Here is a 57370-nt window from a genome sequence, read left to right as displayed (position 1 = left end):
CTCGCCGAGGCCATCAAGGCCCGACGCACGACTATCGGTTTCAAAGGGATAACGGTTGTTATTACGTTCCGCGAGCCTAGTCAGCGCCAATATCGCAGGGCAACCGGACACACGGGCGGGCCGGAAGATCTCAGTCGATGCCCAGCAGTCTCTCAGCTCTCGGTGAGCGCCTGGTACGCCGCGGCGTCCAGCAGCCCCTCGAGAACCGACGGATCCGCCGGTGCGATCTCGACCAGCCAACCGGCCGCGTACGGCTCGGCGTTGATCAGCTCCGGCTCGTCGCCCAGCGTGTCGTTCTTGGCCACGATGGTGCCGGCGATCGGTGCGTAAATCTCCGAGACGCTCTTGGTCGACTCGACCTCGCCCAGCGAATCACCGGCCTGCACGACCGTGCCCTCGTCGGGCAGCTGCACGTAGACGATGTCACCGAGCGCATCCTGCGCGAAGTGGGTGATCCCCACCCGCACGGGGCCACTGCCGTCGCCGGCGACCCACTCGTGCTCCGCGGTGTACCGCAGATCCTCAGGAATCAACACTTCCTCCGTAGTCACGAAACCGGACGCGCGTACTGCAAGGCTGTCGCCTTACGCACCGCGGTCACCTCGACCATGGAGCGCGAGTCCATGGTCACGCTACCGCCGTCGCTCTTCACCGACGCCACCACCCCGCCCGGGATCTGCAGCGCCGGCCGCATGGTGTCCGGCGAACCGACCACCAGAATCCGGAACGGACCCGTCAGACGTTCACCGTCAGCGATGATTCCACCACCGGCCGCATCGACGAAGTAGGTGGACGCCACGATCCGCACCGCGGTCCCCTCGGCGCCGCCGATCTGCATCACCTCGCCGCCGGAGCCGCGCAGCTCCTGCACCGTGTTCAGCACGTCGGACGCCTTCACCTTGGCCAGCACGATCTCCAGGCCCGGCCCGCGACCGGCGATCGTCCCGGCCAGCAGGCCCAGCTCCTGGCTGCGCTTGTTCGCCTCCTCGAGCGCCGCCTCGCGGCCCGCGACACCCGAGGTGAGCTGCTGACGGCTGCGCTCCAGGGCCTCGATGTCACTGTTCAGGCGGCTGTCCCGGGCCTCCAGGTCGCTCAGGATCTGCACCAGGTCCTCCTGGCGCATGGTGGACAGGCCACTGTCGGCGTCGTTGCTGCGCAGCTGCACCACCAGGGTGAAACCGAACAGCGCCAGCAGCACCCAGATCAACGTCCCGGCCGGCGCCGGCCGCTTGAGCCCCGCCCTCTTGTCGGCGACCTCCGGTGCGGCGGGCACCGCCCCGCGATCAAGATCACTTTCGCGGGTAGCAGGCTCGGGCGTGTCGGACATCGGCGAATCGGGTGACGTGGGCGATATCTCCTCGGCGACCGGCTCACTCTCCCGAGTGCTCCGGGCCAGCAGCTCGACCGTCGGCTCCGGCGCGAGATCGACGTCCGCCACCGGATCCGCGGGTTTTTCCTCCGGTACGAGGTGAGCCGTCGCCTCCTCGACCGCCCCGCCCGGCGGCACCGGATACGCCGTCTCCTCCTCCACGGCCGGCCCGCTGGGCGCAGCACCCTCCGCGGCGGGCGGCTGGCGCCCCGCCGTGGGCAGGCCGAAGCCCGGCGTCGTCTGGTCGCGCCCGTTGTCGTCGCGGTCGGTCATCGAGTCCCCACGTTGCTCAGCCCGGCGTCCGCACCCGGGTCACTACGCCCGGAAGAGGTGCCGGCGGATCGCCGCGACGTTACCGAAGATCCGGACGCCGAGCACGACCACGACGCCGGTGGACAGCTGCGGACCCACCCCGAGCTGGTCGCCCAGGTACACGATCAGGCCGGAGACCAGCACGTTCGAGATGAACGAGATGACGAACTGCTTGTCGTCGAAGATCCCGTCCAACTTGGCGCGCAACCCGCCGAACACCGCGTCCAGCGCCGCCACCACCGCGATCGGCAGGTACGGCACCAGCTCCTGCGGCACCGAGGGATGGAACACGATGCCCAGCAGGACACCCACGAGCAGGGCCAGTACGGCGATCATCAGCCGCCTTCCGACGGTGAACCGGACGGTGCCGGCGCGGACGAGGAACCCGACGGAGCGGGTGGAGGGGTACTCGGCGACGCCGACCGCAGCTTCAGCTCCGGCGCCGCGTTCAGGGTGACGTTACGGACCTTGGCGGTGTCGAACGACAGGCCGTACTGGGTCGACAACGTCTGGAAGAACTTCCCGGCGTACCCGTTGCGGAAGTCGGACGACAGATCGGCCGGACCGATCGCCACCACCTGGTACGGCGTGGTCACCGGCCGGGTGTCGACCAGGATCGCCTCACCGGCCTGCCGGATCGTCGACGTCGCGGTCAGCCGGTACCCGTTGACCGCGATCGCCTCGGCCCCGGCCGACCACAGCGCGTTCGCCGCCAGCTGCAGGTCGGTGTCCTTCACCTGGCCCTCGGTGTGCCGCTCACCGGTCACCGCGTCCACCGACGTCGGCCCGTCGGCCAGCACGATCTTCGCGCCCGAGCCGCGCACCGCGGCCAGCCCGGTGGCCGCCTCCAGCGCGCGGATCCCGGCCACCGCCGCGCCACCCAGCTCACGCTTGCGCAGCTCGGCGACCTGATCGGCGAGCAGGTCGGCCCGGGCCTGCAGGGTCTCGGCCTGCTCCCGGCGGCTCTGCACCTGGTCGATCAGCGCGTCCCGGGTCTTGGTCCGGCCCGGCGCGTCGTCGATCGTCTGCTGATAGCCGACCACCAGCAGGAAACCGACCGCGACCAGCGTCACCAGGGCCACGGCGTTCGTCACGCGCCTGCGGGTGCCGGTGCGCCGGAAACCCTCGGCGCGGCGGGCGGCCGCGTCGGCGTACCCCGGGTCGAGCGGGTTCTGGAACAGGGCGGTGAGGAAGTCCGGGCCGTACGTCCGTTTGCCGCTCGAGGGGCCGTCCGGGTCCGGCGTGCCGGCCACCGGCCGGGTCACGGCGCGACCGCCGGCGCCGCGCCCGGTCCGTCCCGGTCGGCGCGCAGCAGCTGCGCGGTCTGGAAGAGGTAGAGCGCGCCGGCGCACCAGTACAGCCCGAGCGCCCACCAGGCCATCGCCCAGCCGAACGGCCCGGCCCAGCCCGCCACGGACGGCACCGCGAACGCCAGCAGGATCATCGGGAACGCGCCGAGCAGCATGAACGTGCCGGTCTTGCCGACGTAGTGGACCGGCGGCGGGCCGTAGCCGTGCCGGCGCAGGATCAGCAGTGCCACCCCGACGACCGCCTCGCGCGACAGCAGCGCGATGGTGAACCACCACGGCACCACGTCGCGCATGGTGAAACCGACCAGGGTGGCCAGGATGTAGAGCCGGTCGGCGAACGGGTCGAGCAGCTCACCGAGCCGGGACACCGAGTTCATCCGGCGGGCCACGTAGCCGTCGACCCAGTCGGTGGTGCCGCCGATCATCAGCACGATCACGGCGGCGACGTCGTGGTGCGGGCCGAGCAGCAGATAGAGGAAGAGCGGGACCCCGAGCAGCCGGAAGAAGCTGATCACATTCGGAATCGTGAAGATCCGGTTGGAGGTCTCGATGGACGGCGCAGGCTGCTGCGACATCGCCGGGCCTTCCTCTCCCCCGCCAGTATTGACACGCGGACCCGGACGTGGTGGTCCGGCCCGCTCGCCGAGCCACTATAACCACCTGCCTACCGGTTGCCGACGTGCAGTCACGGCCGCCACACCCCCTAAGCCATCCTAGGAGGCTAGGCATCTGACCATGCCCGGCGACGGACGGCCGTCAGACCGTCCCGAACAAGGTCCACAGCGACGGGGCCACCGGCACCGGCAGCTCCCACCCGGTCGTCTCCAGCCAGGTGGTGGTGTTCACCACCCGGCCGTCCACGATGTCCAGCGTCAGCAGGGCGAACGGCGCGAACCCGTCCCCGGCCGGCCGCATCTGCCAGAACGCCGGCTGCCCGGACGCCACCACCGGCACCAGCCGGTGCCCCACGCAGGCCGCCTCCGGCGCCGCCATCGCCAGCCCGATCTGGTCCCGGCCGCGCAGGCACCAGGCGAACGGCGGCATCGACGTGGTCGCGTCCTCGTGCAGCAGCGCCACCAGCCCGGCCACGTCGTGGCTCTCGAAGGCGGTGCAGTACCGCTTCAGTAGATCCTGCTGCCCGGCGTCGGCGGGGCGGAACACGGCGCCCGGCCGCGGCGCGACCTCGCGCAGGGTGGCCCGGGCCCGCTGCAACGCGCTGGTCACCGACGCCGCCGACGTCGCCAGCAGCTCCGCCACGTCGGCAGCCGGCCAGCACAGCACGTCCCGCAGGATCAGCACCGAGCGCTGCCGGGCCGGCAGGTGCTGCAGCGCCGCCACGAACGCCAGCCGTACGCTCTCCCGCCGCACCACCAGCGTCGCCGGATCCGGCGAGAGCACCAGCCGGTCCGGCACCGGCCGCACCTCGGCCCCGGCCGCCAGCAGCGTCCCGAACGGCTCCCCGGCCCGGCTCGCCGGGCTCAGGTCGACCGGGAGCGCCCGCCGGGCCGCACCGCGCAGCAGGTCGACGCAGACGTTGGTGGCGATCCGGTAGACCCAGGTCCGCAGGGAGGCGCGCTCGGCGTCGAACCGGCCGGCCGCCCGCCAGACCTTCTCGAACGTCTCCTGCACGGCGTCCTCGGCCTCGTGCCCCGAGCCGAGCATCCGATAGCAGTACCCGGTCAGCTCGGTCCGCAGCTCCGCCAGCGCCTCCTCCACGCACCGACCCTAACGCGACACCGCCGCCCCTCCCGGCCGCTGCGCGCCCCCAGGCTCCGGCTGGCCCTCAGGGGTGCCTCAGGGGTACGGAGACACCCCTGCAAACCAGCCGGCGCCAGAACCCGCGCCGCGGTCCGGGGTGGCGGCGGTGTCGCGCCGGCCTCACGGGCGGGACGTGGCTCGTGGCCTGCGGACGCGCGCTCCGTAGTCGTACCGGAGAAAAACAGCGGACCGATTAATCCGGCGCCGCGCGGTCGTATGTCCTTGCGGAGCGCGCCGCGGGCGTGCCCGGAGGGAGACGAGATGCAGACCCAGGTACGCACCGAGATCGCCGCGCAGCGCACCGAGGTGGCCGGATTGCTGGCCGGGCTGACGCCGGAGCAGTGGGACGCGGGCACGCTCTGCGCCGGCTGGCGGGTCCGGGAGGTGGTGGCGCACATGACGCTGCCGTTCCGCACGTCGACGCTGCGGTTCCTGCTGGACTTCGCGCGCTCCGGCGGCAACTACGACCGGATGCTGGATCGCGCCGCGCGCCGCGACGCCGCCGCGATGAGTTCCGCGCAACTGCTCACCGCGATCCGGGACAACGCGGAGCACCCGTGGTCGCCGCCGGGTGGCGGGGCGGCCGGCGCACTGTCGCACGACGTGATCCACGGCTTGGACCTCAGCCTCGCCCTCGACCCCGGGCGGACCGTGCCGATCACGCGGATGGCGCTGGTTCTGGGGGGAATGACGCCGCGGAGTGTCGGTTACTTCGGCACCGACCTGTCCGGGGTGCGGCTGGTCGCCACCGACCAGGACTGGACGTTCGGCGAGGGCGCGCCACTGCACGGGCGTGGCCAGGACCTACTCATGGTCGTTTGTGGGCGGCGGCTGCCGGCCGGACTGCTCACCGGCGATCCGGCGGCCCGTTTCAGCACCGGACTGTGATGGAACGAACGCGGTCCGCACCGAAAAAGCGCGAGCGGTATACCGCTAAAGGCGCACAAACCGCTCACACAGTGTGGTGAGGCGCGAATTACACTGATTGGCGGTGTGTCAGTTCACCGGTCAGGCTGTATAGCGTGCGGCCGACAACACTCCAGATCACCGACGTCGACGAGGCACGGGCGATCCTGAAACAACACTTCTACGCGCTCGATGTGGAGGTGCTCCGGCCGGCGCCGGGCTGGGCGGCCCGGTTCGCGGTCGGTGGCACCGACACGGTCACTCTCGGCGACCTGGAGTTCGGGGTGGACGTCCGGATCCGGGCCGGCGAGCTGGGCGCGTACCACGTCAACCTGCCGCTGACCGGCGCCATGCACTGGCATCAGGGCCGCGACGAGCCTCAGCAGGCGCTGGCCGGGAAGACCGCGGCGGTGTACCAGCCGGTCGGCGACACCGTGGTCGACCAGTGGGACGGCGACTGCCGGCTCCTGGCCGTCAAGATCGGGCGGGCCGAGCTGGAGACCCAGCTGGAGGCGATGCTGGACCGTCCGGTGCGCGGCCCGATCGACCTCGGCCCGATGCTGGACGTCAGCAGCGGGCCGGGCGCGAGCTGGGCCCGGCTGGTCCGGCTGGTCACCGGTGACGCGGTCCACCCGGACGGGCTGACCGCGCACCCGGTGATCGGCGCCCGGATGCGGGAGGCGCTGGTCACCGGCCTGCTGCTGGCCACCGACCATCGGCACCGGGGTTCGCTGGACCGGCACACGCCGGCGCTGGCCGCGCCGGGCGCGATCCGGCGGGTGGTCGAGGCGATGCGGGCGCAGCCGGGCCGCCCGTTCACGGTGGCTGATCTCGCCGGTATCGCCGGGGTGGGTGCCAGGGCACTGCAGCAGAGCTTCGCCAGGTACGTCGGGATGCCCCCGATGACCTACCTCCGGCAGCTCCGGCTCGCGCTGGTCCACGACGGGCTGCGCGCCGCCGACCCGGGTGAGACGACGGTGGCTCAGGTGGCGTACCGCTACGGGTTCACCCACCTGGGCCGGTTCGCCGCCGCGTACCGGGAGCGCTATGCCATCTCCCCCTCGGAGACGCTGCGCAAGTAGAGCGGCGCGGCCCTTACGGCGCGGTCTCGCGGACTGTGCGCAGGTAGAGCGGCGCGGCCTTTACGGCGCGGTCTCGCGGACGGTACGCAGCGCGGCGGTGAAGGCCGGCAGCGCCGCGCCGAGACCGGCGAAGAACGCCTGATCACACGCCTCCACCGCGACCACGGCCCGGTTGGCCAGCGCCCGGCCGTCCTCCGTGACGGCCACCGCCCGGGCCCGCCCGTCGTCGGGGTGCGGAGGCCGGTGCACCAGACCCCGGCCCTCCAGTGCCCGCAGCACCTGGGAGGTCATCATCGGGTCGGTGGCGGCCATCCCGGCCAGCGTCTTCTGGGTGACCGGCCCGGCATGACCGAGATAGGTCAGCGTGGCCAGCAGGACGAACTGGACGTGGGTGATGTCGAACGGCTTGAGCGCGGTCCGCTGCGCGGCCTGCCACCGGTTGGTGACCTGCCACATCAGCAGACCCGTGCTGTCGTCGGCGCCGTCGTGCCGGGTGGCCAGGCTCATGCCGGGACACCCGGGGCCTGCATGGCCGAGCGGATCACGTCGAAGTCCTGCCCGGTCAGCGGGACCAGGCCCCGGCGCAGCTGATAACCCCAGTTCGGCTCGCCGGTGAGGTCGAGCCGCAGACTCTTGATCGGCGTCTCGATCGCGCCGGGCAGGTAGTCGACCCGGCGCCGCCACGGGTGGAAGTCACCCTCGTCGGCCTGCCAGATCTCGTCGTCGGCGACCCGGCCGATCGCGGTGCACGCCTGCAGCGGCTCGCCGTCGCGCAGGCTGGTCCGCGGCGAGTAGTAGACCAGCCAGTCACCGGCGGCGAGCCGGGCCAGGTTGGGGCGTTTGCCGTGGCCGAGCTGGGCGATCCCCCGCTCGGTGGCCCGCCGGACGTGGTCGCGGCACACCACACCGAGCCAGTGGTTCACGCCGTCACCCCCGCCGTGCGGGCGGCCTGCTCCAGCCGGGCGAGGTCGCCGGCCAGCCCGGCGGCGATGTCCTTGCCGAGCACCAGGTTCCAGAAGAAGGCGAGCGGGCCCTCGAGGGTGACCCGGACCGTGACCGTGTTACGCCCGTCGGCCGCGGTGCCGACCAGGTGGTGGAAGGTCAGCCGGGCGCCGGCGAGCAGGGAGACGTCGACGAACTCCCGGCCGGGGATCAGGGACGCGACGACGAACCGGGTCTTCGGACCACCCTTGGGCTTGAGCACGCCGGTCGCACCGGTCTGGAACGGGCCGTCGAGGCGGACCCAGTCGGTGTCGAGGTTCCACTCCGGCCAGGTGGCCATGTCGGCCCAGCGCTCGAAGAACGCGGCGGCGGGGACGTCGGTGGTGACCTCTGCGGTGGCGATCGTCTTCATGCAATTAGTATGCGCGCTTAGTATATGCCCGTCAAGCCGCCCCCGGAAAAGCAGGAAGCCGGGGAGTGATCTCCCCGGCTTCCCTCCAGCTCAGCGCCGGCCGCGCCTGGCCCGCACGTAGTCGTCGATCACGTAGCGGCCCAGCTCGTCGGCGTCCGGGCTGAACACCCGGCCGCCGTTGCGCCGGGCCACCCCGGCCACGAACCGCTGCAGGCCCGGGTCGTCGCCGAGCATGAACACGTTGAGCGTCGCGCCGTACCGGGTGAGCTGGTCCACCTCGTGCACGGTGGCCTCGACGGTCTCCGGCAGCGGTGGCCACCAGAACACCGCCTCGCCGTCGTCCTCCAGGTGCGCGGTCGGCTCGCCGTCCGTGACCACCAGCACCACCGGCTCGGCGCCCGGGTGCCGCCGCAGGTGCCGGCCGGCCAGTTTCAGGGCGTGCTGCAGGTTCGTGCCCTTCTCCATGGTCGGCTCGGTCCCGGCCAGCTCGCCCTGGGACAGCGACACGGCGTACTTGCCGAAGCCGATGATCTGCAGGGCGTCCTGCGGGTACTTCGTGGCGACCAGCTGGGACAGGGCCAGGGCGGTCTGTTTCATCGGGCCCCAGCGGCCGTCGGCGTACATCGAGTAGGACAGGTCGACGCAGAGCGCGACCACCGCCGAGGACCGGCGCTCGGTCTCGGCGACCTCGAAGTCGTCCGGCTCCAGGCGTACCGGAAGCGTCGCGACGTCGCGGGAGGCGGCCCGGCGCCGGACCGCGTTCCCGATCGTGCGCACCACGTCCAGCGGCTGGTCGTCGCCGAACTCCCAGCGCCGCGACGAGCCGATCAGGTCACCGGCCGCGCCGGCGTCCCGCATGTCGTGCTCGCCGCGTTTGCCACCGACGTCCTGGAAGATCTTCGACAGCGCGGTCTGGCCGAGCCGGCGCAGCGCCTTCGGCGACAGGGTGAGCCCGTCGCCGTCGCGTTCCACCCAGCCCTGCTTGCGCAGCTCGCGCTCCAGCTCCCGCAGCCGCCGCACGTCGTCGGCGGCGGCCCGGCCGAGCTGGCGCTCCACCGCGTCGACGTCGACGTCGTCCAGGGTCGCGCCCGGGTGCTCCTGACCGAGCTGGTCGAGCAGTTCGTCCAGGTCGGCGATCTCGCCCAGCGCGGCGGCGGCGTCGCCGTAGCCCAGGTCCTCGCTCCCCCGCATCCGCTCGCCGCGGCCCCAGTTCAGGCCGGGCCGCAGCGCCCGCAGGTTGTCGGACATCTCGGCGAGCTGACCGCGCAGCGGCCCGTCGCCGAGCGCCTGGTCCATCAGGCTCTGCAGCTCCTCGCGCTGCTGCGGGCTGAGCGAGCGCATCAGCCGCTCGGCCGCGGCGGCCTGCCGGGCGAGGGAGTCGATCAGCTCGTCGACGTTCTGCGGGTCGTCCGGGAAGAACTGGCCGTGCTTCGCCATGAACTCGCGGAACGCGTCGGTGGTGTCCTCGCCACGGGCGTGCTTGGCGAGCAGGTCGTTGAGGTCACCCACCATCGCCGAGACGTCCGCGAAGTCGCCGTTCTGCAGGGCCTGGCGCATCCCGGCGAACCGCTGCTCGACGATCTCCTGTCGCAGTCCGTCGAGGATCTGCTGGTAGATCGCCTTCGCCTCGGGTGACGCCCACTGGTAGTCGGACAGTTCCGAGACCGCCTGCGAGGTGGACCGGGGAAGGTTGTCCAGGACCGCCTCGTTGAAGCGGGCGTCCATGTCGTCCCGGGCGCGCAGCGTGTCCCGCTCCGCGGCCAGGGCCTGGTCGAGCATCTGCCGGGCCCGGGTGACCGCGCCGTCCAGGTTGCCCCGGCGCAGCGCGTCACGCCGCATCCGCCGGGCCCGGTCGCGCAGCTCGTCCAGGCCACGGCCCTCGCGGGGGCCGCGCCGGATCAGGTCGCGCAGCGCGTCGCGCAGGTTGTCACCCCGCAGGACCCGCTCGCCCATCTCGTCGACCGCGGCGCGCACGTCGTACGGCGGGGCGAGCGGATCGGGCCCGTCCCGCCACGCGCCGTAGCGGAAAACATTGCCGGCCACGATCAGCTCCCGTACAGGGTGCGGCCGTCGTCGGTCATTTCCTTGGCCAGCCGCCGGGTCAGGTGCAGCCCCTCCAGGACGAACTCGATCCCGGACGCCGCCTGCCCCGGGCTCGGCGCGTCACCGAGCCCCAGCCGGTCGAGCACCTTGGCCAGGCCCGGCACGGTCGGGATCTGCGCCAGCAGGTCGGCCGCGCTGACCAGGTCACCGGTCTGGATGATCGCGCCCTCGGCGACCAGGTCGGTGAACCCGGACAGGTCGAGGCCGGCCAGCCGGTCCCGGAACGTCTCCGCGGTGGCCACCCGCAGCAGGTGCCCGAGGATCTCGGTCTCCCGGCCCTCCTCACCGCTCTCGAACTCGACCTTGCCGCGCAGCGTCGAGGTCACCGACACGGTGTCGCAGATCCGGGCCACCGCCTCGCGCTCGCCGCGCAGCCCGGACCGGCGCAGCGCGGACGCCGCCACGGTCTCCGCCGCGGCGATCGAGAACCGGGCCGAGACGCCGGAGCGGGCGTCCACCGACGACGACTCGCGGACCGCCCGGGTGTACCGGGCCAGCACGTCGATCAGGTGATCCGGAACGGACGCGACCAGTGCCGCCTCCTGCCGGATCAGCGCGGTCTCCAGCTCCAGGTCGACCGGGTAGTGGGTGCGGATCTCCGCGCCGAACCGGTCCTTGAGCGGGGTGATGATCCGGCCCCGGTTGGTGTAGTCCTCCGGGTTGGCCGACGCGACCAGCAGCAGGTCGAGCGGCAGCCGCAGCTTGTAGCCGCGGACCTGGATGTCGCGCTCCTCGAGCACGTTGAGCAGCGACACCTGGATGCGCTCGGCCAGGTCGGGCAGCTCGTTGACCGCGAAGATGCCCCGGTTGGTGCGCGGCACCAGACCGAAGTGGATGGTGTCCGGGTCACCCAGGGCCCGGCCCTCGGCCACCTTGATCGGGTCGACGTCGCCGATCAGGTCGCCGACGCTGGTGTCCGGGGTGGCCAGCTTCTCGCCGTACCGCTCGGAGCGGTGCAGCCAGGAGATCGGCAGCAGGTCACCGGCCTCGGCGGCCAGCCGGCGACTGGCCGGGGTGAGCGGATGATACGGGTGTTCGTGCAGCTCGGAGCCGGTGATGACGGGCGTCCACTCGTCCAGCAGCCCGGCCAGGGCCCGGATCAGGCGGGTCTTGCCCTGGCCCCGTTCGCCGAGCAGGACCATGTCGTGGCCGGCGAGCAGCGCCCGCTCGACCTCGGGGAGCACGGTGTCGTCGTAACCGACGATGCCGGGGAAACGCGGCTCGCCGGAGCGGAGCCGGTGGAGCAGGTTGTCGCGCAGCTCTTCCTTGACGGTGCGGAACTCGTGCCCGGTGGCACGCAGCTCGCCCAGCGTGCGCGGCAGGTCGGCGGGAGGTTCAGAAGTGGTCGTGGTCAGCCCCTCAGTCACCGCAGGAACGCTACTCCGGAGACCGGACAACGACGACTGTGATCGGCAACGCGGCCAGGGCCGCGAGATTGGCTCTGTGCCGAGGCGGCGGCAGCGGCGCACGCTTTCCCCATGATTGATCGGTACGCGGCATTCACCGAAGACCCGGCCGGCGGCAACCCGGCCGGCGTGGTCCTGGACGCCTCCGCCCTCGACGACTCCCGGATGCTGGAGATCGCCGCTGAGCTGGGCTATTCCGAGACCGCGTTCATCACCGAGCAGGCCGGTGACCGGTACCGGGTGCGGTACTTCAGCCCGCTCACCGAGATCCCGTTCTGCGGCCACGCGACGGTGGCCACCGCGGTCGCGCTCGGCCCCGGCGACCACGTGTTCGTGACGAACGTGGGCGACGTGCCGGTGACCGTCGACACCACCGGGGTCGCCACGCTGACCAGCGTCGCCACCCGGGTCGCGCCGCTGGCCGACGCGGACCTGGCCGCGCTGCTCGGCACGCTGCGCTGGCCGGCCGCGGACCTCGACCCGGCCCTGCCGCCACGGGTCGCGTACGCCGGCGCCCACCACCCGATCATCGCGGTGACCAGCCGGGCCCGCCTCGCCGGCCTGGACTACGACGTGCCGGCCATGACGGCGCTGATGACCGAGCGCGGCTGGACCACGATCCAGCTGGTGTTCCGCGCCGGCGAGACGTCCTTCGACGTCCGCGACCCGTTCCCGATCGGCGGGGTCTACGAGGACCCGGCGACCGGCGCGGCAGCCGCGGCGTTCGGCGGGTACCTGCGGGAGCTGGGCCTCGTCGGCGACGACGCGACCCTGGACCTGCGCCAGGGCGACGACCTGGGCCGCCCGAGCCGGATCACCGTGCGGCTGGTCCCGGGCGAGCCCGGTGTCCGGGTCAGCGGAACGGCCGTGCCGATCGTCTAGTGGCTGAGCACCATTCCCGCTTCGTAGCGGTTCCAGGTGCCCTTGCCCTGGTGCTTCGAGGTGTACATGGCGATGTCCGCGTCGTGCAGCAGCGACCGGACGTCGTCGTCACCCTCACCCACGCAGGCGATGCCGATGCTGGCGTTGGCCCGCACCGCCGTCTCCCCCACCTCGATCGGGTCACCCATCGACCGCAGGATCCGCTGCGCGGTCTGCTCGGCGTCGCGGACCGTGCAGTCGCGCAGCAGCACCGCGAACTCGTCGCCGCCCAGCCGCGCGACCAGGTCACCGGAGCGCACCGACTGGCGCAGCTTCTCGGCCACCCCGGCGAGCAGCAGGTCACCGGCGCCGTGGCCGTGCGTGTCGTTCACCGCCTTGAACCCGTCCAGGTCGACGAGCACCAGCGCGACGGTGCCGGGCGCGGCGCCGTCCAGCGCCGTGGTGGTCTCCTCGCGGAAGTGCGCGCGGTTCGCCAGCCCGGTCAGCTCGTCGTAGAGCGCCTGGTGGCTCAGCCGTTCCTGGTGCTCCCGCAACTGGTCGATCAGGCTGGTGTTGTCGTGGAACGCGGCCAGCTGCCGGGCCACCACCAGCGCCACGATGATCCCGAGACCGGTGACCACGCCCCACAGCCGGGTGTCGAGCCCGTTCGGCAACACCACCAGCATGGTCACGAAGACCACCAGGATCGATCCGTACGGAAGCAGGCTGTAGGGCCGCCGCCGCCGCGAGCCGAACGCGGTCTCGTCGAACCGCGCGAGGATCTCCTGGTTGCGCGGCCCCATCGCGATCAGCAGCGACGGGAGCAGCCGGATCACGTAGACGTGCGGCGGGAACGAGTCGTGCGCGCCGGGCGGGGCCACGAACAGCCCGACGGCGTTGACCACCGCCGCGACGATCATCGGGGTGGCGGCCGCCTTGTGCATCGGCGCGTTCCCGCTGAGGATCAGTTTCACCGCGGCGAACGCGGAGGTCAGCACGACGGCGCCGGCCGCGAGCGAACCGACCAGGCTGGCGTTCTTGTCCTGGTGGTCCGGGCTGACCGCGAAGCACCAGGCCACCACGGCGCCACCGACCATCACGGTCGCCGAGTCCAGCCAGAACGCCAGCGACTCCCGGGCGGTGCGCCCGGGCAGCGGGTGGATCAGCATGCCCACGATGATCAGGCCGAGGCCGACCGCGAAGCAGGTGGACTGGATGTCGCCGCCGGCCGTGGACCACTGGTCCTGCCGGATCAGCGCGAACCCGGTCTGCACCACGTCACCGCAGAAGAACAACGAGGCGCCGATGGTCTGCAGGCGCCAGTAGCGGCGGATCGGCCCGGTCGCGATCTGGTAGACCCGCCAGGACGAGTAGACGAGCAGCAGGTCCAGCGGGGGCTGGAACAGCCAGAAGACCCGGACCTGGGAGTTCGGCTCGCCGCCGAAGGTGAACAGCAGCACGGCGCCGAGCGCGGTCCACGCGATCGCGGTGAGCATGACCGGGTCACGGCGGAGCGCCGCTCGGCGTACCGAACGATCTGGCCTTACCCTGCGTCCCTGCCTCGTCACGGGAGGTGCATCGACAGATGGACGCCCGTTCTGAAGGTTTAGCGGCGCACTGCATAGGATGGCTGACTGATGAGCGCCACACTGATCGCCCGGGAACTCGCCGCTGGGCACGGCGACCGCAGCCTTTTCACCGGACTCGACCTGGTGGTCGCCCCCGGTGACGTGATCGGGCTGGTCGGTGTCAACGGGGCGGGCAAGACCACCCTGTTGCGTACGCTGGCCGGTCTGCTGCCCGCGGAGAGCGGCGGTGTCGCGCTCAGCCCGCCCACCGCCAACGTCGGCTACCTCCCGCAGGAACGCGAACGCCGCGCCGGGGAGTCCGTGCGGGACTTCCTGGCCCGGCGCACCGGCGTCGCCGCCGCCCAGCAGGCCATGGACACCGCCGCCGACGACCTGGCCACCGGAGCGGCCGGCGCCGACGACCGGTACGCCGTGGCCCTCGAACGCTGGCTCGACCTCGGCGGCGCCGACCTGGACGAGCGCGCCGAGGCCACCGCCGCCGAACTCGGCCTGACCGTCGCCCTCGAACACCCGATGACCGCGCTCTCCGGCGGCCAGGCGGCCCGGGCCGGCATGGCGTCGCTGCTGCTCAGCCGCTACGACATCTACCTGCTCGACGAGCCGACGAACGACCTCGACCTGGACGGCCTGGCCCGGCTGGAGCGCTTCGTCGGCGGCCTGCGCGCCGGTGTGGTGGTGGTCAGCCACGACCGCGAGTTCCTCACCCGCACGGTCACCAAGATCCTCGAGCTGGACCTGCACCAGCAGCGGATCCAGCTCTTCGGCGGCGGCTACGCGGCCTATCTCGAGGAGCGCGAGCGGGCCCGCACGCACGCCCGCGAGGAGTTCGAGGAGTACGCCGGCAAGAAGGACGACCTGCTCGAACGAGCCCGGATGCAGCGCGGCTGGATGGAGAAGGGCGTGCGCAACGCCCGCCGCAAGTCCACCGACAACGACAAGATCGGCCGGAACCTGCGCGGCGAGACCAGCGAGAAGCAGGCCGCCAAGGCCCGGCAGACCGAGAAGATGATCGAACGGCTGGACGTGGTCGAGGAGCCCCGCAAGGAGTGGGAGCTGCGGATGGAGATCGCCACGGCGCCCCGGGCCGGCGCGGTGGTGGCGACCCTGCGCGACGCCGTCGTCGAGCGCGGCGGGTTCACCCTCGGCCCGGTCACCCTGCAGATCGACTGGGCCGACCGGGTCGCGATCACCGGCGCGAACGGCTCCGGCAAGTCCACGCTGCTGGCGGCCCTGCTCGGCCGGCTCCCGCTGACCTCCGGCGCGGCCGCTCTCGGCTCCGGCGTCGTGGTCGGCGAGGTCGACCAGGCCCGCGGGTTGTTCCTCGGCGACGAGCCGCTGTCGCTCGCGTTCGGTGCCGCGGTCCCCGACCTCAGCGACGCCGACGTCCGCACCCTGCTGGCCAAGTTCGGTCTCCGCTCGGCCCACGTGATCCGCCCGGCCGCCACCCTGTCCCCCGGCGAACGCACCCGCGCGGCCCTGGCCCTGCTCCAGGCCCGCGGCGTGAACCTGCTGGTCCTCGACGAGCCCACCAACCACCTGGACCTGGCGGCGATCGAGCAGCTGGAGTCGGCCCTGTCCACCTACACCGGCACCCTGCTGCTGGTCACCCACGACCGCCGCATGCTCGAGGCCGTCACCACCACCCGCCACTTCGACCTCACCGCCGGCACAGTCACCAGCTGACCCGCTACCGGCTGGTTGTCAGGGGTGCCTCACCACCCTCGAGACACCCCTGACGACCAGCCCGGGGCCCGGGCCGCGCCCCGGTCCAGACCCCGGCCGCTCCGTGTCCGTACCGGAAAAGGGTTGGGCGGAAGCGGACCGCCTGCGCTGAGCCGGGCCGCGGCCTAGGTTGGCACGGTGAGCACGATCATCAGCTTCTACGCCGCCTCGGACGACGCGGCCGCGGCCCTCGGGCCCGGCGACGACGCCCTCGAGTACGGCAACTTCGACATCTTCGCGTCGCTCGAGGAGTGGGAGGGGCTGCTGCTCGGCAGCGACCTCGACGCGGTCGCCGGAGCAGAGGACCTCGGCGACGAGGACGGCCCGGTCGTGCTCCGCCTCTCGGCGGAGCTGACCGCCGCCCTCGCCGGCGCGGATGCCGCCGCGCTCGCCGACCTGGCCGAGCGCTGGCTCGCGCTGCGGGCCGCGGATGATGAGGACATCGACCCCGAGCTGGCCGAGGAGATGCTCACCGAGGTCGCCGCTCTGGCCAGGCCGGGCACGCCGGTCTACTGCGAGGTCGCCTGAACCGACCCGGGCTGGTGCCCCGAGCTGCCCGGGTCCGGCTGCCAGGCGGGCGGTGGGGGCCACCCGTCACGGCCCCGGCTGGCTCTCAGCGCCGTCATCCACCCGCCACAAGGGCCCCCACGACCAGCCGCGCGGGGTCAGCTGGCTCTGGCGGCCCTCAAGCACGCGATAATGGCCCGGGACGTGGCTCGTAGCCTACGGACGTGCGCTCAAAGGTTTCAGGCTGCCGGGGCGGCGTAGCCGGCGCTGAGTGGGCTCTCGTTCCCGGACCGGTCCACCGCGCTCAAGCAGTACGTGGCGTTCGCCGCCGGATGCGGATCGGTGATCTCCGCGCCGGCCCGCCCGGTGGACACCAGCGTCGCCGGCCCGCCGGTGGTCCGGTACAGCGCCCAGTTCGTCGACGCGAGCCCGGCAGCGGTCAGCACCAGCTGACCGGACGTGCCCCGCAACCCCGCGGTGAGCTGCGGCGTGGGCGGAGCGGGCGCCACCCGCCGGTCCATCCGGGGCGGCAGCGCCGGCGACGCGTAGTACGCCTTGCGGTACCGGCTGATCGCCCCGCGCTTGTCGTCCCGCACCGACGCCGCGCTGAAGTGCACCTCACCCTGCACGCCGTACTTCCGGTTCAGGGCCATCTGCCGGTCGAGCGCGGCCGGATCGCTCCAGTCGCCCTTCTCACCCACCCGGTAGTCACCCATGCCGATGTAGAGCTGCACCTTGGTGCCCTTGACCGTCTGCACCCACCACGGCAGCGCCTTGGCGTAGTCGGCCTTGGAGAAGCCGATCGTCCAGTACAGCTGCGGCACGATGTAGTCCAGCCAGCCCTCCCGCACCCAGGTGCGGGTGTCGGCGTAGATGGCGTCGTAGCTCTCCAGCCCGTTGGTCGCCGACCCGCCGGCGTCCGAGGACTTGTTGCGCCAGATCCCGAACGGGCTGATCCCGAAGCTCACCCACGGCTTCAGCGCCTGCAACCGCTCGTGCATCTCCCGGACCAGCACGTTCACGTTGTCCCGGCGCCAGTCGCCCTTCGACTTGCCGGCGCCGTACTTGGCGAAGCTGGCCTTGTCCGGGAAGTCCTGGCCCTCCTCCGGGTACGGGTAGAAGAAGTCGTCGAAGTGCACGCCGTCGACGTCGTACTTCTGCACCGCCTCCAGCATCGAGTCCTCGACGAACTTGCGTGCCGCCGGGATGCCCGGGTCGAAGTAGAGCCGGCCCTGCTCGCTCTTGGCCGGGTAGGCGATCCGCCACTCCGGGTGCAGCCGCAGCGGGTGGTTCGGCGCGAGCTTCTTCAGATCGGTCCCCGCGCCGCTGGGCGCCGGCTGGGTGCCCCGGTACGGGTTGAACCACGCGTGGAACTCCAGCCCCCGGGCGTGCGCCTCGGCGACCATGAACTCCATCGGGTCCCAGCCGGGTGACTTCCCGTCGAGCCGGCCGGTGAGCCAGTTCGACCACGGCGCGTACGCCGACGGCCAGAACGCGTCACCGCTCGGCCGCACGTGCACGAAGATCGCGTTGTGGTTCTGCGCGACCGCGAGGTCGAGCCACTTCAGGTACTCCGCCTTGACCTGGGCCTCGCCGAGCCCCTGCTTGCTGGGGAAGTCGATGTTGTAGACCGTGGTCAGCCACATCCCGCGCAGCTCCCGGGTGGCGGTGGCCGGCTGCCCGGCGCACTGCCCGGTGGTGCCGGCCGGGATGACCTGGCCGGCGGCCTGCGGCGTCGTACCCGCCGCGCCGGCGGCGGGCTCGGTGTAGAACGCGGCACGCACCAGCCCCGCGCCGACGGCCAGCGCGGCGACCAGCACCACCGAGAGCAGGAGTCCCAGACGCAGCCGTTGAGCGGCCGTCACAGCACCGACCGGTACACGTTCAGGGTGTCCTCGGCGATCCGCGCCCAGCTGAAGTGTTCCACCGCCCGGCGACGCCCGGCCTTGCCCATCTGCTCGGCGAGCTGCGGGTCGCGCAGGACCTTGGTGAGGGTGGCGGCCAGGTCGGCGACGAACTTCTCCGGGTGCACCGGGGTGCCGGTGCCGTCCTCGACCTGCTCGATCGGGACCAGCAGGCCGGTCTCGCCGTCCGCGACCACCTCGGGGATGCCGCCGGTGGCGGTGGCGACGACAGCGGTCTCGCAGGCCATCGCCTCCAGGTTGACGATGCCCATCGGCTCGTAGACGGACGGGCAGACGAACACCGTGGCGTGCGTGAGCACCTGGATGACCTCGTGCTTGGGCAGCATCTCGGAGACCCAGACGACGCCGTCCGGGTCCCGGGCGGCGCGCAGGTCGGCGGCGAGCGCGGCGACCTCGGCGGCGATCTCCGGGGTGTCCGGCGCGCCGGCCAGCAGGATGATCTGGGTGTCGGCGGGCAGGTCGTGGCAGGCCCGCATCAGGTACGGCAGGCCCTTCTGCCGGGTGATCCGCCCGACGAAGACCACGCTGGGCCGGTTGCGGTCGATGCCGAGCCGGTCGACGACATCCGTCCCGTGATCGGGGGCGTACAACGCCGTGTCGATGCCGTTGTAGACCACGTGGATCCGGTCCGGGTGCACCGACGGGTACGCCTTGAGCACGTCGCGCCGCATCCCGCCGGAGACCGCGATGATCGCGTCGGCGTGCTCGATCGCGGTCCGCTCGCAGAACGACGACAGCGCGTACCCACCGCCGAGCTGCTCGGCCTTCCACGGCCGCAACGGCTCCAGGCTGTGCGTGGTCACCACGTGCGGCACGCCGTGCAGCAGTTTCGCGGTGTGCCCGGCGAAGTTCGCGTACCAGGTGTGGCTGTGCACCACGCTCGCGCCCTCGCAGCCGGACGCCATCGCCAGGTTCACCCCCATGGTGCGCAGCGCGGCGTTCGCCCCGGCCAGCTCGGCCGGTTCCGGGTACGCCGTCACGCCCTCCTCGGTGCGCGGCGCGCCGAAGCAGTGCACCCGCACGTCGGTGAGCCGTCGCAGATCCCTGGCGAGGTATTCCAGGTGCACCCCGGCGCCGCCGTACACCTCCGGCGGGTATTCACGGGTGAGCAGGTCCACACGGAGACTCGAAGCGTCGGCCACGCCACGCAGGATAGCCCGCAACCCGGGCGAGCGCCCTCTGCTACCCGGCCGCAACCGCTCCCGGCTGTGATGGAGCGGTGCAGAACCGGAGCAGGATCGCGACGTGGCAGTACGCCCTGGTGATCGGCGCGCTGGCCGTCACGGCCACCCAGCTCACCGCGGGCACCGCCGGCGGACCGGTCTTCTTCGCGATCCAGATCACCGGGATAGCGGTCACCCTGCGGGCGCTGACCCGCCCGGCACCCGGCGCCCGGCTCGGCTGGTGGCTGCTCACCGCGTCCCGCGCCGCCGGGGTGCTGGCGGCGGCGTTCTGGACGCTGGGCCCGATCGCACCGGCGAACACCCCGTCCGGGATGTCACTGGTCCCGCTGTACGTCTTCGCCGCCGCCGCGGCCCTGCTGCTGACCCGCCGCCGCCGGTCCGGCAGCCTGGCCGAGCTGGGCGTCGAGGCCGGCTCGGTGGTCGTCGGCCTGGGCATGGTGGCCTGGTCCTTCGTCGTGCTGCCGTACCTCGGCGACCCCGGCTACCAGCAGGTCGACAAGGTCATGGCGGCGTTCTACGGCCTGCTCGACATGATCCTGCTGGCCACCACCCTGCGGAGCCTGACCACCCGGCGCACCTCGGCCCGGCTGCTCGGCGCGTCCGGCGCGAGCCTGCTCGGCGGCCACCTGCTGTACGCGGCCACCAACGGCACCGGCACCGCCCCGTTCCTGCCCGGCGGCGGCTCCTACCTGTTCATCCAGTTCGCCGGGGTGCTGGCCACCGCGGCCGCGCTGCACCCCGGCGCGGCCGCCCTCGGCGCCGTCGAGACCACCACCGGCCGCCCGCTCAGCCGGGGCAAGCTGGCCGGGATCGTCGCCACCGCGGTGCTCTGCCCGCTGCTGCCGATCGCCGGCGGCCTGATCAGCCGGGACGGGACGGCCGCGGCGACGATCGTGCCGGCGCTGCTCGTCTCGGCGCTGTGCGGGCTGCTGCTGGTCCGGATCTCGCTGCTGGCCCGGATCGCCCAGCGGCACGCGCGCAGCTCCGACGACCGCGCCGCCGACCTGCGGACCGCGATAGACGAGCAGGCCGCGTTGCAGCGGCGGCTGCAGTACCGGGCCGGGCACGACGCGCTGACCGGGCTGGCGAACCGGGACCTGTTCTTCGAGCAGCTGGCCCACCCGGCCGTCCGGGACCGGCCGCACAGCCTGCTGCTCTGCTCGCTGGACGGCTTCAAGGAGGTCAACGACGCGTACGGGCATCCGGTCGGCGACGAGGTGCTGCGTCAGCTGGCCGGCCGGCTGCTGCTGTTCGCGCCGGAGGCGGTGCTGGTGGCGCGGCTGGGCGGGGACGAGTTCGGCCTGCTGCTGACCGATCCGGGTCAGGGCGCCGAGCTTGCCGCGCGGGTGCTGGAGACCATCGCGGGCGTGCCGGTCACCGTGGACGACCGCCGGATCCACCTGACCGCCAGCGCCGGGCTGGCCGAGGCCGTACCGGGAAATTCGCCCACGGCCGTGCTCGGTGACGCGGACCTCGCGCTGCGGGCGGCCAAACAGGCGGGCGGAGCCTGCCTGGCACGGTTCGACGAGACGCTGCGCGCCGAGCAGAACGAGCGGGCCCGGATCGCCGCCGGGCTGCGCCGGGCCCTCGCCGACGGCTCGTTGTTCCTGCACTACCAGCCGGTGGTGGACCCGATGACCGGCCGGATGACCGGCGCCGAGGCGCTGATGCGCTGGCGGCACGACGGTGAGCTGATCCCTCCGGTGGTGTTCATCCCGGTCGCCGAGCAGACCGGCCTGATCGGTCAGCTCGGCGTCCTGGCGCTGCGCGAGGCCTGCGCCCGGGCGGCCGGCTGGTACCGCCGGGACGGCGTCTACGTGACCGTGAACGTCTCCACCTACCAGCTGCGCGACCCGGGCTTCGCCGACACCGTGCTGGGCATCCTGGCCGAGACCGGGATGCCGCCGGCCGGGCTGGTCCTGGAGATCACCGAGTCGGTGCTGATCGACGCCGCGGACACCCCGGTGCTCGGCCGGTTGCGCGAGCACGGTGTCCGGATCGCGATCGACGACTTCGGGACCGGCTACTCCTCGCTGGCCTATCTGCACGAGCTGCCGGTGGACATTCTCAAGATCGACCGTTCGTTCATCAGCCGGCACCAAGATCCGCCGTCGCCGCGGGAAATCAGTTTCACCCGGGCCATCCTCGACCTGGCGCACAGCCGGGACCTGGTCACCGTTGCCGAGGGTGTGGAGACGGAAGCGCAGGCCAGGCTGCTGCGGGAGCTCCGCTGCGACCTCGTGCAGGGCTATCATTTCGGGCGTCCGGCGGCCCCTGAGGTGATCGAAACCTTGCTCCGGGAGAGCAGCGCCACGGCAGCTTGACCAAAGTTCGTGACCCTTTGGGTGGCGAACGGCAGGCCGGGATATTAGCGTCCTTGCCATGGCTGTCAAGGTGCTTGCGATCGTTCTGGCTGGTGGAGAAGGCAAGCGCCTGATGCCCCTCACGGCGGACCGGGCCAAACCCGGTGTTCCGTTCGGTGGTATCTACCGCATGATCGATTTCGTCCTGTCCAATCTCGCGAACGCGGGCTACCTCAAGATCGTCGTGCTGACCCAGTACAAGTCGCACTCACTGGACCGGCACATCTCCAAGACCTGGCGGATGTCCACGCTGCTGGGCAACTACGTCACCCCGGTACCGGCGCAGCAGCGGCTCGGCCCGCGCTGGTTCGCCGGCTCGGCCGATGCCATTTACCAGAGCCTCAACCTGATCAATGACGAGTCGCCGGACTACGTCATCGTCTTCGGTGCCGACCACATCTACCGCATGGACCCGAAGCAGATGGTCAACGACCACATCGCCTCGGGCGCCGCGGTCACCGTGGCCGGCATCCGCCAGCCGCTGAGCATGGCCGACCAGTTCGGCGTGATCGACGTCGGCGCGGACGGCAAGAAGATCAGCGCCTTCCGGGAGAAGCCCCGCGACGCGCAGGGCCTGCCCGACTCCCCGGACGAGGTCTACGCCTCGATGGGCAACTACGTCTTCACCGCCCGGGCGCTCTGCGAGGCGGTCACCGCCGACGCGCAGAACCCGGACAGCAAGCACGACATGGGCGGCAACATCATCCCGATGCTGGTCGAGCGCGGCGAGGCGAACGTCTACGACTTCCGCGACAACGACGTCCCCGGCAGCACCGAGCGCGACCTCGGCTACTGGCGGGACGTGGGGACGCTGGACTCGTTCTACGAGGCCCACATGGACCTGATCGCCACCCTGCCGATCTTCAACCTCTACAACCACGAGTGGCCGATCTTCACCAACTACGGTTCGTGGCCGCCGGCGAAGTTCGTCCACGGCTACGACGACCGCCAGGGCCGCGCCATCGAGTCGATGATCTCCCCCGGCGTGGTGGTCTCCGGCGCCCTGGTCGAACGCTCGATCATCTCGCCGAACGTCCGGGTGAACTCCTGGGCGCACGTCGAGGGCTCGGTCCTGATGGAGGGCGTCTCGGTCGGCCGCCGCTCGGTGATCCGCAACGCCATCATCGACAAGAACGTGATCATCCCGGAGGGCGCCCAGATCGGCGTCGACCTGGACCGCGACCGCAAGCTCTACACGGTGAGCGACAGCGGCGTGGTCGTCATCGGCAAGGGCCAGAAGGTCGAACTCTAGACCCGATAAACCCCATATCGTACGAATACCGGGCGCCCGTCCGTAGGCTACAAGCCACGTCCCGTGGTGGTCTCGCGCACGACCGCGACCACCCCGGGCCACGGCGCGCCCCCGGGTCCTGGCTGGTTCGCAGGGGTTCCTCCGGTGCCCGGAGACACCCCTGCGGGCCAGCCACCGGTCAGGCCCGGCCGCGCAGCGTCGCGGACGGCGGGACGCCGAACCGCTCGCGATAGGCGCCGGCGAAGCGCCCCAGATGGGTGAACCCCCACCGGTACGCCACCTCGCTCACGCTGACACCGCCCGGGTCGGTCCGGGACAGCTCGGCGTGCACCCCGTCCAGGCGCAACCGCCGCAGATACGTCATCGGCGACATCCCGACGTGCTGCCGGAACCCGTCCTGCAGCACCCGGATCCCGACTCCGGCGACGCTGGCCAGGTCCCGTGTCGTGTACGACCGCCACGGCTCGGCGTGCATCACGTCCAGCGCCCGCTTCACCGTCCGCGGCCGGTACGGCCCCTGCAGCCCGGCCGGCTCCTCGCCGTACGGATGCTCGACGGTCAGCGCCAGCCCGCTCACCACCATGTCCCGCCAGCGCGCCGCCATCCGTGGCTGGCTGGCCAGCCCGTCCGGCCCGCGCAGCTCGGCGAGCAGCAACCGGACCAGCGCCACCCAGGTCCGGCCCGGGCCGTCGGCCACGTCGAAGCTGGCGCCCAGCGGCAACGGCGAGACCACCCGCTGATCCAGGGCGGCGTCGAGTTCCCGTTCCAGGGCGATGCGTTCCACCTTGACGCTGAGCAGCCGGCAGGTGCCGGGCCACTCCAGCTCGATGTCACCGGTCGGCCGGTAGACCACGGCCCGGGTCGGATCGGCGAGCACCACCGTGCCCCGGTGCCGGGACCGCAGCATCCCGGTCAGCGGCGCCAGCACGTGGTAGGCCGTCTCCAGACCACCGGAGGAGATCCTGATGTCGGTGCCGTAGCCGACCTCGCCGACCGTGATCGGCCCGAGCTCGACGACGTCCGCGCGGAAATCGAACCGGCCGGGGTCACCGACCGGTTCGATCCGCAGTGGGTCGTAGTACAGCTTGCGACAGAAGGCGCGGGCCTCCTCCACGTCGGTGGTGCGCAGTTCGACGTGGACGGGCACGTCCGCACCCGGCGTGCCGGGGCCACGAACAGAACCGCCTGTCATGACCCCCACACTAGGCGTTAAACCGTGAGCAGGGTCCGCCCGGGGACCGCGGTTTCCGGCCACTCGAACTCGGCGACGAAGCCACCGCGGACGTCCACCTCGGTCAGCGGTTCCGGGCCGTCGGCCCAGATCGCGTACCGGCCCTCGGCCAGGGCGTCGATGACGACGCAGTAGGTGACCCCGCCGCGCACGTACCGGGCCCGGACCGCGGCGTGCTGCCGGTTCTCCGGCTCACCCGCGGGACTGATCTCGATCTCGTGGCCGTGGAACCGCGCCGCGGTGTGGATGATCAGCGCGCCGATCCCGCCACCGATGTTCAGCATCACGGTGCCCTGCCCGGACGGGGCCAGGGTGTGGTGGTGATGCGCGTGGCCGTGCCCGTGGTCGTGTCCGTGGCTCATGACGGCACCGAGAATCCGTCGAAGGGAGTACCCAGGTACGGGAACTTCTTGAGCAGCGGGGCGCTGGCGTCCTTGATGCTCAGGCCCTGCTCGACCAGGGCGGCCGCGGCGTCCGGCACGAAGGTCTTGTCGACCAGCGGCACGGTCACGCCGGCGATGGCCCGCAGCGAGATGGAGACCACGTCGTCGGCGATCCGGCGGCCGTTGGGGAAGCCGGCCACGTCACCGCCGACCACACCGAACTTGTTCGGCTTGGCCGCCGGCGCGATCGCGGTGTTCAGCCGCAGCATGTCGGCCTGCACCGCGCCGGTGTTGTTCTGGAAGCCGTCGATCAGCCCGCTGGGGATGCCGGTGAGCAGGATGGCGAGCAGGTCGGCGCGGTCCTTCTTGGCCTTGTTGAGCGTGGCCAGCTTGTCGAACAGGCCCGGGTAGAGCACCGGCAGCAGGGTGCCGAGCTCGGGCGTCGCGACGAACTCGGCGAACTTCTTGTCCTCGCTCGGCGGCAGGCTGTTCCACTTGTCCTTCTGCGCCATCGGGACGATGACCTCGTTGAACAGCGGGTTGCCGAGGCGGGACACCTGGACCTGCGGTCCGACGTACACGTCGGCGCTGCTGCCCTCGCCGTTGCGCACCTGCACCTGGCGGCGGCTGGCCGAGGTCCACACGCCGATCACGGCGGCGGCGTCGTCGGCCTTGACGCGCTTCTTGCCGTCCCGGCGCACCATGTGCAGCGGGATCTGCACCGCGATGCTGTGCACGTTGGTCTGGTCGGTCGCGTTGACCGCCTTGCCGGCGTAGTTGAACAGCTTCTGGCCGACCAGGTGCTTGTCCTGGAACGGGCGCAGCGTGCCCAGGTCGAAGATCGAGCCGAGGTCGACGAAGAACGCGTCGGCGCGCTGGCCGGCGAAGACCTTCTCGCCGCTCTTCAGCTTGTGCACCGCGTCGGCGGCGAGACCCTCGTAGTCCGCGATCGAGACCTTGCCGACGTTGCACGGCGGGCAGGGCAGCTTCTTGGCCAGCACCGTGCTCTTGCCGTGGCGGTCGACCTTGGTCACCGAGAAGAACTGCCGGCGGTTCCAGTTCTCACTGTCCAGCGACTCGATCGGACCGGTGTTGTAAAGGAACGTCCGGTCATTGCGCAGCTCGGTGACGAACCGGAACTGGTACGTGATGTCCGGGCGGGCATCCCCGTTCGCGTCGATGTGCACCTCGTAGAGCACGTCATCGCCGAACTCGAAGAAGTTCGGGCCACTCGCCGGAATCTGCAGCGGGACGTAGTTCGCGATGATGGTGACCGTATCCGGATCGTCGGGACTGACGAACGCGTACAGGTCAGAACTGTCGGCGACCGGGTCCTTGCTGATTTCCGGGGCTTCGCGGTGAGAAGACATTTTGTCTGTGATCCTCCGGGTCAGCGACCGGCAGCTTTGAGCAGCTGGGCGGCGAGTTTCTTATCGGTGACGGTCTTCTTGGATTCGCCGGAGAAGAGGTCGATGACGCCCTTCTTGGCGTCCCGTACGGAAATGATGAGCGGCGAGTTGTCCGACGACGCGGACTTGTCGTTCTCACCAGCGAGGCTGAGCCCGGCAACCGAAGCGGCCGAGACCCCGACGCCGGCGGCGGTGAGCGCCAGCATCCGCCGACGATTGAACCGCGGGAACGCCTGGGCACGGTAGCGACTACGACTCATGCTGGGCCTTTCGTCTGTTGGGGGCCGGACGGGCGTTGCATTGTCGACGCCGATGATTACGTGATCCACGAACCAGGGGTTCAAAGGTTTTTTGGAGATACTTCTACGGCTTTTCACAGGTTGCCCGAATGTGCTGCTCAGAGGCCTTCTCGGCGCCGGCGAACCCGGCCCAGAAGGGCGATCCCGGCGGCCAGGACGGCCACGCCGAGCGCTCCGGCGATCAGATAGTGACCCACCGTGGTGTCGTCGTCGCCCGCACTCGTGGCCGCGGCGAGCACCGGATCGGCGGTCGCCGGGGCGGTCGTCTCCGCCGCCTCCGCCGCCTCTGCGGCCGGTTCCTCGGACGGCGGGGCCGTCGTCGCGACGGGCGCGGCCGCCTTCTTGGTAGCGGCCTTCGTCGGGGCGGGCGTCGTCTTCTTCACCACCGCGGCGGCCGGGAAGTCCAGATCCGAGCACGAGTAGTAGGTGTCCGGCGTGCTCGAGGTCTCCCACACCACGTAGAGCATCTGCCGCCCGGTGCGCTCCGGCAGGCTGACCCTCATCCGGTACGCCCCGTCGGTCAGCGGCGGGTCGGTGAACGCCGCCAGGGGCTTGCTGCCCAGGTCGTCCCAGGTCAGCTTGTTCGCCGGGTCGTACCCCTGCTTGCTCAGGTAGATCCGGAACTCGCCCTGGTGCGGGATGGTCCCGCGGTACTCGATCGCCAGCTTCTGCCCGGACCTCACCTCGGTCGACGGGAAGTCGTCCCGGGCCAGGTCGAGCCCCCGGTACGCGTCGAGCCCGCCGCTGCACAGCTTGCCGTCCGGCACCGACGTCCGGTCGTCCTTGACGTTCGCGATCCGCAGGTTGTCGTACGCCCCGATGAACCCGCCGGTCGCCGCCTTCGCCGCCTTGCACGCCGCGGCCCCGGTCCTGATGCCGTTGCCGGCGCAGGCGGCCGACCGGCTGATCGGCGTGATCGGCGCGCCGTGCGCGGACGCGGACGTGACCGGTACGGCGAACGTGGCGGCCGCGCTCAGCAGAGCGACGGCGCAGAGGCGGCGGACGTGCACGGAATCCCCCAGGCGGGTTACCACGACCGGGACGCTCCCGGTCACCCGTGGATACGGAGATCCGGCACCGCTCGTTCAGTGACCGCCCGGCTGTGATTGCATGACCGAGTCCGGTCACACCAAACGGGAGTATTCATGAACAAGCCTGACGTCGGCCCCATCCCCGCGGAAGCCCCCAGCGACCTGCTCGTCGAGGACATCGTGGAGGGCACCGGCCAGGAGGCCAAGTCCGGCGCGTACGTCAGCGTCCACTACGTGGGCGTGGCGCACTCGACCGGCAAGGAGTTCGACGCCTCCTACAACCGGGGCGAGGCCCTCGGCTTCCGGGTCGGTGGCCAGCAGGTCATCGCCGGCTGGGACCAGGGTGTCGCCGGCATGAAGGTGGGCGGCCGCCGCAAGCTCACCATCCCGCCGCACCTGGGTTACGGCGCGTCCGGCGCCGGTGGCGTGATCAAGCCGAACGAGACCCTGATCTTCGTGGTGGACCTCGTCGAGGTCCACTGATCTTCTAGTGCTGTGCCGAGGGCCCGGGGGAATCTCCGGGCCCTTGCAGCAACCCGGACAGCCCGGCCGCCTGCTCGGCCTCCAGCCGGGCGATCCACGCCTCGTCCTCGGCGAGCCTGGCCTCCTCGGCGAGCACCTCGGCGGCCACCTCGGCCACGTGCGCGGCCCGCCGCACCTCGACACCCTCCTCGAGGGCCTCCTCGTAGCGCTGCTTGGCCAGCGCGACCTCCTCGTCCATCCGCTCGACCGCGTCCTCGCCGGGCCGGGTGTGCTCCCAGATCCGGTTCAGCTGGTCGACCGAGAGGTCACCGCGTTGGTACGCCTCCAGCGCCGCCCGCTCCACGAGCTTGCGGGCCTCGTCCTTGGGCCCGGTCCACGCGTCCCATCGCGCCTGCTGGTACTGCTGCTCGGCCTGCTCGCGCACCCCGGCCGCCTCGGTGACCCGGTCCCGGGCCGCGTCGGCGGCCTGCACCGCGCGCTGCGCCGCCGTCCGCACCTCGTCGGCTCCGGTCTCCAGCTCCACCACCTGCGGCGCCACCTCGTCGACCGACGGCGGCCGGGTGGCCGGCCTGCGCCGGCCGGCCACGACGGCCATGCCCCCGAGTGCCAGCACGGCGAAGAGCAACAGCCCCACCAGGATCTGCGCTGCCTCGATCCCCGTTCCACTCACGTCATCCGACGCTAGTAGGAATATGAATCAGCCGCACATCGGGGGGTATCGCCGGTTATCGGCGCGAACCGCGCCGGGCGCGGGCCCGGGACAGCGGGATCACGTTGCGCGGGCGGTCGTCCGGGCGCGCCGGTGCGGGCTCCACGCCGGCCGGTTCCTCCCCCGGCTCCCACGGTGAGTCGAGAGGGATCACTTGGCCTCCTTCAGGGCCGCGCAGCCGCCGGTCTCGTCCGGGAGCAGCGGGCGGAAGGTGACGCTGTACTGCTTGCCACCGGACGTCCACGGGGTGCGCTGGTTCGCCTTCTCGGCGGCCGCCCACACCGTGCCGGCCGCGTCGCCGGAGACCGCGACGCAGGTCAGGCCGGTGCCGGCCGGCGGCAGCTCCTCGCCGGGCAGCGCCGGGCCGGGCCACGCCTGCGCCGGCTGGTTCAGCCCGTCGTCGCCGGCCACGTACGGCCAGGCCAGCGCGGCCAGCTCGGCCGGCCGGTACGACTCCGAGGCCGGCGAGCCGGTCTCGACGGTGAGCTTGTTCAGCTCCTCGACGTAGGCGCGCAGCTTCGCCCGGGCCGCCTGCTGCGCCGCGGACAGGTTCGGGTCGGTCGCCTGCGCGTGGTCGAGGGCCATCACCCGTACGGTCTCGGTCTTGCCGCCGGACGTGGCGGTGATCACCGTGTCCGGGATGTCGGCGACGCCGGGCTGGCCCAGATCGGCGCCGGTCTTCACGCCGGCCTTCAGCGCGTCGTCGGCCCACTGCTGCGCCCGCGCCGGGGTCAGCTTGAGCACCTGCAGGTTGGGCAGCGCCGGCCCGGGGGCGATGGCCGGCACCGGCCCCTCGGTGATCACCCGGCCGTCGGCGTAGACGGTCAGCTGCGGGATCCGGCTGTAGACGAACTGGGCCGGGACGAAACCGCCCTCCTGGGCGATCCGGATCAGCACGGCCGGGTCGCCGGCCGGCGCCGAGGCGCTCTCGGTGATCGGTTCGGTCGCGACGGAGGCCGAGCCGGCCTCGCCTGCGGTGTCCGGCCGGGCACACCCGGCCATCAGGATCAGGGGGACGGCGGCGGCGGTCAGCAGGCCGCGGGTTCGGGTCATGACCGGTACGACGAGGCGCCCGCCCTCCCGGTTCCGCGCGGACGGCAGATTCCCGCCGAAAGGGTGGATCTTCATGTTCCGGGGGTCAGGGCACGACCCGGGCGGTGCGCCCGAGCACCGCCACCACGTCGCCGGCGTGCAGCTGCCGGCCTCGCCGGGTGTCCACCTCGCCGTTCACCGTGACGTCGCCGGAGGCGATCAGGACCTTGGCCTCGCCACCGGTCTCGATGAGGTCGGCCAGCTTGAGGAACTGCCCCAGCCGGATCATGTCGCCGTCGATCGGCACGTCGCGCATCGGGACATCATCCGGCACCGTCCGGCAGCCGCCGCAGCCAGGGCAGGTGATGGCGGCGAAAAGAGCCGGAAAACTTTCCCGCACCGGTTGAACCATCGGGGGCCGTGATCCGAACTAACTCCCGTGAGGTATTTGGGAACAGCGCTCACGGTGGTGGCGACCACCGGCATCCTCGGTGTCGCCGGTCCGGCGTTCGCCGACGTCACGGTCAGCCCGACCAGCGCGCCGCAGGGCAGTGGACAGAACGCCTACTACCACTACACCAATGAGGGCACCCAGCCGATCGCCAAGGTCACCCTGGAGATCCCGAAGGACACCCCGATCGCCGAGGTCTATCCGCTCTCCACGGACGACTGGGCCCCGAAGATCGAGTGGCAGGACCTGAACACGCCGCTGAAGACGATCCACAACGGCACCCCGGTCACCCAGGTGCCACTGTCGATCACCTGGATCGCGGTCGCCGGCAAGGCCATCGCGCCCGGCGGCTCGGCCGACCTGGGTGTGGCGGTCGGCCCGCTGCCCACCCTCAGCACGGTCTCGTTCACGCTGGTCGGCACGTACGCGGACGGCAAGGCCGCGGCGCCGATGACCGCGACCATGGCGCTCACCCCGGACCCGGACGGCGCCGCGGCGGCCGCGCACCACGCCGCGACCGGTGGCGGCGCCACCACGACCGAGGACGAGGACCAGTTCTTCGCGCAGGCGATCGCGGACGCGGAACAGAACGACCGGGGCGCCTCGGTGCTCGGGATGGCCGGCTGGGTGGTGGCCGCGCTGGCCCTGCTCGGCGCGGGCTGGGTGGTGCTGCGCAACCGGCACCGGTCCTCGGACGAGCCGGAGGAGCCGGACGAGGTTCCCGGCCCGGAGGCCGAGGCCGCTCCCGAGGACGACGACGGGAGCGACAAGGAACCGGTCGAGGCCGGCCGCTGGAGTTTCCGCGGCTGAGACGAACAGACTCCCCCGCAGGCAGGGTCCTGCAGCGGGATACCTCACGCGGGTGGGCGTGAGGCAGTCGTGGTCATGCGCGTGGGGCGCCGACCATGACAGGCGGGTGGGGCCCCGGGCAAGGCCCGTGATCCGCGCGCTGGGCGGGTAGGGAGGGCACTCCCTGCCCGCCCTGTGGATTTCTCAGACCGGGACGACGCGCTCGGTGCGCAGGGCGTCGATGATCTCGCGCTCGACCCGGGCCGAGTCGTCGTGCAGGACCTGGCAGGTGCCGGCCGCGATGTGCCCGCCGCCGCCGTAGCGCAGCATCACCTCACCGATGTCCACCGGCGAGGTGCGGTCCAGGATCGACTTGCCGCAGGCGAACACCGTGTTCAGCTTCTGCCGGCCCCAGATCACGTGCATCGAGACGCGGGCCTCGGGGAACAGCGCGTACACCATGAACCGGTTGCCCGCCTCGATCACCTCCTCGTCGCGCAGGTCCACCACGACCACGTCGCCCTCGAGGTGACAGACCCGGTGCAGTTGCTCGACGAACCGTGCCGTGCAGTCGTGGAACAGCGCGGCCCGCTCGGCCACGTCCGGCAGGGCCAGGATGTCGTGCACGTCGGTGTGCTCGATGCAGGCGTCGATGAGCTGCATCATCAGCTGGTAGTTGGAGATCCGGAAGTTGCGGAACCGGCCGAGCCCGGTGCGGCTGTCCATCAGGAAGTTGAGCAGCGTCCAGCCGGTCGGGCTGAGGATGTCGGTGAGCGAGTAGTCCGCCGAGTCCGCCTGGTCGACGGCGAGCATCAGGTCGTCGGAGACCTGCGGGAAGCGCTGCTTGCCGCCGAAGTGGTCGAAGATCACCCGGGCCGCGGACGGCGCGTCGGCGTCGATGACGTGGTTGCTCCGGTCGCCCTCGTTGCGCAGCGTCTCGGAGTGGTGGTGGTCGTAGACCTGGTATGCCCGGGCGTCGTACGGAAGGTTGGTCAGGATGTCCCGGTCCGTCACCTCGACGACACCGTCCTGCACGTCCTTGGGGTGCACGAACATGATGTCGTCGATCATGTCCAGGTGACGCAGCAACACGGCGCATACCAGGCCGTCGAAGTCGCTGCGGGTCACGAGCCGGTACTTCACGGGGTCCCCCTCGGTTGCCAGACCTTATGCGCCCATTTTGCCACTTATATCGGTTAGGTCTTCACCGCATCGAGGGAAGCGGTGAACCACTTGTGATGAAGCCGATCACGAAGCGTCATCGTTGCGCAGTGTTTACCGCCACTTGTGCCCGCCGGCACACATCGCGATGAACCATGGGAGGGGAGCGCTGCGTAAGGTCGAACGGACGGTTACAACCCGGTCGGAGGACACGGAGACGATGGATCAACCTCAGCTCATCATCCAGGAGCGCAGCGCGCCACCGGCCACTCTCGTCATCTTCGGCGCCTCCGGTGACCTCACCCGGCGCAAGCTGCTGCCGGCGATCGAGAGCCTGGCCCGCCACAACCGCCTGCCCGACCAGTTCGCGCTGGTCGGCGTCGCCCGCACGCCGATGTCCGACGAGCAGTTCGCGGACAGCGCGCTGGGCGGCCGGAGCCTGTCGGAGAAGCGTCAGCTGGCCGGCGGCATCCGCTACGTCTCCGGCGGGTACGACGACCCGGAGACCTACAAGCGCCTCGCCGAGACCCTCGACGAGCTCGACGCCCAGCGCGGCACGTCGGGCAACCGGCTGTTCTACCTGTCCACCCCGGCGAACGCGTTCGAGCCGGTCATCTGCGGCCTGGCCGGCGCCGGGCTGAACCACGCCAACGAGGGCTCGTTCGCCCGCCTGGTGATCGAGAAGCCGTACGGGCGGGACGTCGCCACCGCGCACGAGCTCGACGGGGTCGTGCACGCCGCGTTCGAGGAGTCGAGCGTCTTCCGGATCGACCACTACCTGGGCAAGGACACCGTCCAGAACGTGCTGGCGCTGCGCTTCGCCAACTCGATCTTCCAGCCGATCTGGGACCGGTCCTGGGTCGACCACGTGCAGATCACGGTCGCCGAGACGCTCGGTGTCGGCACCCGCGGCGGCTTCTACGAGTCGGCCGGCGCGATGCGCGACATCGTGCAGAACCACGTGCTGCAGGTGCTCGCGCTCTCGCTGATGGAGCCGCCGGCCTCGTTCGGCGGTGAGGGTCTGCGCAGCGAGAAGGTGAAGCTGCTGCAGGCGATCCGGCTGCCCACCGACCGGGACATCGCCGACGCCGCCGTGCGCGGGCAGTACACCCGGGGCGGCACCCGCGAGGAGCTGATGGCCGGGTACCGCGAGGAGATCGGCGTCGACCCGCTGTCGCGGACCGAGACGTACGCGGCGCTGCGGCTGAACGTGGACAACTGGCGCTGGGCCGGGGTGCCGTTCTACGTGCGTACCGGCAAGCGGCTGCCGGCCCGGGTCACCGAGGTCGCGCTGCAGTTCCAGCGCCCGCCGCACCTGCCGATCCCGACCAACCAGCTCACCGAGCTGGACGCGGACGCGCTGATCCTGCGGATCCAGCCGAACGAGGGCATCTCGCTGCGCTTCGGCGCGAAGGTCCCCGGTCACACGTTCCGGGTGCGCACGGCCAGCATGGAGTTCTCGTACGACCAGACTTTCGTCGAGGAGTCGCCGGAGGCGTACGAGCGTCTGCTGCTGGACGCGCTGATCGGTGACGCGTCGCTGTTCATCCGCAGTGACGAGGTCGAGCACAGCTGGCGGATCGTCGACCCGATCATCGAGCACTGGGCGAACGACAGGTCGCCGATCCCGACGTACGAGGCCGCGTCCTGGGGCCCGACCGACGCGGACCGGCTGATCGGCCGCAACGGCCGCAAGTGGCGCAACTCGGCCTGACGCGCCCGGAGCACCGGCAAGACTGCGGCACCGGGCGGGCTCGCATAGGGTGGTCAGGAAGTTCGATCCCCCTATGCGAGCCCCCCGACCCGAAAGATCACACGAAGATGCAGGTATCGGTCGCGCACCACCCACCGAACACGGCCGTCCTCGTCCTGCGCGGTTCGCTCGACATCGACACCGCGCCCGCGTTGAAGGCCAACCTCGGCCGCCTCGTCGAACGCCCCGCTCCGCGCGTCATCGTGGACGTCTCCGGTCTCGATTTCTGCGACTCGATGGGCGTCGGGGTGCTGGTCACCGCGCACGGCCGGGCCATGGAGCGCGGCGGCTGGGTCCGCCTCGCCGCCCCGTCGGGCTTCCTGCGCCGCCTGTTCGACACTCTCGGCCTCAGCGACTATCTGCCGATGTTCGCCGACGTCGCCACCGCCCTCAAGGACGACTGAGACCGCTGCTCGCTCCGGGTGGCTGCCGCTTCCGACCGCGCCCATAGGGTACGGATACCGAGCGCCCGTCCGTAGGCTACGAGCCACGCTCACTGATGGTCTCGCGCGACACCGCGCCCGCACCGGACCGCGACGCGCCACCGGGCCCTGACTGGCTCTCAGGGGTGCTTCCGCACCCCTGAGACACCCCTGCGGACCAGCCGGGATCGGGCGCTAGCGGGCGGCGGTGACCACGGCGTCGAGGGCGGCCACGGCGGCGCCGCGGGCGCCGGCCATGTCGAGATCCGCCACCAGGGCGAAGGTGGCGGCCTTGGCCTGCTCGTCGCGGAGCTCGGTGCTCTCCCGGACGGTGTTGAGGAACCACTGCCGGAAGTGCGGGGCGGCCTCGACCACGCCGCCGCCGAGGAAATAGGCCGCCGGGTCGGTGAAGTTGGCCGCGATGGTGAACAGCTTGCCGATCGCCTTCGCCTGCTGGGTGAAGACCGCCATCGCCAGCGGGTCCTCCTTCTCGCCCAGACCGCGCAGCAGTTTGGCGGCCTTGCCGAGCGGCTCACCGGCGAGCGGGTGGTCCGGGAAGCGGGTCAGCCAGTACGGCAGCAGGTTGTTCTTGATGCCGGTCAGCGACGCGATCGACTCCACGTCGCCCTCGAAGCCGCAGTTGCACTTCGGCACCGGCTGGCCGTCGTCCAGCACGCCGTGCAGCGGGATCTGCACGTGGCCGAGCTCGCCGGCCATCCCGGCGGCGCCCCGGATCACCTTGCCGTCCTGCACCACGCCCCCGCCGAGGCCGGTGCCGACGATCGCGGCGACCGACGAGTGCTCCGCCGCGGCCGCGCCGAAGTGCCGGTGGTGGGCGTAGAGGGCGGCGGCGTTCGCGTCGTTGTTGTAGATCACCGGCAGGCCGAGGCGGGTCTCGAGCGCGCCCCGGATGTCGAAGCCGTGCCAGGACACCTGGTTGAAGTTCGTCGCGCCCTTGGACGAGATCACCCCGTGCGCGCTGGCCGGGCCGGGTGTGTCCAGGCCGACCGCGCGGACCAGCGACCGGGGGGTGCTGGTCAGTTCCAGGATGCTGGTGAACGCCTGGGCGAGCGACTCGACCGCCGACTCCGGCCCGTCGAGCACCCGGCTCGGGTTCTCCACCAGATTGTTCACCAGGAACTGGCCGGTCGCGTCGAGCACGGTGGCGTTGTTGCAGGTGCCACCGTTGTCGAGACCGACAACCACCCAGGACGACGGGGTACGTACCGTTTCAGCCTGATCCACAGGGATGATGCTACGGCCGTCCCCGGTGTCCGGCCACGGGTGCGCTCGGATTGCGGCTCCGTTAGTCACGGTTGCCGCCGTGCGCCGTCCCGGGGAACGGGCCGAAGCGTCCGGCATGATGACGACGACGCGCCGTACGCTGCTCGCCGGAACCGCCGCGGCGGCGGCCGTGACCTCCGGGATCGTCATCGGCGCCGCGCCGGCGCCAGCCGCGCCCGCGGCGACGTCGCCGGCGGCGCTGCTCGGCGGCGACCCGATCGCGCACCTGCTGCGCCGGGCCACCTTCGGCGCCATCCCGCGGTCGCTGGCCGAGGCGCGCAAGCTCGGCGTGACCGCCTGGCTGGACCGGCAGCTCGACCCGCAGCGGATCGACGACACGGCCTGCGCGGCCCTGCTGAAGCGCCTGCCGCTGGCGCACGCCACCCCGGCCGCGGTCCGCGCCGCGCTGCCGGACCACTCCTACGAGGGCTTCGGCCAGCTCGGCCGCGCGGTGATCGCCCGGGCCGCGTGGAGCGAGCGTCAGCTGTTCGAGGTCGTCGCCGGTTTCTGGGCGAACCACCTGCACGTCGCCGCCCCGTCCAGCGGGGTCTGGGACACCCGTGGCGACTACGACGCCCAGGTGATCCGCAAGCACGCGTTCGGCCGGTTCGCCGACATGCTGGCCGCCTCGGCCCGGCACCCGGCCATGCTCACCTACCTGGACCAGCGGTTCTCGACCAAGGCGCACCCGAACGAGAACTACGCCCGCGAGCTGATGGAGCTGCACACCACCGGGCTCGGCTACGACGAGTCCGACGTCCAGGACGCCGCCCGCCTGCTCACCGGCCTGACCGTGAGCAACGCCGGCGGCTACGTGTACGACGCCGCCAAGCACGCCACCGGCCCGGTCGACATCCTCGGCTTCCGGCACCCGAACGCCGCCGCCGACGGGGAGCGCACCGCGCTGGCCTTCCTCGACCACCTGGCGAAGCTCCCGGCGACCGCCGAGCGGCTGGCCCGCAAGCTGTGTGCCCGGTTCGTCGCCGACGAGCCGCCGGCCGCGCTGGTCACCCGCCTGGCGAAGGTGTACCTGGACCACGACACCGCGATCGTGCCGGTACTGCGCGCCCTGTTCACCTCGGCCGAGTTCGCCGCCGCGATCGGCCAGAAGGTCCGTACCCCGTTCGAGGACCTGGTCGCCACGGTCCGGACGCTCGGGCTGACGCCGGAGGCGAGCGGGGTGAAGGCCCTGGACGCGCTCTACAACGTGCTGGTCGCGGCCGGGAACGCGCCGTTCCGCTGGGCGCCGCCGAACGGGTTCCCGGACGTCGCGGCGATCTGGGCGTCGCCGTCGGTGTTCCTGATGCGCTGCAACCTGCACCTCAACCTGGCCACCGGCTGGTACCCGAAGCAGCTGGGCCGGCCCGCGGATCTGCTGACCTCCCTGGTCCCGGCGATGCCGGCGACCTTCGGCGCAGTGGTCGACGCGCTCGCCACCCGGCTGATCGGCGCACCGTTGCCGGCCGCGCACACCGCCGCCGTGCTCAGTGTTGCCGGGAAGTCGCCGACCAGTGGAGTCGACAAGTCCCTCGCCGGCCACGCGCCCTACCTGATCGCGCTGGTCCTCGACGCACCGTCCTTCCAGCTGAGGTGATCATGAAGACCGAACTGTGCTGCGACGAGAACCGCGCGGCCCGGCCCACCCGTCGCGGGGTGCTGGCCGCCGGACTGGCCGGGCTCGCCGGTGCCACGCTGAGCACGACGACGGCGTTCGCGGCCGGCGCCTACACCGGCGACACCCTGGTGGTGCTGTCGCTGCGGGGTGGCTTCGACGGGCTGTCCGCGGTCGTGCCGATCGGCGACCCGGCGTACTACGCGGCGCGGCCGGCCATCGGCGTACCGAAAAATCTGGTGATCGCCGGTGACGGGACCTTCGGTCTGCACCCGGCACTCGCGCCGCTGCTGCCGCTCTGGAAGAGCGGCGGTCTGGCGGCGGTGCACGCGGTCGGCCAGCCGAATCCGACCCGTTCGCACTTCGCCGCGATGGACGCGATGGAGAACGCCGCGCCGGGCACCTCGATCCGCAGCGGCTGGCTGGACCGGATGCTCGGCCTGACCGGGGCGAGCGCGCCGCTGGCCGGGGTGTCGCTGGGCCACAGCATGCCGGCCCGGATCCTGCTCGGCCCGGCCGGCGACGTCGCGATGACCGGAATCGACGAGTTCCTGCTGTCCGGGAACGACAAGCGGCCGATGGCCGCGGCGCTGCGCGCCATGTACGCCGACGCGCCGGCCACCCTCGCCGCGCCCGCCAGGTCCGCCGACCGCGCACTGTCCGCGGTTTCCACGATCAAGACTGTTCCGTACGCGGTGAGCGGCGGCGCCACCTACCCGGCCACCGAGCTGGGCGGGGCGCTGCGGGACGTGGCCCGGCTGATCAAGGCGAAGGCCGGCCTGGTCACGGCGGCGGTGGACTGCGGCGACTGGGACATGCACGAGGGCCTCGGCACGGCCGTCAAGGGTCAGCGGATGCACGACAACCTGACCGATCTGGCCCAGGCTCTCGCCGCGTTCACCACGGACCTCGGCGCGGACGGCATGCGGAACGTGACGGTGCTGACCATCAGCGAGTTCGGCCGCCGGGTGCAGGAGAACGCGTCACGGGGCGCCGACCACGGGCACGGCAACGCGATGCTGCTGCTCGGCGGGGGCATCCGCGGCGGCAAGGTCTACACGAACTGGCCGGGCCTGTCCCCCGGCGCGCTGGTCGCCGGTGACCTGGCGGCGACCACCGACTACCGCGCGGTGATCGGCGAGGTGCTGCAGAAACGGTGCGGGTTCGGCGCTCTCGACGGCGTCTTCCCCGGGGTCAAGCCGTCGGCGTTCGGGCTGGCCGCGGCCCGGACCTGAAAAAATACGGGACCGCCACGAGTGTGTGGCGGCCCCGTATTTCGAGGGGTTGTGCGTCTTACTTGCCGCCGGCGGTGCGGCGCTTGCTCCACACGTCGAAGGCGACCGCGGCGAGCAGCACCGCGCCCTTGACGAACATGACGGTTTCGGTCTGCCAGCCGAGCAGGCCGGCGCCGTTGTTGATGACACCCATGATCAGGCCACCGGTGATCGCGCCGACCACCTTGCCGACACCACCCTGCACGGCGGCGCCGCCGATGAACGCGGCCGCGATCGCGTCGAGCTCGAAGCTGTTACCGGCGGTCGGGCCGGCCAGGTTCAGCCGCCCGGCGAAGATGATGCCGGCCACCGCGGACAGCACACCCATGTTCACGAACAGCCAGAACACCACCGACTTGACCTTCACGCCAGACAGCGTCGCGGCCTGCAGGTTCCCGCCGACCGCGTAGATCTGCCGGCCGAACACGGCCCGGTTGGTGACCAGCGTGTACACGAACACCAGCACCGCGAGCAGCACCAGCACCCAGGGCAGGTTGCGGAACCGGGCGAGCTGCACGACCAGGAACATCACCAGGATCGCCGGCAGGATCGCCTTGGTCAGGAACAGCCACATCGGGTCGACGCTCTGGGCGAACTTCACCCGCCCGGCCCGGGCGCGCCACTGCATCACGACCATGCCGACCACGACGAGCAGACCGACGATGACGCTGAACGCGTCCGCGCCGCCGAGCGGGCCGAGCGCGATGTTCTTCAGGAAGCCGGGGGTGAAGCCGTTGGCCAGGGTCCGGATGTCGTCCGGGAACGGGCCGATGCCCTGGTTGCCCAGGATCCGGTAGGTGACCGCGCGGAACAGCAGCATGCCGGCCAGGGTCACGATGAAGGCGGGGATACCGAAGTACGCCACCCAGTAGCCCTGCCACGCGCCGACCAGCGCGCCGAAGACCAGCGTCGCGACGACCGCGATCGGCCAGGCCACGTGCCAGTCGACCATCATCACCGCGGCGAACGCGCCGGACGCCGCGACCACCGAACCGACCGACAGGTCGATGTGCCCGGCGATGATGATCAGGACCATGCCGATCGCGAGGACCAGGATGTAGGAGTACTGCACGATGATGTTGCTGAGGTTCTGCGGCGCGAGCAGGTCACCACCGGTCAACGCGGTGAAGATCACGATCGTCAGCGCGAGCGCGATGTAGATCCCGCTCTGCTTCAGGTCGAAGTTGACCTTCCGGGGTGCCTTGTCCGGGGCACCGGCCGGGCCCTTGCTGATCGACATGTCAGCGTTGGTAGGTGCGACGGTCACGGCGCCACCTCCTGTTCTTCCTTCGTCATGAGCGTCATGAGGCTCTCCTGCGTGGCCCCGGCGCGGTCGACCTCACCGGTGATCCGGCCCGCCGAGAGGGTGTAGATACGGTCGCAGATCCCGAGCAGCTCGGGCAGCTCGGAGGAGATGACCAGGATGGCCTTCCCCTCGTCGGCGAGCCGGTTGATGATCGTGTAGATCTCGTACTTCGCGCCGACGTCGATCCCGCGGGTCGGCTCGTCGAGGATCAGCACGTCCGGGTCAGTGAAAATCCACTTGGACAGCACGACCTTCTGCTGATTACCACCGGAGAGCTTGCCGACCACCGACTCGACACTCGGCGCCTTGATGTTCATGCTCGCCCGGAACTCGTCGGCGACCTTGCGCTCCTCGTTGCCGTCGACCCAGCCGCCCTTGGCGAGCTTGGACAGGCCGGCGGCCGAGACGTTGCGCTTGATGTCCTCGATCAGGTTCAGGCCATAGCGCTTGCGGTCCTCGGTCGCGTACGCGATGCCGTGGTTGATCGCCTCACGCACGTTGCGGGCCTGGATCTCCTTACCGTCCTTGATCAGGCGGCCGGAGATGTTCACCCCGTACGAACGGCCGAACACACTCATCGCCAGCTCGGTGCGGCCCGCGCCCATCAACCCGGCCAGACCGACGATCTCCCCACGCCGCAACGTCAGGTTCGCCTTACGGACCAGCGCCCGATCCGGCTGCGTCGGGCTGTGCACGGTCCAGTCCTCGATCCGCAGCACCTCCTCGCCGATCGTCGACTCGTGCTCCGGGTACCGGTTCTCGAGGCTCCGGCCGACCATACCCGCGATGATCTTTTCTTCGCTGAGGTTGTCGATGTCCTCGGTCCAGATCGTCTTGCCGTCACGCAGAATGGTGACGCGATCCGAAATGCCCATCACCTCGTTGAGCTTGTGCGAGATGATGACGCAGGTGATGCCCTGGTCACGCAGTCCGCGCAGCAGGTTCAGCAGGTGCTCGGAGTCGTCGTCGTTGAGCGCCGCGGTGGGCTCGTCGAGGATCAGCAGCTTGACGTCCTTGGAGAGCGCCTTGGCGATCTCCACGAGCTGCTGCTTGCCGACACCCAGCTGGATCACCGGGGTGACGGCCTTCTCGTCCAGACCGACACGGCGCAGCAGTTCGTCCGCCGCCTGGTTGGTCTCGTTCCAGTTGATCCAGCCGCGCTTGCTCCGCTCGTTGCCGAGGAAGATGTTCTCGGCGATCGAGAGGTTCGAGGCGAGCGCCAGCTCCTGGTGGATGATGACGATGCCCCGGTGCTCGCTGTCGCGGATACCGGCGAAGCTGCAGGGTTCGCCCTCGAACTCGATGTCACCCTCGTAGGTGCCGTGCGGGTAGACCCCGGACAACACCTTCATCAGGGTCGACTTGCCGGCCCCGTTCTCGCCGCAGACCGCGAGGATCTCGCCCCTGCGCACTTCCAGGTTGACATCCTGCAGCGCCTTGACGCCCGGGAACGTCTTGGTGATGCCGCTCATCCGCAGGATCGTGTCGGTCATGAAGACCCTCCTATGGGCCGGTGAAGCCCCGCGCCCCGCCCGCTGGGGGCGGGCGGGGCGCGGGGGTTCAGATCACTTCAGCTGGTCGGCCGTGTAGTAGCCGCCGTCGATGATGACCTTCTGGTAGTTGTCCTTGTCGACGATGACCGACTCGAGCAGCTGGGCCGGGACGACCTTCTTGCCGTTGTCGTAGTCCGTGGTGTTGTTCGTGGTCGGGGTCTGACCCTTGAGGATCGCGTCGGCCATCTCACCGGTCACCTTGGCCAGCTGGCGGGTGTCCTTGTAGATGGTCGAGTACTGCTCACCCGCGATGATCGACTTGACCGACGCCAGCTCGGCGTCCTGACCGGTGACGGTCGGGTACTTCTGCGCGGCGGTGCCGTAGCCACCCGACTTCAGCGCCGAGAGGATACCGATCGAGATGCCGTCGTAGGGCGAGAGCACGCCGTTGATCTTGACCGAACCCTTGTAGGTCGAGGTCAGGATGTTCTCCATGCGCTTCTGGGCCGTCTCCGGGTCCCAGCGCAGGGTCGCGACGGTCTTGAAGTCGACCTGGCCGGACTTCACGACCAGCGTGCCGTCCTTGATGTACGGGTCGAGGATGCTCTTCGCGCCGTTGAAGAAGAACGTCGCGTTGTTGTCGTCCGGCGAACCGGCGAACAGCTCGATGTTGAACGGGCCCTTCGCGTCGCCCTTGCTACCGTCCGCCTTGAGCACGCCCAGGCCGGTCAGCAGCGAGGTGGCCTGCTGCACGCCGACCTTGAAGTTGTCGAACGTCGTGTAGTAGTCGACGTTCGCGTTGCCGCGGATCAGCCGGTCGTACGAGATGACCGGGATGTTCGCGGCCTTCGCGTTGTCCAGCTGGCTCGACAGCGCGGTGCCGTCGATCGACGCGATGATCAGAAGCTTCGCGCCCTTGGTGATCTGGCTGTCCAGCTGCTGGGTCTGCGTCGGGATGTCGTTCTCCGCGTACTGCAGATCGACCTTGTAGCCCAGACCCTCGAGCTGCGACTTCAGGTTGTCGCCGTCGTGGATCCAGCGCTCCGAGGACTTCGTCGGCATGGTGATGCCGATCAGCGCGCCGGCGGTGTCGCCACCGGTCGTCGCCTTGTCCGAGGTCTTCTCGGCGTCACCACAAGCGGCCATCGTGGCCACCAGCGAGGCAGCGGCGAAAGCGGCCGCAAGCCGGGTGTATTTCACGGTGGATTCTCCTCTTTGAGAGCGGTGTTACAGGGGGCGGGCCAGGCGGTGGTACGCCTGATTCCACCGCACCCGGTCGGCGAAGTCGTCGCTCGTGGTGCGGTCATCGATGAGCAGAAGCTCGGTCTGGGCCATCGTCGCGAAGTCCCGGAGGACCTCGGCTCCGACGGCCTGGGTGAGAACCGTGTGGTGCGGTCCTCCGGCGGTGAGCCAGCACTCCGCCGACGTCGAGAGCGTCGGGGCGGGCTTCCACACCGCGCGGGCAACGGGCAGGTGGGGCAGCGGCTCGTCCGGCGGCACGACCTCGATCACGTTCGCCACCAGGCGGAACCGGTCACCCAGGTCGGCCAGGCCGACGACGACACCCGGGCCGGGCGCGGCGTCGAAGACCAGCCGGACCGGGTCCTCGCGGCCGCCGATCCCCAGCGGGTGGATCTCCACGCGGGGCTTCGAGGACGCGATGGTCGGGCAGACCTCGAGCATATGTGCCCCGAGGATCTTCGGCTCGCCCGGACCGAAGTGGTACGTGTAGTCCTCCATGAACGAGGTGCCCTTGTCGCTGCCGGCACCCATCGCCTTCACGGTGGCCAGCAGGGCGGAGGTCTTCCAGTCGCCCTCGCCGCCGAACCCGTACCCGTCGGCCATCAGCCGCTGGACGGCCAGGCCGGGCAGCTGGCGCAGGCCGCCGAGGTCCTCGAAGTTGGTGGTGAAGGCGCCGAAACCGCCCTCGGTGAGGAACTGGCGCAGGCCGGCCTCGATCCGGGCGCCGTAGCGCAGCGAGTCGTGCCGGTCGCCGCCCTTGGCCAGCTCCGGCGCCAGGTCGAAGAGCTCGGCGTACTCGGCGACCAGGTCGTCGATCGCCTTCTCGTCGACCGCGTCGACGACCTCGACCAGGTCGTTCACGCCGTACGTGTTGACCGAGACGCCGAAGCGCAGCTCGGCCTCGACCTTGTCGCCCTCGGTGACCGCGACGTCGCGCATGTTGTCACCGAAGCGGGCCAGGCGCAGCGTACGCATCCGCTGCAGGCCGGCCGCGGCCTTCGCCCAGCCGTCGATCCGGGCGGACACCACCGGGTCGCTGACGTGCCCGGCCACCGTCTTGCGCGGAACGCCGAGACGGGACTGGATGAAACCGAACTCCCGGTCGCCGTGCGCGGCCTGGTTGAGGTTCATGAAGTCCATGTCGATGGACTCCCACGGCAGCGAGATGTTGTGCTGCGTGTGCAGGTGCAGCAGCGGCTTGCGCAGCGCGTCCAGACCGGAGATCCACATCTTGGCCGGCGAGAACGTGTGCATCCAGGCGATCACACCGATCACGTCCGGATGCGCGTTCGCCTCCAGCATCACCCGCTTGATCGCGCCCGAGTCGGTGAGCACCGGCTGGGCGACGATCTCGGCGCCCACGCCGGCCGCCAGGGTCCGCTGGATCTCAGCGGACTGGTCGGCGACCTGCTGCAGCGTCTCCGGACCGTACAGGTGCTGGCTGCCGGTCAGAAACCAGATCTGCGGTTTCATCGGTTTTCCTTCGGTTCGACGGTGGTGCTGTTACCGGGCTCGGTCACCCGTTCGCCACTGGCGCATGACGTACACGACGTTCATCGTGCAGTACCGAGCACTCGGTGAAGAGCTCGTTGTAGATCTTGACTGCTTCCGAGTACGCCGGACGGCCGCGGTCGGCGCCCGGGACACGGGTCGGCTCAGCGGACATCGGGAATACCTCCACGGCGGGAGCCGGTAGGGTGGCGGCGGCCACACCTCGGCGGGAGAACCCAGTGTTATCGCTAACAAAACTCGTGTCAACGGCTCTTCGCAACAACGAGGTAACGGCCGCTTAACCCGCCCGTGCAGGCCGCTCAGGCCGGCGGCGCCACGCTCTCACGCACTACCAATTGTGCCGGAACGATCACGGTGTCGGCGGGCACCGGCGCTTCTTTCATCTGACCCAGCAGCAGGGTGAGCGCGGCCCGGGCCACGTCGCCGAAGGACTGCCGCACGGTGGTCAGCGGCGGGATGAAGTACGCCGCCTCGGGCACGTCGTCGAAACCGATCACGCTGACGTCGTGCGGCACCCGGCGGCCACGCTCGTGCAGCGCCCGCAGCACGCCCATGGCCAGGTGGTCGTTGGCCGCGAAGACCGCGGTGACCTCGGGCATCCGGGCCAGCATCTGCCCGGCGCGGTACCCCTCGGCGGCCGACCAGTCCGCGCTCAGCAGCGGCGGCACCTCGCGGCCGGCCTCCTGCAGCGTCTGCCGCCAGCCGTGGATCCGGCCGGCCGAGTCGAACCACTCGGTCGGCCCGGAGACGTGCCAGACCGTCTCGTGGCCGGCCTCCAGGAGGTGCCGCACCGCGGCCCGGGCGCCGGCCACCTGATCCACCGTGACCAGCGGACGGCCGGCCGCCGGGTCGCCGTCGATGAACACCACCGGCACGTCGGCCGGGATCTCCGCCAGGGCCTCGGTGGCCGACGCGACCTGGGCGATCACCACCAGGCCGGCGACCCGCTGGTCCAGATGCCGGTCCACCACCGCGGAGATCGAGTCGCGGTCCAGCTCGCGGACGCTGCCCACGCTCACCGCGAAACCGGCGTCCGCGGCGGCCTGCTCGAACTCGGTCAGCATCGAGGCCGGGCCGTACAGCATGCTGTTGCGGGCGACCACGCCGATCAGCTGGGAACGGCCGGTGACCAGGGCCCGGGCCGCCCGGTTGGGGCGGTAGCCGAGCTCGGCGATGGCGGCGCGCACCCGCAGGCGGGTCTGCTCCTTGACGTTGGGATGATCGTTGAGGACGCGGGAGACGGTCTGGTGGGAGACCCCGGCCAGCCGCGCCACGTCCGTCATCGCCGGGGAACGGGATCCCTTGGTCTCCACTTGCGCACCTCGCCAGGTCCGGATCTGATGGAGCGTACGGCGAGCCGCGCGTCTCCCGATGTGGGAAATGTTATCGATAACAATGCTCGGTCCGCGAGCCCGTCGCGGCAGGCTGTGCACAGCCCCGTACTCTCGGCTGCGATGGACGGGAAACCCATGATCAGCAGCCACGTCGAGCCCGGCTCCGCGGGCGACGAGGGATTCACCTCCCTGCGCCGGCCCGCACGGCCGCGCGCCGAACGATACGAGATGGGTCGCTCGTTGCGCGAGCGGTCCCCCCGGTCGGACATGGCGCAGTGGCGTCCGGGCACCTCCCGGCCCGACCCGGTGGCCCAGGTGACCGACTCGCACGAGGGCCGGTTGCCCTGGCTCGTCCCGGTCCGGGTGGGCCGCATGATCGCCAACCCGTACGCGTTCCTGCGCGGCACCGCCGGGCTGATGGCCGACGACTTCGCCACCCTGCCGCACACCGGCATCACCCCGGTCATCTGCGGTGACGCCCACCTCGGCAACTTCGGGTTCTACGCCTCGCCGGAGCGAGAGCTGGTCTTCGACCTCAACGACTTCGACGAGGCGCACCCCGGCCCCTGGGAGTGGGACCTGCGCCGCCTGGTGGTCAGCGTCTACGTGGCCGGCCGGGTCAACGGCTTCCGCGAGCACGAGTGCGCCGACGCCGTGCAGCACTGCGTCGAGGAGTACCGCGAGCAGATCTCCGACCTGTCCGGCCGTCCGCTGCTGGCCCGGTCGTTCGACCAGCTCAACGTGGACGCGATGCGGTCCGCGGCGAGCAAGGCCAGCTTCCGCGACGAGATCGAGCGGGCCGCCCGCCGGGCCCGCCGGCGCACCAGCGACCGCGCGCTGCCCCGGTTCACCGAGCGCCGCGACGGCACCCGGCGGCTGGTCACCGAGCCGCCGGTGATCACCCGGCCGCCGGACGGTGACCGGGAGCTGGTCGAGGAGGCCCTGGACGGGTTCCTGAACACGCTCAAGCCGCACTGGGCGCGGATCCTCGGCGGGTACCGGATCGTCGACGTCGCGCACAAGGTGGTCGGCGTGGGGTCGGTGGGACTGCGGGCGTACGTCGCGCTGTGCGAGGGCAGCGACCCCGAGGACGTGGTGTTCCTGCAGCTCAAGCAGGCCCGCCGGTCGGTCATCGCGAAACATCAGCACGGCGCGCTGGCCTGGCACCGGCACCAGGGCCAGCGGGTGGTGGAATACCAGCAGGCGCTGCAGACCGTCAGCGACCCGCTGCTCGGCTGGACCACCGTGGGCGAGCACCAGTACTACGTGCGGCAGTTCCGCGACATGAAGGGCGCCATCCTCGTCGAGGACATCAACGCCGGCGCGCTCGCCGACTACGCCGGGATCTGCGGCTACCTGCTGGCCAAGTCGCACGCCCGGACCAGCGGGGCGTCGATGATCGCCGGGTATGTCGGCGGCAGCGACAAGATGGACGAGTCGCTGGCCCGTTTCGCCCGCACCTACGCCGACCAGGTGGAGCGCGACCACACCGCGCTGGTCGCCGCTGTCCGGCGCGGCGAGCTGGCGGCCGAGACCGCATGACAACCGTTTGTGGTACGACCAGAGGAGAGCAAGCGTGAGCGGGACCGTGCCGATGGAATCGCCGGCGCTGCGGGAGTTCTGGGTCGAGCGGCACCTGTGCACGCTGACCACGCTGCGGGCCGACGGGTCGCCGCACGTGGTCGCGGTCGGCGCCACCCTCGACCCGGTCACCGGGATCGCCCGGGTGATCGCGTCCGGCGGCTCGGCGAAGGTCCGGCACGTCCGCAACGGCCAGCAGCGGGTGGCGATCTGCCAGCTCGACGGGCCGCGCTGGAGCACCGTCGAGGGGATCGCGGTGATCCGCGACGACCCGGAGACGGTCGCCGACGCGGAACGCCGGTACGCCGCGCGCTACCGGACCCCGCGGCCGAACCCGGCCCGGGTGGTGATCGAGGTGTCGGTGACCCGGGTGCTCGGCTCGGCCTCACTGCTCCCGTCGGCCGCTGCTCCGCGCTGACGCCGCCATCGGCGCAGCGCCACCACGGCCAGCACGATCAGCCCGGTGGTCACCATGATCGCGCCGGGGAACTTCACCATGTGCGCGAGCCCCTCACCGTCCGGCAGCACGGCGAACGCCGCGACGATCGCCACCGCCATCACCGCCCGGGTCCGCACGGTGGTGGCGGCCAGCAGGATCAGCGGCCACAGCGCATACCAGGAGAGCACCACCGGGGCCAGCGCCACCGTGGCGACCAGCGCGAGGGCCGCGCCGTGGAGCGCGGCCCGGCCCGGGTCGGCCCGGTACCGCAGCGCCCGGACCCAGATCGCGACCAGCACGACGGCGAGGACGACCAGGGCGGCCGCCCTGGCCGCCGGGACCGCGTTGAAACCGGCTTCGAACGGCCGGCCGAGATAGGTCAGCGTCATCCCGACCGCGGTCGGCAGCGAGGAGAACTGGACCAGGATCTCGCTCTCCCGCAGCCCGGCGATCCAGCCGTAACCCAGCCCACCGGCCGCGGTGATCCCGGCAAACGTCGCCACCGCCGCCCCACCGACCCCCACTCCCCCGACAACCAGCCCGCGCCCCAGATCCCAGCTGGTCCTCAGGGGTGTCTCGGAGTGCCCGAGACACCCCTGAGAACCAGCCGACACCGGGCCACGCGCCACCGCCCGGACCGCATCCGGGCTGGCGGTCAGGGGTGCCTCCGAACCCCCGAGACACCCCTGAGAACCAGCCGACACCGGGCCACGCGCCACCGCCCGGACCGCATCCGGGCTGGCGGTCAGGGGTGTCTCGGAGGGCTCGAGGGGCCCCTGAGAACCAGCCGGGGTCCGGCGGGGCGGGGCGGCATTTCGGTTCTTGCCGAGCGCGGCGGTGACCAGCAGGATCGCGAACGGGATGGCGACCACGGCTGTGGCTTTGACCGCTACCGCACAGCCCAGCAGCGCGCCTGCGCCGAGCACCGCGGCCGGGTGCCGGGGGAAGCGGGCCACCAGGGCGAGCCCGCCGATCAGGAAGCCGAGCATCAGCGCGTCGTTGTGCGGGCCGCCGAGCAGGTGCGCGCCGATCAACGGGCCGGCCAGGGCCACCCACAGCGCCCGGGCCGGCGGCACCCCGCAGCGCCGGGCCAGCGCCGGCAGGCCCGCCGCGACCCCGGCCATCCCGGCCAGCGCGAGCAGCCGGAACAGCAGCAGCGGCACGGTCATCCCGGCGTCGACCGGCAGCGTGTCGGCGAGCCACAGCACCCCGGCCGCGGCCAGCACGAACAGCGGCCCGTACGGCGTCAGCGTGTCCCGCCACAGCGGCGCCACGTCGTCCAGCCACGTGCAGGGCAGCGCCGTCGCGGTGTGCGTGTACGGGCTCAGCCCGTGCCGGTACAGCTCGCCCTGGCAGGCGTAGGAGTACACGTCCCGGCTCCCGTACGGCGGGGCCAGCAGGAACGGCGCCGACCACAGCGCGACGGTGCCCAGCACCCAGCGCGGCGTGAACGTCCGGTCCCGGCCGCTCCACCAGGCGTACCCCTGGATCGCGGTGCCCACCAGCCAGCAGCACAGCACCGCCGGGCCGTGCCCACCGATCCCGGCGGCGACCGCGAGCAGCACCGCACCGCCGAAGCCGGTCCAGCGCAGCGTCCGCGAGCTCACCACCGTCAGATCGTCGCGACGCTGGATGAGCGGAAGGCCAGGCCTGGACGAACGCCAGACGGCCATCCGGTTCGGTGAATGTTCACCCGGGTCCGTTCTTATCGAGGTCGAGGAATGGAGTCTTATCGAGGTCGAGGAATGGAGGCAACCAACCATGGCATTCTCGGCCACCCTGGCAAGCGTCACGCTCGCCGCCGCCCTGACCGTCACTCCGGGCGCCGGCCGGCGCGCTGATCCGTACCGAAAAGATCGAAGCGGCGTGGGCCGACGCCCACACCGCCGTTTCCCTGATCCTTGAGTCTGTTTTCGATCAGGCCGCGGCGGCGTGCGGCCGCGACATTTCCGGTACGGCGGGGAGCGCCGCGCCGAGCACCTCCGCGTAGTGGCCGAGCAGCTGATCGCCGACCGTGGCCCAGCTGCGCCCCGCGATCGCGGACCGGCCCGCCTGGCCCATCGCGCGCCGCACCATCGGGTCGGCGGCCAGCCGGGCCACCGCCCGGGTGAACCCGGCCGCCTCGTGCGGCGGCACCAGGAAGCCGGTCAGCCCGTCGCGGACCAGGTCACACGGGCCGCCCTTGGCCGGGGCGACGACCGGTACGCCGCTGGCCATCGCCTCCTGCACGGTCTGGCCGAACGTCTCGAACGGGCCGGTGTGCGCGAAGACGTCCAGGCTCGCGTAGATCCGGGCGAGCTGGCTGCCGTGCCGCGCGCCGAGGAACGTGGCGGTGGGCAGCGCCCGGCGGAGCATCCCGCGGGCCGGCCCGTCACCGATCACCACCAGTCGCACCCCGGGCAGCGCCGCGACGCCGGCCAGCAGGTCGACCTCCTTCTCGACGGCGAGCCTGCCGACGAAACCGACCAGGATCTCGCCGTCTCGGCAGAGCGCCCGGCGCACCCCGGCACTGCGCCGGTTTGGCTGAAAACGCACATCGTCGACGCCCCGGCGCCACAGGTGCACGCGCTCGATGCCGTGCTCGCGCAGCGCGGTCATCGACTCGGTGGACGGCGCCAGCGTGCGGGAGGCGCCGTTGTGCAGCCGCCGGATCCAGCGCCAGGACAACTGCTCGCAGACGCCCAGCTGGCGGGCCCGGGCGTAGGCCGCGACGTCGGTCTGATAGATCGCGACCGTGGGCAGGCCCAGCGACGCGGCCGCGGTCCGCGCCCACGCGCCGAGCACGAACGGGCTGGCCAGGTGGACGACCTCGGCGCCGTGCGAGCGGATCGCGGAACGCAGCGCGGGGACGGGCAGGCCGAGCCGGATCTGCGGATAGCCGGGCAGCGGCACCGAGGGGACCCGGACCACCGGGTAGGGCATGGTGATCGGCGCCGGACCGGGGGCGGGCTCCGGGGCGATCACGATCGGTTCGTGGCCGGTGCGGACGAGGTGCTCCGCGGTACGGACCACCGAGTGGGCGACGCCGTTGACATCCGGCAGGAAGGACTCTGTGACCAGCGCGATGCGCATGCGTACAGGGGACGGGCGGGCCGGGTCCGCGCGGCGACGCCCTCGTGATGCGCGGCTGAACGATTGCTGACATCACTGATGTTCGGCTCTGCGTCGCTCGCGTGTCGCCACCACGTCGCCGCGGTGGGCGGAATCGGCGCTTGCCGCGGGGGCTTGCGGAGGGTGAGGGGTCATTGGCGGGTGGTGATGCGTGCGGGGTGGCTTTTGTGGGGATTGTCGGGAAGATTCTGTGAATCGGGTGTGCAGAAATCTGGCGGCTTTACTTGCGGATCCGTCGATCGTCATGATCAGCCGGTGACGCCGACGCCCGGGATCCTGCGCTTGATGGACACGCTGGGTGCTGTGGACGGGTTGCTGCCGCGCGCCGACAACTCCTACCCGCCGACCGTGACCTGGGACGATGGGCCGTGCGGGTGGACGGCAGCCAAGGCGCTGTCGGCCGGCGGGTTCACCGTGGGTGAGCACTTCTGGGGTGGGGCGCTCGCCGACGTACCCGATCTGGAACCCTGCGTCTTTCAGCGGATCCTGCGCCCGCGAACCGCGGCCCTGCTCTATCTGCACGCCCCGGAACCGGACTCCCCGGCCGGAGACGCGGCACTCGGCAAGCGGGTCTTCGCCACCGACCTGCCCGGTGAGGGACATCAGCCCGGCGGCCTGGCGGACGAGCTCGCCGTGCACCTGCTGCTCGGCGAGGTGGATCCGGAATCCGCCGGCGGATGCGACTTCGGCGGCGACACGGTGTTCGAGGCGATGGGCGCCGCGGTGCGCCGCACGTTCGGCGACCGGCACGGCCTCTTCGACATCGCCCGCCGCGTCGTCATCTGACGACCCGTGGTGACGGCGGATCGCCGCTCGACCCGGTTCGAAACCGAGGTCCCCACGCCTCAGGTGCGCGCCCGGCCGTGTGAAGTTGCGGGATGGCAGCGCAGAGCGTGGTGCTGGGATCATTTCGGCGAACTCTGTCAGAGGCGAGCGCGTCCGTGGGCAGCGGGCCGAGATCGTCTGCCGGGGTGGCCGTTCGAGAGCGGGGAGTCCGTCGGGATGAGGCCGGCAGAGGTGGCGGGGCACTGGGGTTATCTGCGGGCGGTCGCCGAGGCGCTCGAGGCGGCCGGGTTGCCGGTGGCCGACTGGCGGGCCGATCCGGGAGTGCCCCGGGACGGCTGGATCCCGTTCGACCGTGGTCGGCCGTCCGTGGTGACCTGGGAACACGACCAGGCCGGCCTCAGCTGGTCGGAGGTCGACGGCTGGAGTCTGCTTCTGATCAACACACCGGGCCGGCGGACGGCGGTGCGGTTGCCGGTGCCCCTCGTGGCCGCGCCGTTCTCGCTGGTCCAGGCGGTCGCTGCCCAGGCAGGCCACTTTCTCCAGCCCGGCGACTCCCCTACCAGCATGGATTTCGACGGGCCGCCGGGAACACCGGAGTTCGAACACGCCCTGTCCCGCTACGCCTGACCACCCCGTCCCCGCCTGGCCGCCAGCGGCACCTCCCGGCCACCGACACACCCCCCAAGACCAGCCGGGCGGCGCCGGCTGGGCGCCAGCGGTGCCTCCCGGCCGCGGACACACCCCCCAAGACCAGCCGGGCGGCGCCGGCTGGGCGCCAGCGGTGCCTCCTGGGTGCGGACACACCCCTCAGGGCCAGCTGGGAACTGGTGTGATCGGCGGTGCTGCGGGTGCGCTGTGTGATGGAGCGGGACGGTCAAGGGGGTCGCCGGTGGAGCGGTTATCGGGATGGGGCCGGCGAGGGGACGGTGTCGTGGGGTTCGGTCCGGCGGGATGCCGGGGCCGGGGCTGCGGGTGGGGTGCGGGTGTCGGCGCGGAGGGCGGCGCAGTAGGTGACGGCGCCGAGAGTGGCCAGGGTGGCGATCGCGGTGAAGACCGGCCTCAGGCCGGCAGCCTGGAGGACCGGGCCGGCGGCGGCGAAGGCCAGGAAAGCGGCGAGGTTCTCCGCGGTGGTCACGGCGGTCAGTACCTGCGGGCGGATCGGGGTGGGTGTGCGGAGCGTGAAGCGGGTGTTGAGGGTGGCCGCGCAGAGCGGGGTGGCCAGGCCGGAGAGGAACAGGGCCACCGCCAGCAGGGAGATCCGAGAGGACAGCAGCAGCCAGAGCGGGAGCGCGAGGACGACGGCGGCCAGGGCCAGCGCGGTGTCCCGCAGGCGGGCGATGACCAGGAGGGCGAGGATGCCGCCGGCGGCGAGGCCCGCACCGTTCGCGGCGGTGAGCAGGCCGAGCACTCGAGGATCGCCGCCGAGGTCGTGCAGGACCAGGACCGGGAGGCAGGCGAAGATGGCCGGGGTGGCCAGGGCGATCAGGAGCAGCGCGGCCAGGAACAGCCGGAGCGATCGGTGCCGGACCACGTGGCGCAGCCCGGCCAGGAGGTCAGGGGCGCCAGATTTGCCCGACCTATCGGGTTCATCCGCTATTTCGGATCTATCCACTGTGGGCGGATGGTCCGTGATACCCGGCTGGCTTGCGGAGTCTGGGCGGCCCGGGCGGTCAGCGAGGTCAGCGAGACCTGGACTGCCTGGGCGGGCGCCACTGGAGCGTGGTCGGTCAGCGAGGTCTGCGAGATCCGGACTGCCGGGACGGGGGTCCGTGGGGTGCGGGACGCGGGGCGGGACGCGGGGCGAGACGCGGGGCGGGACGTGGACGAAGAGCAGGACGATCAGGAACGAGACGGCGTAGCTGGCCGCGTCGAGCCACAGGACCTCGGCCGCGCCCATCGTGGCGATCAGGACGCCGCCGAGGGCCGGGCCGGCCAGGGCGCCGACCCGGGTGGCCGCGTCGATCAGGCTGTTCGCCCGGGCCAGACGCCCCTCGCCCGCCGGGGCATCGTCCTCCCCGATCACGCGAGAGGCACGGATGCGCTGCCGGCCGATCCGGGAGAGTGCCGAGCGCGGTTCGCGGGTGGGAGCCGCGGCGAGCAGGTCGGGGAGGATCAGGCGCTGGGAGGCGATGTAGGGGGCGGTGAACAGACCCAGGCCGAAGGAGATCGCCAGCAGGGCCGGGAAGGTCAGCAGGCCGGCCGCGTGGAGCAGCGGGACCAGGGCCATCAGCGGGGCCCGGGCGGCGTCGCCGAGGAGCATCGTGCGGCGGGCGCCCAGGCGCTGAACCAGGCGGCCGCTGGGGATGCCGACCAGGACGACACCCAGGAACTCGACGGTCAGGACCGCGGACATCCGGGTCGGGGAACCCGAGGTGACCAGGATGAACCACGGCAGCGCCAGGACCGTCAGCCAGGAGCCGAACGTGGAGATGAGCTTCGCGGTGAAGAGCGCTGCCAGCGGCACGGTCAGACCTCCGGCGAGACGGGGGCTGCATCGCGGGCCGGCAGGGCGTACCCGAAGAAGTTGATTTTGCGGGCCTCGGTCTGGCGCGGGCGCGGCGAACCGGTGTACTCGGCGATGATCGCCTTGATCCTGGTGGTCGCCTCGGCGACCTCGTCGGCGGTCAGGTAGCCGACGTCGTAGCCGATCCAGGCGGCCTCGCGCCAGGCCGGGTCGAGGGTGTCCTCGGCGCGGCGGTACTCGTCGAGTTCGTCCAGGTGGCGGGCGACCATCTGGTCACGCAGGGCGCGGGCGGCGGCGACGAACTCCGGTGAGCCGGTGCCGGCCCAGGTGATCCCCCGGCCGGTGGCGCGCCAGGGGCGTTCGCGGCCGCGGGCCAGCTCGGTGGCCGGCTCGACCAGGTCCCATTTGACCAGCTGGGCGACGTGATAGCTGACCGAGGCGGTGGACTCGCCGGTGCGGTCGGCGAGCTGACGGCCGGTGGCCGGGCCGTCGACGGTGAGCAGCTCCAGCAGCTGGATCCGGGCCGGGTGGGCGAGGGCGCGCAGGGCGCGGGGATCGGTGATCCGACGGGCTTCCATTTAGCCAACATATCTTGGCCAAGAGTTCTTGGCTATCGATCGGCACGGGTCGCACAAAGTGCTGTTGACTGCGGTGGCGTCCGGGCGGAAGGTCGGGGGAAGACGACGGAGTGAACCGTGAACCTTCTCGACGCCAGTCGCATCGCCCTGATGATCGCCGCGCCGCCGCTGATCATCGCCACCGCGCGGCACGTGCCGCGCTGCTGGCACGCGTTCGCCGAACGGGTGCGGGAGCGGGCGCCGATCGAACCGCAGCCGTACGGGCTGCCGATCGAGAAGCTCGCCGCCGACCTGCGCCGGCTGCTCCGGCTGCACGGGGAACTGACCGCGTCGGCACAGTCGGCACTGTGCGCGCACCGGGTGTGGGCGGTGGAGGCCGCGATCGGGGCCAGGGCGATCGAGGCGGCCGGGGCGCTCGGCGTTCGGCACCCGGGGCCGGACCGGGCGGGGCTGCTCACCCGTACCGAGATCTCGGCCTTGCTCACCGACCTCGCCGGCGCCGGACTGGTCCTCCCGGCCCGCGCCTGCCCGTTCACCCCGGACGGCCGCCTCTGAGCGGCGGACCTCGACCCAGAAAAGACCTCGACCCACCGGGACCTCGACCCGAAGCCCAAGAACGGCGGCGGGATCAGATCCCGCCGCCGCCTCTCGTCCCGGCCTGGTACGCCCTGAGCCGCCAAGCGCCCGGGGAGTCGGGGGCGGTCTCCCGGGCGGGTCGTTCAAGGGCGCAGAAAGCAGCCGCCAGAACTGGGGGGCGGCGGCCGCTCGGCCGGGGAGCTGTGGGCCGCCGTGGACATCGTCGGCCGCAGCGGGCGGGCCGTGTCCTTCGTGGACCGGGCCGCACCACAACCGTGCCAGGCCGGACCCCCATGATCCGCAGAACGCGACGGTGGCGTTGGACACGTTCCGTCACCTGATCAGGGTCGCCCGGCAGTTCGTAGCTTTCCTGAAAAGGAGCTTAAGAAGTGCTTAATTCGATCACGTTCCCGCACCCGGCGGACAGTCACCGTCGTTGATCGGGGCGCGTCGTCCGCCGCTCTACCGGAGATCCGGCATAGTCACTGCTCACAACATTGAACCGGGGGCACCCGGCGGACGTATGAAGAGTCGACCGAGTACTCCCGGCGGGCTGCGGCGCCGGGTCGGTCACCGGCCGCGGTGCCCTCGCGAGCCCGGTTCGGGGGAACCGCAGAGCGGTAGCGCGCTACGCAAATCCGTGATTAACCTTCCACATCCACCACGTGGCGGCGGTTGATCCGGGTACGCGAGGGGCGGGCACCGGGGGGCGCGGAGGTGGTCCAGGGTGAGGACGGTGGCACATATGCGGCGACGGGGCGGTGGGACATTCCCGAGCCGTAGCGGAGTCGCGTCATGAGCTTCGAGGACGACGAGTATTGGGACGACGAGTACAACGAGTACTCGATGATGCCCAAATACGCTGTGGTGCAGCAACGTCACTTCGAGAAGCGGACGTCTCCCGACGATGTCATCCCCACCCGCCGGCCGAACACGGAGAGTGACGGTAACGCGCCGCGCCGTATGCAGCGCGCCGGTGAGCCGGCCGCGCCGTTCGACGACAAGCGCCCCAGCTGGCTGAACGACCCGGACTTCGTCCCGATCGACACGTCGGTCGAGAACCTCTCCGGCGACGACTTCGACGACATCGACTTCAACCGCCCCGAGCTGGGCGTGGACTTCGACAAGCCGGACTTCCCGATCGTGGACCCGGCCGCCCTGCAGAACCCGGAACGCCAGCGCCGCCCGCAGAACGACGGGCGCGGCGCGCGACCGGCCGAACGGTACGGAACGCGCCGTCCCGAGGACGAGCGCGGACGCCGGCGTGAGGACGACCGCCGGGACTTCGCCGACTACGCGGACGACCGTGGCCGCGGCCGGGACGACCGGCGCGAGACGGACGAGCGCTGGGGCGGCACCCGCCAGCGGCCCGCCGCCGAACGCCGCGACGAGCGCTGGGACGACGACCGGCGAGGCGTACGGCGCGAGGACGAGCGCCGGGACGAGGCCGCACCGCGCCGCCGGGCGCCGGAACCCCGGCCCGAGGACCGGGACGACCGGCACGACATCGAACGGCCCGCGGCCCGTCGCGGGTTCGAGGACGAGCGTGGCCGCGGTCCCGCCGCGCAGCCCTGGGCGGACGAGGACTTCGGTCCGATCCGGCCCCCGGGCGGCCGGCGGACCCGGCGTGACGAGGACGAGGACCTCCGGCGCGGTCCGGCGCGGCACACCGACCGGCCGGCGACCCCCGGCCGGGCACCGATGCCGGTCGGCAACGACAACGATCGGTACGACGGCCGCGCCCGCCCGCAGGACGCCGACCTGTCCCGCCGGTACCCGGACGCCGACCCGCCCCTGGTCGCCGCCCGCGAACCGGCCCGTGGACGCGACGACGAGCCGCTCGACCTGCGCGCCCAGAAGTGGGACGGCGACGAGGAGGACTGGACGACCGACGACCGTTCGGTCGCCCGGAGCGAGCCGGTCGTGCTGGACGGCGAGTACTACGAGACGCCGGGCGAGCCGGTCGAACCGCAGCCGCGCGACGACGAGCGCAAGCCGCGGGTGGTGCGACGGGCCGATCCGCCCGTACTCCCGAAGGTGGTCAGCCGGGCCACACCGCCGCCCGTGCCGCGCGTCGTCAAGAGCGAGCCGCCGGTCGCGCCGCGGGTTGTCGCGGCGCCGCAGCCGACGGCGCCCGCGCGGGTGACGGGCGCGGCCGCGTCGCAGGTCCCGGTCACGCCGGCCGCCGCGGCGCCGCCGGCTTCCACCGGACCTTCCGACGCCTCGGATGCGTCGGTTGCGGTTCGTCCGCAGGTTCCGGTTTCAACCGATTCTGGTACGTCCACAGCGCACCGGAGCGGGTCCCGCCCCGAGAACGGCGCGCCGGAGCCGGCGGGCAGGCCGGAGTCTCGCGGTCCCGGCACGGAGGGCGGCTGGGTGGTTCGCCCGGCCGAGTCGGAGCGTGCGCCGGCGCCTGCGCCTGTCGCGGCGAGTGGGGTGCCCGGCCAGCCGGGTGGTCCGCGTCAGGCCGGGGTGCCCGGCCAGCCGGTCGATCCGCGTCAGGCCGGGGTGCCTGGACAACCGATTGATGCCCGCCAGGCCGGGATGCCTGGACAGCCCGTTGACCCGCGCCAGGCCGGGATGCCTGGACAACCCGTTGACCCGCGCCAGGCCGGGATGCCT

At 71.5% G+C, this 57370-nt stretch carries 52 protein-coding genes and 1 pseudogene; 19 read left to right on the top strand and 34 right to left on the bottom strand.

Going from position 1 to position 57370, the window contains the following annotated elements; translation table 11 throughout:
- Window positions 1-152: 152 nt before the first annotated feature.
- The 6 genes from gcvH to Apa02nite_RS22500 all read right to left on the bottom strand — a co-directional run bounded on the left by gcvH (window position 153) and on the right by Apa02nite_RS22500 (window position 4707).
- Window positions 153-533: a glycine cleavage system protein GcvH gene (gene gcvH / locus Apa02nite_RS22525; RefSeq protein ID WP_067688326.1), complete on the bottom strand. Its 381-nt coding sequence runs from the start codon at window positions 531-533 to the stop codon at window positions 153-155.
- 14 nt (window positions 534-547) lie between these two features.
- Window positions 548-1642 carry a DUF881 domain-containing protein gene (locus Apa02nite_RS51135; protein ID WP_239164482.1) on the bottom strand — a complete coding sequence of 365 codons (1095 nt, stop codon included), beginning with the start codon at window positions 1640-1642 and terminating at the stop codon, window positions 548-550.
- A 42-nt stretch (window positions 1643-1684) separates the two neighbouring features.
- Complete coding sequence (locus Apa02nite_RS22515; protein ID WP_067688244.1) at window positions 1685-2017, bottom strand: small basic family protein; 333 nt, start codon at window positions 2015-2017, stop codon at window positions 1685-1687.
- Window positions 2017-2946, bottom strand: a complete 930-nt coding sequence (locus Apa02nite_RS22510; protein ID WP_239164481.1) for a DUF881 domain-containing protein — start codon at window positions 2944-2946, stop codon at window positions 2017-2019. Before Apa02nite_RS22510 ends, Apa02nite_RS22515 begins: the two co-directional genes overlap by 1 nt.
- Entirely contained in the window at window positions 2943-3566 is a 624-nt protein-coding gene (gene clsA, locus Apa02nite_RS22505) for a cardiolipin synthase ClsA (RefSeq protein ID WP_203826742.1), read from the bottom strand. The genes Apa02nite_RS22510 and clsA overlap by 4 nt, the downstream gene beginning before the upstream one ends.
- A gap of 181 nt (window positions 3567-3747) precedes the next feature.
- Window positions 3748-4707, bottom strand: a complete 960-nt coding sequence (locus tag Apa02nite_RS22500) for an RNA polymerase subunit sigma-70 (protein ID WP_203826741.1) — start codon at window positions 4705-4707, stop codon at window positions 3748-3750.
- Window positions 4708-5010: 303 nt separating this feature from the next.
- Here Apa02nite_RS22500 and Apa02nite_RS22495 point away from each other — a divergent pair, with 303 nt between their 5' ends.
- Together Apa02nite_RS22495 and Apa02nite_RS22490 are read left to right on the top strand one after the other, a co-directional pair.
- Window positions 5011-5637: a maleylpyruvate isomerase family mycothiol-dependent enzyme gene (locus Apa02nite_RS22495; protein WP_239164480.1), complete on the top strand. Its 627-nt coding sequence runs from the start codon at window positions 5011-5013 to the stop codon at window positions 5635-5637.
- A 134-nt stretch (window positions 5638-5771) separates the two neighbouring features.
- Window positions 5772-6737 (top strand): AraC family transcriptional regulator, encoded by a 966-nt coding sequence (locus Apa02nite_RS22490; RefSeq protein ID WP_239164479.1) that lies wholly within the window; start codon window positions 5772-5774, stop codon window positions 6735-6737.
- A gap of 60 nt (window positions 6738-6797) precedes the next feature.
- Here the strand turns inward: Apa02nite_RS22490 and Apa02nite_RS22485 are convergent, their stop codons facing one another.
- The 5 genes from Apa02nite_RS22485 to Apa02nite_RS22465 all read right to left on the bottom strand — a co-directional run bounded on the left by Apa02nite_RS22485 (window position 6798) and on the right by Apa02nite_RS22465 (window position 11561).
- On the bottom strand, window positions 6798-7244 hold the full coding sequence (locus Apa02nite_RS22485) for a MarR family winged helix-turn-helix transcriptional regulator (protein WP_067688229.1): 447 nt from the start codon (window positions 7242-7244) through the stop codon (window positions 6798-6800).
- Window positions 7241-7660, bottom strand: a complete 420-nt coding sequence (locus Apa02nite_RS22480; protein ID WP_203826739.1) for an EVE domain-containing protein — start codon at window positions 7658-7660, stop codon at window positions 7241-7243. Before Apa02nite_RS22480 ends, Apa02nite_RS22485 begins: the two co-directional genes overlap by 4 nt.
- Window positions 7657-8091 (bottom strand): SRPBCC family protein, encoded by a 435-nt coding sequence (locus tag Apa02nite_RS22475; protein WP_203826738.1) that lies wholly within the window; start codon window positions 8089-8091, stop codon window positions 7657-7659. The genes Apa02nite_RS22480 and Apa02nite_RS22475 overlap by 4 nt, the downstream gene beginning before the upstream one ends.
- Window positions 8092-8181: 90 nt before the next feature.
- Window positions 8182-10134, bottom strand: coding sequence for a vWA domain-containing protein (locus Apa02nite_RS22470; RefSeq protein WP_203826737.1), 1953 nt, complete (start codon window positions 10132-10134; stop codon window positions 8182-8184).
- A gap of 2 nt (window positions 10135-10136) precedes the next feature.
- A complete protein-coding gene (locus Apa02nite_RS22465; RefSeq protein ID WP_067688217.1) occupies window positions 10137-11561 on the bottom strand; it encodes a sigma 54-interacting transcriptional regulator in 1425 nt (474 codons plus the stop codon).
- A 111-nt stretch (window positions 11562-11672) separates the two neighbouring features.
- Between Apa02nite_RS22465 and Apa02nite_RS22460 the strand changes: the two genes are divergently transcribed.
- The gene (locus Apa02nite_RS22460) at window positions 11673-12482 is read left to right on the top strand and encodes a PhzF family phenazine biosynthesis protein (RefSeq protein WP_203826736.1); all 810 of its coding nucleotides are present in this window, start codon (window positions 11673-11675) and stop codon (window positions 12480-12482) included.
- Here the strand turns inward: Apa02nite_RS22460 and Apa02nite_RS22455 are convergent.
- The gene (locus Apa02nite_RS22455) at window positions 12479-13957 is read right to left on the bottom strand and encodes a GGDEF domain-containing protein (RefSeq protein WP_203826735.1); all 1479 of its coding nucleotides are present in this window, start codon (window positions 13955-13957) and stop codon (window positions 12479-12481) included. The genes Apa02nite_RS22460 and Apa02nite_RS22455 overlap by 4 nt on opposite strands.
- A 141-nt stretch (window positions 13958-14098) precedes the next feature.
- Between Apa02nite_RS22455 and Apa02nite_RS22450 the strand changes: the two genes are divergently transcribed.
- Window positions 14099-15733, top strand: coding sequence for an ABC-F family ATP-binding cassette domain-containing protein (locus Apa02nite_RS22450; RefSeq protein ID WP_203826734.1), 1635 nt, complete (start codon window positions 14099-14101; stop codon window positions 15731-15733).
- A gap of 177 nt (window positions 15734-15910) precedes the next feature.
- The gene (locus Apa02nite_RS22445) at window positions 15911-16300 is read left to right on the top strand and encodes a hypothetical protein (RefSeq protein ID WP_203826733.1); all 390 of its coding nucleotides are present in this window, start codon (window positions 15911-15913) and stop codon (window positions 16298-16300) included.
- A 218-nt stretch (window positions 16301-16518) separates the two neighbouring features.
- Here Apa02nite_RS22445 and Apa02nite_RS22440 read toward each other — a convergent pair whose 3' ends face one another.
- Together Apa02nite_RS22440 and glgA are read right to left on the bottom strand one after the other, a co-directional pair.
- On the bottom strand, window positions 16519-18144 hold the full coding sequence (locus Apa02nite_RS22440; protein WP_203826732.1) for a glycoside hydrolase family 10-like protein: 1626 nt from the start codon (window positions 18142-18144) through the stop codon (window positions 16519-16521).
- Complete coding sequence (glgA, locus tag Apa02nite_RS22435; RefSeq protein ID WP_203826731.1) at window positions 18141-19346, bottom strand: glycogen synthase; 1206 nt, start codon at window positions 19344-19346, stop codon at window positions 18141-18143. The genes Apa02nite_RS22440 and glgA overlap by 4 nt, the downstream gene beginning before the upstream one ends.
- A gap of 77 nt (window positions 19347-19423) precedes the next feature.
- Between glgA and Apa02nite_RS22430 the strand changes: the two genes are divergently transcribed.
- Window positions 19424-21712 (top strand): putative bifunctional diguanylate cyclase/phosphodiesterase, encoded by a 2289-nt coding sequence (locus Apa02nite_RS22430; protein ID WP_203826730.1) that lies wholly within the window; start codon window positions 19424-19426, stop codon window positions 21710-21712.
- A 58-nt stretch (window positions 21713-21770) separates the two neighbouring features.
- On the top strand, window positions 21771-23003 hold the full coding sequence (glgC, locus tag Apa02nite_RS22425) for a glucose-1-phosphate adenylyltransferase (RefSeq protein ID WP_067688193.1): 1233 nt from the start codon (window positions 21771-21773) through the stop codon (window positions 23001-23003).
- 178 nt (window positions 23004-23181) lie between these two features.
- On the opposite strand, the gene Apa02nite_RS22420 is transcribed toward glgC, so the two are convergent.
- From Apa02nite_RS22420 to Apa02nite_RS22400, 5 genes are all read right to left on the bottom strand, one after another.
- On the bottom strand, window positions 23182-24195 hold the full coding sequence (locus tag Apa02nite_RS22420) for an AraC family transcriptional regulator (protein WP_203826729.1): 1014 nt from the start codon (window positions 24193-24195) through the stop codon (window positions 23182-23184).
- A 17-nt stretch (window positions 24196-24212) separates the two neighbouring features.
- Window positions 24213-24596, bottom strand: coding sequence for a phospholipase (locus Apa02nite_RS22415; protein WP_067688187.1), 384 nt, complete (start codon window positions 24594-24596; stop codon window positions 24213-24215).
- Entirely contained in the window at window positions 24593-25987 is a 1395-nt protein-coding gene (locus Apa02nite_RS22410; RefSeq protein ID WP_067688183.1) for a DUF4331 domain-containing protein, read from the bottom strand. The genes Apa02nite_RS22415 and Apa02nite_RS22410 overlap by 4 nt, the downstream gene beginning before the upstream one ends.
- Before the next feature lie 20 nt (window positions 25988-26007).
- Window positions 26008-26232 (bottom strand): hypothetical protein, encoded by a 225-nt coding sequence (locus tag Apa02nite_RS22405; RefSeq protein WP_232344029.1) that lies wholly within the window; start codon window positions 26230-26232, stop codon window positions 26008-26010.
- Between the two features lie 191 nt (window positions 26233-26423).
- Window positions 26424-27359: a lytic polysaccharide monooxygenase gene (locus tag Apa02nite_RS22400; protein WP_239164478.1), complete on the bottom strand. Its 936-nt coding sequence runs from the start codon at window positions 27357-27359 to the stop codon at window positions 26424-26426.
- Window positions 27360-27470: 111 nt separating this feature from the next.
- Between Apa02nite_RS22400 and Apa02nite_RS22395 the strand changes: the two genes are divergently transcribed.
- Window positions 27471-27839 carry an FKBP-type peptidyl-prolyl cis-trans isomerase gene (locus Apa02nite_RS22395; protein ID WP_067688177.1) on the top strand — a complete coding sequence of 123 codons (369 nt, stop codon included), beginning with the start codon at window positions 27471-27473 and terminating at the stop codon, window positions 27837-27839.
- A 4-nt stretch (window positions 27840-27843) separates the two neighbouring features.
- Here the strand turns inward: Apa02nite_RS22395 and Apa02nite_RS22390 are convergent, their stop codons facing one another.
- From Apa02nite_RS22390 to Apa02nite_RS22375, 4 genes are all read right to left on the bottom strand, one after another.
- Window positions 27844-28509 carry a hypothetical protein gene (locus Apa02nite_RS22390; protein ID WP_203826728.1) on the bottom strand — a complete coding sequence of 222 codons (666 nt, stop codon included), beginning with the start codon at window positions 28507-28509 and terminating at the stop codon, window positions 27844-27846.
- Between the two features lie 55 nt (window positions 28510-28564).
- Entirely contained in the window at window positions 28565-28702 is a 138-nt protein-coding gene (locus tag Apa02nite_RS22385) for a hypothetical protein (RefSeq protein WP_203826727.1), read from the bottom strand.
- Entirely contained in the window at window positions 28699-29601 is a 903-nt protein-coding gene (locus tag Apa02nite_RS22380) for a hypothetical protein (protein WP_067688171.1), read from the bottom strand. Before Apa02nite_RS22380 ends, Apa02nite_RS22385 begins: the two co-directional genes overlap by 4 nt.
- 85 nt (window positions 29602-29686) lie before the next feature.
- On the bottom strand, window positions 29687-29896 hold the full coding sequence (locus tag Apa02nite_RS22375; protein ID WP_067688168.1) for an RNA-binding S4 domain-containing protein: 210 nt from the start codon (window positions 29894-29896) through the stop codon (window positions 29687-29689).
- Window positions 29897-30028: 132 nt separating this feature from the next.
- On the opposite strand from Apa02nite_RS22375, the gene Apa02nite_RS22370 reads away from it, so the two are divergent.
- Complete coding sequence (locus tag Apa02nite_RS22370) at window positions 30029-30841, top strand: DUF1775 domain-containing protein (protein ID WP_203826726.1); 813 nt, start codon at window positions 30029-30031, stop codon at window positions 30839-30841.
- 183 nt (window positions 30842-31024) lie between these two features.
- Here Apa02nite_RS22370 and Apa02nite_RS22365 read toward each other — a convergent pair whose 3' ends face one another.
- Window positions 31025-31963, bottom strand: coding sequence for a DHH family phosphoesterase (locus tag Apa02nite_RS22365; RefSeq protein ID WP_203826725.1), 939 nt, complete (start codon window positions 31961-31963; stop codon window positions 31025-31027).
- 238 nt (window positions 31964-32201) lie between these two features.
- On the opposite strand from Apa02nite_RS22365, the gene zwf reads away from it, so the two are divergent.
- Together zwf and Apa02nite_RS22355 are read left to right on the top strand one after the other, a co-directional pair.
- Window positions 32202-33695 carry a glucose-6-phosphate dehydrogenase gene (gene zwf / locus Apa02nite_RS22360; RefSeq protein ID WP_083971149.1) on the top strand — a complete coding sequence of 498 codons (1494 nt, stop codon included), beginning with the start codon at window positions 32202-32204 and terminating at the stop codon, window positions 33693-33695.
- A gap of 107 nt (window positions 33696-33802) precedes the next feature.
- Window positions 33803-34138, top strand: coding sequence for an STAS domain-containing protein (locus tag Apa02nite_RS22355; protein ID WP_203826724.1), 336 nt, complete (start codon window positions 33803-33805; stop codon window positions 34136-34138).
- A 213-nt stretch (window positions 34139-34351) separates the two neighbouring features.
- Here the strand turns inward: Apa02nite_RS22355 and Apa02nite_RS22350 are convergent, their stop codons facing one another.
- Complete coding sequence (locus Apa02nite_RS22350; RefSeq protein WP_203826723.1) at window positions 34352-35401, bottom strand: ROK family protein; 1050 nt, start codon at window positions 35399-35401, stop codon at window positions 34352-34354.
- 115 nt (window positions 35402-35516) lie between these two features.
- On the opposite strand from Apa02nite_RS22350, the gene Apa02nite_RS22345 reads away from it, so the two are divergent.
- Both Apa02nite_RS22345 and Apa02nite_RS22340 read left to right on the top strand, forming a co-directional pair.
- Window positions 35517-37034: a DUF1800 domain-containing protein gene (locus Apa02nite_RS22345; RefSeq protein WP_239164477.1), complete on the top strand. Its 1518-nt coding sequence runs from the start codon at window positions 35517-35519 to the stop codon at window positions 37032-37034.
- 2 nt (window positions 37035-37036) lie between these two features.
- Window positions 37037-38287, top strand: a complete 1251-nt coding sequence (locus Apa02nite_RS22340; RefSeq protein ID WP_203826722.1) for a DUF1501 domain-containing protein — start codon at window positions 37037-37039, stop codon at window positions 38285-38287.
- A 58-nt stretch (window positions 38288-38345) separates the two neighbouring features.
- Here the strand turns inward: Apa02nite_RS22340 and mmsB are convergent, their stop codons facing one another.
- The 5 genes from mmsB to Apa02nite_RS22315 form a co-directional block, all read right to left on the bottom strand.
- Window positions 38346-39593: a multiple monosaccharide ABC transporter permease gene (mmsB, locus tag Apa02nite_RS22335; RefSeq protein ID WP_203826721.1), complete on the bottom strand. Its 1248-nt coding sequence runs from the start codon at window positions 39591-39593 to the stop codon at window positions 38346-38348.
- Entirely contained in the window at window positions 39590-41125 is a 1536-nt protein-coding gene (gene mmsA / locus Apa02nite_RS22330) for a multiple monosaccharide ABC transporter ATP-binding protein (protein ID WP_067688148.1), read from the bottom strand. Before mmsA ends, mmsB begins: the two co-directional genes overlap by 4 nt.
- A gap of 72 nt (window positions 41126-41197) precedes the next feature.
- The gene (gene chvE / locus Apa02nite_RS22325; RefSeq protein WP_067688145.1) at window positions 41198-42325 is read right to left on the bottom strand and encodes a multiple monosaccharide ABC transporter substrate-binding protein; all 1128 of its coding nucleotides are present in this window, start codon (window positions 42323-42325) and stop codon (window positions 41198-41200) included.
- Between the two features lie 27 nt (window positions 42326-42352).
- Window positions 42353-43840 carry an L-arabinose isomerase gene (gene araA / locus Apa02nite_RS22320; RefSeq protein WP_203826720.1) on the bottom strand — a complete coding sequence of 496 codons (1488 nt, stop codon included), beginning with the start codon at window positions 43838-43840 and terminating at the stop codon, window positions 42353-42355.
- Window positions 43841-44178: 338 nt separating this feature from the next.
- Complete coding sequence (locus Apa02nite_RS22315) at window positions 44179-45162, bottom strand: LacI family DNA-binding transcriptional regulator (protein ID WP_067688140.1); 984 nt, start codon at window positions 45160-45162, stop codon at window positions 44179-44181.
- Between the two features lie 171 nt (window positions 45163-45333).
- Here Apa02nite_RS22315 and Apa02nite_RS22310 point away from each other — a divergent pair, with 171 nt between their 5' ends.
- On the top strand, window positions 45334-46755 hold the full coding sequence (locus Apa02nite_RS22310) for a DUF2252 domain-containing protein (protein ID WP_203826719.1): 1422 nt from the start codon (window positions 45334-45336) through the stop codon (window positions 46753-46755).
- A gap of 34 nt (window positions 46756-46789) precedes the next feature.
- Window positions 46790-47212: a TIGR03618 family F420-dependent PPOX class oxidoreductase gene (locus Apa02nite_RS22305; RefSeq protein ID WP_275412506.1), complete on the top strand. Its 423-nt coding sequence runs from the start codon at window positions 46790-46792 to the stop codon at window positions 47210-47212.
- Here Apa02nite_RS22305 and mptB read toward each other — a convergent pair.
- The gene (gene mptB, locus Apa02nite_RS51130; protein ID WP_239164476.1) at window positions 47107-48843 is read right to left on the bottom strand and encodes a polyprenol phosphomannose-dependent alpha 1,6 mannosyltransferase MptB; all 1737 of its coding nucleotides are present in this window, start codon (window positions 48841-48843) and stop codon (window positions 47107-47109) included. The genes Apa02nite_RS22305 and mptB overlap by 106 nt on opposite strands.
- Window positions 48844-49150: 307 nt before the next feature.
- Window positions 49151-50305, bottom strand: a complete 1155-nt coding sequence (locus Apa02nite_RS22295) for a glycosyltransferase family 4 protein (protein WP_203826718.1) — start codon at window positions 50303-50305, stop codon at window positions 49151-49153.
- A gap of 294 nt (window positions 50306-50599) precedes the next feature.
- Between Apa02nite_RS22295 and Apa02nite_RS22290 the strand changes: the two genes are divergently transcribed.
- Together Apa02nite_RS22290 and Apa02nite_RS22285 are read left to right on the top strand one after the other, a co-directional pair.
- Window positions 50600-51130, top strand: a complete 531-nt coding sequence (locus Apa02nite_RS22290) for a hypothetical protein (RefSeq protein ID WP_203826717.1) — start codon at window positions 50600-50602, stop codon at window positions 51128-51130.
- Between the two features lie 216 nt (window positions 51131-51346).
- Complete coding sequence (locus Apa02nite_RS22285) at window positions 51347-51757, top strand: DUF6292 family protein (RefSeq protein ID WP_203826716.1); 411 nt, start codon at window positions 51347-51349, stop codon at window positions 51755-51757.
- A 271-nt stretch (window positions 51758-52028) separates the two neighbouring features.
- Here the strand turns inward: Apa02nite_RS22285 and Apa02nite_RS22280 are convergent, their stop codons facing one another.
- Together Apa02nite_RS22280 and Apa02nite_RS22275 are read right to left on the bottom strand one after the other, a co-directional pair.
- A complete protein-coding gene (locus tag Apa02nite_RS22280; protein WP_203826715.1) occupies window positions 52029-53594 on the bottom strand; it encodes an MFS transporter in 1566 nt (521 codons plus the stop codon).
- A gap of 2 nt (window positions 53595-53596) precedes the next feature.
- On the bottom strand, window positions 53597-54172 hold the full coding sequence (locus Apa02nite_RS22275) for a winged helix-turn-helix domain-containing protein (protein WP_203826714.1): 576 nt from the start codon (window positions 54170-54172) through the stop codon (window positions 53597-53599).
- Window positions 54173-54289: 117 nt separating this feature from the next.
- Between Apa02nite_RS22275 and Apa02nite_RS22270 the strand changes: the two genes are divergently transcribed.
- Complete coding sequence (locus Apa02nite_RS22270; RefSeq protein ID WP_239164475.1) at window positions 54290-54727, top strand: hypothetical protein; 438 nt, start codon at window positions 54290-54292, stop codon at window positions 54725-54727.
- An 816-nt stretch (window positions 54728-55543) separates the two neighbouring features.
- A pseudogene (locus tag Apa02nite_RS22265) lies at window positions 55544-57370 on the top strand (hypothetical protein); the annotation flags it as partial.

Origin of the sequence: Actinoplanes palleronii, assembly GCF_016862315.1 — a bacterium.
GTDB lineage: Bacteria > Actinomycetota > Actinomycetes > Mycobacteriales > Micromonosporaceae > Actinoplanes > Actinoplanes palleronii.
Note: the sequence above shows the minus strand (reverse complement) of the source record. Positions and strands in the feature narration are given on the sequence as shown.

Coding starts and splice junctions, on each gene's coding strand:
- Apa02nite_RS22455 (WP_203826735.1), bottom strand. CDS start 13,957: ATGCTCACCGCGATCGCGTGGACCGCGCTCGGCGCCGTGCTGCTGTTC.
- Apa02nite_RS22485 (WP_067688229.1), bottom strand. CDS start 7,244: ATGAGCCTGGCCACCCGGCACGACGGCGCCGACGACAGCACGGGTCTG.
- Apa02nite_RS22495 (WP_239164480.1), top strand. CDS start 5,011: ATGCAGACCCAGGTACGCACCGAGATCGCCGCGCAGCGCACCGAGGTG.
- Apa02nite_RS22460 (WP_203826736.1), top strand. CDS start 11,673: ATGATTGATCGGTACGCGGCATTCACCGAAGACCCGGCCGGCGGCAAC.
- Apa02nite_RS22450 (WP_203826734.1), top strand. CDS start 14,099: ATGAGCGCCACACTGATCGCCCGGGAACTCGCCGCTGGGCACGGCGAC.
- Apa02nite_RS22410 (WP_067688183.1), bottom strand. CDS start 25,987: ATGTCTTCTCACCGCGAAGCCCCGGAAATCAGCAAGGACCCGGTCGCC.
- Apa02nite_RS22395 (WP_067688177.1), top strand. CDS start 27,471: ATGAACAAGCCTGACGTCGGCCCCATCCCCGCGGAAGCCCCCAGCGAC.
- clsA (WP_203826742.1), bottom strand. CDS start 3,566: ATGTCGCAGCAGCCTGCGCCGTCCATCGAGACCTCCAACCGGATCTTC.
- Apa02nite_RS22380 (WP_067688171.1), bottom strand. CDS start 29,601: ATGACCCGAACCCGCGGCCTGCTGACCGCCGCCGCCGTCCCCCTGATC.
- Apa02nite_RS22515 (WP_067688244.1), bottom strand. CDS start 2,017: ATGATCGCCGTACTGGCCCTGCTCGTGGGTGTCCTGCTGGGCATCGTG.
- Apa02nite_RS22345 (WP_239164477.1), top strand. CDS start 35,517: ATGATGACGACGACGCGCCGTACGCTGCTCGCCGGAACCGCCGCGGCG.
- Apa02nite_RS22420 (WP_203826729.1), bottom strand. CDS start 24,195: ATGACAGGCGGTTCTGTTCGTGGCCCCGGCACGCCGGGTGCGGACGTG.
- mmsA (WP_067688148.1), bottom strand. CDS start 41,125: ATGACCGACACGATCCTGCGGATGAGCGGCATCACCAAGACGTTCCCG.
- zwf (WP_083971149.1), top strand. CDS start 32,202: ATGGATCAACCTCAGCTCATCATCCAGGAGCGCAGCGCGCCACCGGCC.
- Apa02nite_RS22295 (WP_203826718.1), bottom strand. CDS start 50,305: ATGCGCATCGCGCTGGTCACAGAGTCCTTCCTGCCGGATGTCAACGGC.
- Apa02nite_RS22285 (WP_203826716.1), top strand. CDS start 51,347: ATGAGGCCGGCAGAGGTGGCGGGGCACTGGGGTTATCTGCGGGCGGTC.
- Apa02nite_RS22315 (WP_067688140.1), bottom strand. CDS start 45,162: ATGACGGACGTGGCGCGGCTGGCCGGGGTCTCCCACCAGACCGTCTCC.
- glgC (WP_067688193.1), top strand. CDS start 21,771: ATGGCTGTCAAGGTGCTTGCGATCGTTCTGGCTGGTGGAGAAGGCAAG.
- Apa02nite_RS22405 (WP_232344029.1), bottom strand. CDS start 26,232: ATGCTGGCGCTCACCGCCGCCGGCGTCGGGGTCTCGGCCGCTTCGGTT.
- Apa02nite_RS22375 (WP_067688168.1), bottom strand. CDS start 29,896: ATGCGCGACGTGCCGATCGACGGCGACATGATCCGGCTGGGGCAGTTC.
- araA (WP_203826720.1), bottom strand. CDS start 43,840: ATGAAACCGCAGATCTGGTTTCTGACCGGCAGCCAGCACCTGTACGGT.
- Apa02nite_RS22275 (WP_203826714.1), bottom strand. CDS start 54,172: ATGGAAGCCCGTCGGATCACCGATCCCCGCGCCCTGCGCGCCCTCGCC.
- Apa02nite_RS22475 (WP_203826738.1), bottom strand. CDS start 8,091: ATGAAGACGATCGCCACCGCAGAGGTCACCACCGACGTCCCCGCCGCC.
- Apa02nite_RS51135 (WP_239164482.1), bottom strand. CDS start 1,642: ATGACCGACCGCGACGACAACGGGCGCGACCAGACGACGCCGGGCTTC.
- Apa02nite_RS22340 (WP_203826722.1), top strand. CDS start 37,037: ATGAAGACCGAACTGTGCTGCGACGAGAACCGCGCGGCCCGGCCCACC.
- Apa02nite_RS22415 (WP_067688187.1), bottom strand. CDS start 24,596: ATGAGCCACGGACACGACCACGGGCACGGCCACGCGCATCACCACCAC.
- Apa02nite_RS22355 (WP_203826724.1), top strand. CDS start 33,803: ATGCAGGTATCGGTCGCGCACCACCCACCGAACACGGCCGTCCTCGTC.
- Apa02nite_RS22310 (WP_203826719.1), top strand. CDS start 45,334: ATGGACGGGAAACCCATGATCAGCAGCCACGTCGAGCCCGGCTCCGCG.